Origin of the sequence: Streptomyces sp. NPDC046805 (assembly GCF_040645355.1) — a bacterium.
GTDB lineage: Bacteria > Actinomycetota > Actinomycetes > Streptomycetales > Streptomycetaceae > Streptomyces.
The window spans coordinates 55,244-112,914 of record NZ_JBEYYC010000028.1 but is presented as its reverse complement, the minus strand read 5'-3'; the positions used below and the strand labels follow the sequence as shown (position 1 = coordinate 112,914).

At 72.2% G+C, this 57,671-nt stretch carries 43 protein-coding genes and 3 tRNA genes (1 of these 46 cut by a window edge); 17 read left to right on the top strand and 29 right to left on the bottom strand.

What is annotated here, in order from left to right:
- The 3 genes in view from nirD to ABZ910_RS27250 are tightly spaced (at most 26 nt apart) and all read right to left on the bottom strand, a layout consistent with a single transcriptional unit that may run on beyond the window.
- Positions 1 to 252, bottom strand: the 5' portion of a protein-coding gene (gene nirD / locus ABZ910_RS27260) for a nitrite reductase small subunit NirD (RefSeq protein WP_361369738.1). The gene continues 99 nt to the left of window position 1, outside the view; the window shows 252 of its 351 coding nt (coding positions 1-252); its start codon is at positions 250 to 252; the stop codon falls past the left edge of the window.
- Positions 249 to 2,840 carry a nitrite reductase large subunit NirB gene (nirB, locus tag ABZ910_RS27255; protein ID WP_361369751.1) on the bottom strand — a complete coding sequence of 864 codons (2,592 nt, stop codon included), beginning with the start codon at positions 2,838 to 2,840 and terminating at the stop codon, positions 249 to 251. Before nirB ends, nirD begins: the two co-directional genes overlap by 4 nt.
- 26 nt (positions 2,841 to 2,866) lie before the next feature.
- The gene (locus ABZ910_RS27250; protein WP_361369736.1) at positions 2,867 to 4,117 is read right to left on the bottom strand and encodes an FAD-dependent oxidoreductase; all 1,251 of its coding nucleotides are present in this window, start codon (positions 4,115 to 4,117) and stop codon (positions 2,867 to 2,869) included.
- Positions 4,118 to 4,279: 162 nt separating this feature from the next.
- Here ABZ910_RS27250 and ABZ910_RS27245 point away from each other — a divergent pair, with 162 nt between their 5' ends.
- Entirely contained in the window at positions 4,280 to 5,062 is a 783-nt protein-coding gene (locus tag ABZ910_RS27245) for a TSUP family transporter (RefSeq protein WP_361369734.1), read from the top strand.
- 9 nt (positions 5,063 to 5,071) lie between these two features.
- Here ABZ910_RS27245 and ABZ910_RS27240 read toward each other — a convergent pair whose 3' ends face one another.
- The 3 genes from ABZ910_RS27240 to ABZ910_RS27230 all read right to left on the bottom strand — a co-directional run bounded on the left by ABZ910_RS27240 (position 5,072) and on the right by ABZ910_RS27230 (position 8,505).
- Complete coding sequence (locus tag ABZ910_RS27240) at positions 5,072 to 5,692, bottom strand: class F sortase (protein ID WP_361369732.1); 621 nt, start codon at positions 5,690 to 5,692, stop codon at positions 5,072 to 5,074.
- Positions 5,693 to 5,815: 123 nt separating this feature from the next.
- Complete coding sequence (locus tag ABZ910_RS27235) at positions 5,816 to 6,337, bottom strand: hypothetical protein (protein WP_361369731.1); 522 nt, start codon at positions 6,335 to 6,337, stop codon at positions 5,816 to 5,818.
- Between the two features lie 524 nt (positions 6,338 to 6,861).
- Complete coding sequence (locus tag ABZ910_RS27230; protein WP_361369729.1) at positions 6,862 to 8,505, bottom strand: M4 family metallopeptidase; 1,644 nt, start codon at positions 8,503 to 8,505, stop codon at positions 6,862 to 6,864.
- Between the two features lie 141 nt (positions 8,506 to 8,646).
- On the opposite strand from ABZ910_RS27230, the gene ABZ910_RS27225 reads away from it, so the two are divergent.
- The gene (locus ABZ910_RS27225) at positions 8,647 to 9,084 is read left to right on the top strand and encodes a gamma-glutamylcyclotransferase family protein (protein ID WP_361369728.1); all 438 of its coding nucleotides are present in this window, start codon (positions 8,647 to 8,649) and stop codon (positions 9,082 to 9,084) included.
- Here the strand turns inward: ABZ910_RS27225 and ABZ910_RS27220 are convergent, their stop codons facing one another.
- Positions 9,085 to 11,178, bottom strand: coding sequence for a molybdopterin oxidoreductase family protein (locus ABZ910_RS27220; RefSeq protein WP_361369727.1), 2,094 nt, complete (start codon positions 11,176 to 11,178; stop codon positions 9,085 to 9,087).
- Between the two features lie 105 nt (positions 11,179 to 11,283).
- Entirely contained in the window at positions 11,284 to 11,961 is a 678-nt protein-coding gene (locus ABZ910_RS27215) for an ElyC/SanA/YdcF family protein (protein ID WP_361369725.1), read from the bottom strand.
- A 160-nt stretch (positions 11,962 to 12,121) separates the two neighbouring features.
- Between ABZ910_RS27215 and ABZ910_RS27210 the strand changes: the two genes are divergently transcribed.
- The 5 genes from ABZ910_RS27210 (at position 12,122) to ABZ910_RS27190 (ending at position 19,132) form a co-directional block, all read left to right on the top strand.
- Positions 12,122 to 12,976, top strand: a complete 855-nt coding sequence (locus ABZ910_RS27210) for a sirohydrochlorin chelatase (protein ID WP_361369724.1) — start codon at positions 12,122 to 12,124, stop codon at positions 12,974 to 12,976.
- 121 nt (positions 12,977 to 13,097) lie between these two features.
- The gene (locus ABZ910_RS27205; RefSeq protein WP_361369722.1) at positions 13,098 to 14,372 is read left to right on the top strand and encodes a deoxyguanosinetriphosphate triphosphohydrolase; all 1,275 of its coding nucleotides are present in this window, start codon (positions 13,098 to 13,100) and stop codon (positions 14,370 to 14,372) included.
- A gap of 135 nt (positions 14,373 to 14,507) precedes the next feature.
- Entirely contained in the window at positions 14,508 to 15,773 is a 1,266-nt protein-coding gene (locus tag ABZ910_RS27200; protein WP_361369720.1) for an FAD-dependent oxidoreductase, read from the top strand.
- Positions 15,774 to 15,829: 56 nt separating this feature from the next.
- Complete coding sequence (gene dnaG / locus ABZ910_RS27195; RefSeq protein ID WP_361369719.1) at positions 15,830 to 17,731, top strand: DNA primase; 1,902 nt, start codon at positions 15,830 to 15,832, stop codon at positions 17,729 to 17,731.
- Between the two features lie 105 nt (positions 17,732 to 17,836).
- The gene (locus tag ABZ910_RS27190) at positions 17,837 to 19,132 is read left to right on the top strand and encodes an RNA polymerase sigma factor (RefSeq protein WP_361369717.1); all 1,296 of its coding nucleotides are present in this window, start codon (positions 17,837 to 17,839) and stop codon (positions 19,130 to 19,132) included.
- Positions 19,133 to 19,181: 49 nt separating this feature from the next.
- Here the strand turns inward: ABZ910_RS27190 and ABZ910_RS27185 are convergent, their stop codons facing one another.
- The 4 genes from ABZ910_RS27185 to ABZ910_RS27170 form a co-directional block, all read right to left on the bottom strand.
- Positions 19,182 to 21,110: an ABC transporter ATP-binding protein gene (locus ABZ910_RS27185; protein ID WP_361369716.1), complete on the bottom strand. Its 1,929-nt coding sequence runs from the start codon at positions 21,108 to 21,110 to the stop codon at positions 19,182 to 19,184.
- A complete protein-coding gene (locus tag ABZ910_RS27180; RefSeq protein WP_361369714.1) occupies positions 21,110 to 22,843 on the bottom strand; it encodes an ABC transporter ATP-binding protein in 1,734 nt (577 codons plus the stop codon). Before ABZ910_RS27180 ends, ABZ910_RS27185 begins: the two co-directional genes overlap by 1 nt.
- Positions 22,844 to 23,043: 200 nt before the next feature.
- Positions 23,044 to 24,495 carry an FGGY family carbohydrate kinase gene (locus ABZ910_RS27175; protein ID WP_361369712.1) on the bottom strand — a complete coding sequence of 484 codons (1,452 nt, stop codon included), beginning with the start codon at positions 24,493 to 24,495 and terminating at the stop codon, positions 23,044 to 23,046.
- A gap of 63 nt (positions 24,496 to 24,558) precedes the next feature.
- Positions 24,559 to 24,864, bottom strand: a complete 306-nt coding sequence (locus ABZ910_RS27170; protein ID WP_361369710.1) for a YtxH domain-containing protein — start codon at positions 24,862 to 24,864, stop codon at positions 24,559 to 24,561.
- 169 nt (positions 24,865 to 25,033) lie between these two features.
- Between ABZ910_RS27170 and ABZ910_RS27165 the strand changes: the two genes are divergently transcribed.
- The 3 genes from ABZ910_RS27165 (at position 25,034) to ABZ910_RS27155 (ending at position 25,438) form a co-directional block, all read left to right on the top strand.
- Positions 25,034 to 25,106: transfer RNA gene (locus tag ABZ910_RS27165), tRNA-Asn, on the top strand.
- A gap of 5 nt (positions 25,107 to 25,111) precedes the next feature.
- Positions 25,112 to 25,184 (top strand) — tRNA-Asn (locus ABZ910_RS27160).
- A gap of 177 nt (positions 25,185 to 25,361) precedes the next feature.
- Positions 25,362 to 25,438: transfer RNA gene (locus ABZ910_RS27155), tRNA-Ile, on the top strand.
- Between the two features lie 105 nt (positions 25,439 to 25,543).
- Here the strand turns inward: ABZ910_RS27155 and ABZ910_RS27150 are convergent.
- Positions 25,544 to 26,746 (bottom strand): YncE family protein, encoded by a 1,203-nt coding sequence (locus ABZ910_RS27150; RefSeq protein ID WP_361369708.1) that lies wholly within the window; start codon positions 26,744 to 26,746, stop codon positions 25,544 to 25,546.
- A 185-nt stretch (positions 26,747 to 26,931) separates the two neighbouring features.
- Positions 26,932 to 27,807: a formate/nitrite transporter family protein gene (locus ABZ910_RS27145; protein WP_361369706.1), complete on the bottom strand. Its 876-nt coding sequence runs from the start codon at positions 27,805 to 27,807 to the stop codon at positions 26,932 to 26,934.
- A 406-nt stretch (positions 27,808 to 28,213) separates the two neighbouring features.
- On the opposite strand from ABZ910_RS27145, the gene ABZ910_RS27140 reads away from it, so the two are divergent.
- Positions 28,214 to 29,233, top strand: a complete 1,020-nt coding sequence (locus ABZ910_RS27140) for a DUF5996 family protein (RefSeq protein WP_361369705.1) — start codon at positions 28,214 to 28,216, stop codon at positions 29,231 to 29,233.
- A gap of 52 nt (positions 29,234 to 29,285) precedes the next feature.
- Here ABZ910_RS27140 and ABZ910_RS27135 read toward each other — a convergent pair whose 3' ends face one another.
- The 3 genes from ABZ910_RS27135 to ABZ910_RS27125 form a co-directional block, all read right to left on the bottom strand.
- The gene (locus ABZ910_RS27135) at positions 29,286 to 29,888 is read right to left on the bottom strand and encodes a CE1759 family FMN reductase (RefSeq protein WP_361369703.1); all 603 of its coding nucleotides are present in this window, start codon (positions 29,886 to 29,888) and stop codon (positions 29,286 to 29,288) included.
- The gene (locus ABZ910_RS27130) at positions 29,885 to 31,042 is read right to left on the bottom strand and encodes an LLM class flavin-dependent oxidoreductase (protein WP_361369750.1); all 1,158 of its coding nucleotides are present in this window, start codon (positions 31,040 to 31,042) and stop codon (positions 29,885 to 29,887) included. The genes ABZ910_RS27135 and ABZ910_RS27130 overlap by 4 nt, the downstream gene beginning before the upstream one ends.
- 196 nt (positions 31,043 to 31,238) lie before the next feature.
- Positions 31,239 to 32,276 (bottom strand): rod shape-determining protein, encoded by a 1,038-nt coding sequence (locus tag ABZ910_RS27125; RefSeq protein WP_361369701.1) that lies wholly within the window; start codon positions 32,274 to 32,276, stop codon positions 31,239 to 31,241.
- Positions 32,277 to 32,538: 262 nt separating this feature from the next.
- Between ABZ910_RS27125 and ABZ910_RS27120 the strand changes: the two genes are divergently transcribed.
- The gene (locus ABZ910_RS27120) at positions 32,539 to 36,186 is read left to right on the top strand and encodes a S8 family serine peptidase (protein WP_361369699.1); all 3,648 of its coding nucleotides are present in this window, start codon (positions 32,539 to 32,541) and stop codon (positions 36,184 to 36,186) included.
- Here ABZ910_RS27120 and ABZ910_RS27115 read toward each other — a convergent pair.
- Genes ABZ910_RS27115 through ABZ910_RS27105 form a run of 3 tightly spaced genes read right to left on the bottom strand, consistent with a single transcriptional unit; the run spans position 36,149 to position 40,117 of the window.
- Complete coding sequence (locus ABZ910_RS27115) at positions 36,149 to 37,531, bottom strand: carboxyl transferase domain-containing protein (protein WP_361369698.1); 1,383 nt, start codon at positions 37,529 to 37,531, stop codon at positions 36,149 to 36,151. The two genes, ABZ910_RS27120 and ABZ910_RS27115, sit on opposite strands and share 38 nt — an antisense overlap.
- Positions 37,524 to 39,008, bottom strand: a complete 1,485-nt coding sequence (locus tag ABZ910_RS27110; RefSeq protein ID WP_361369697.1) for an acyl-CoA synthetase — start codon at positions 39,006 to 39,008, stop codon at positions 37,524 to 37,526. The genes ABZ910_RS27115 and ABZ910_RS27110 overlap by 8 nt, the downstream gene beginning before the upstream one ends.
- A gap of 47 nt (positions 39,009 to 39,055) precedes the next feature.
- Positions 39,056 to 40,117: a MerR family transcriptional regulator gene (locus ABZ910_RS27105; protein WP_361369695.1), complete on the bottom strand. Its 1,062-nt coding sequence runs from the start codon at positions 40,115 to 40,117 to the stop codon at positions 39,056 to 39,058.
- 180 nt (positions 40,118 to 40,297) lie between these two features.
- Here ABZ910_RS27105 and ABZ910_RS27100 point away from each other — a divergent pair, with 180 nt between their 5' ends.
- Positions 40,298 to 41,191, top strand: a complete 894-nt coding sequence (locus tag ABZ910_RS27100) for a hypothetical protein (protein WP_361369693.1) — start codon at positions 40,298 to 40,300, stop codon at positions 41,189 to 41,191.
- On the opposite strand, the gene ABZ910_RS27095 is transcribed toward ABZ910_RS27100, so the two are convergent.
- From ABZ910_RS27095 to ABZ910_RS27070, 6 genes are all read right to left on the bottom strand, one after another.
- Complete coding sequence (locus ABZ910_RS27095) at positions 41,181 to 41,795, bottom strand: hypothetical protein (RefSeq protein ID WP_361369691.1); 615 nt, start codon at positions 41,793 to 41,795, stop codon at positions 41,181 to 41,183. The genes ABZ910_RS27100 and ABZ910_RS27095 overlap by 11 nt on opposite strands.
- 43 nt (positions 41,796 to 41,838) lie before the next feature.
- The gene (locus ABZ910_RS27090; protein ID WP_361369689.1) at positions 41,839 to 43,245 is read right to left on the bottom strand and encodes a pyridine nucleotide-disulfide oxidoreductase; all 1,407 of its coding nucleotides are present in this window, start codon (positions 43,243 to 43,245) and stop codon (positions 41,839 to 41,841) included.
- Complete coding sequence (locus ABZ910_RS27085; RefSeq protein WP_361369687.1) at positions 43,242 to 44,498, bottom strand: MAB_1171c family putative transporter; 1,257 nt, start codon at positions 44,496 to 44,498, stop codon at positions 43,242 to 43,244. The genes ABZ910_RS27090 and ABZ910_RS27085 overlap by 4 nt, the downstream gene beginning before the upstream one ends.
- Complete coding sequence (locus tag ABZ910_RS27080) at positions 44,495 to 45,085, bottom strand: toxin-antitoxin system, toxin component family protein (protein ID WP_361369685.1); 591 nt, start codon at positions 45,083 to 45,085, stop codon at positions 44,495 to 44,497. The genes ABZ910_RS27085 and ABZ910_RS27080 overlap by 4 nt, the downstream gene beginning before the upstream one ends.
- Positions 45,086 to 45,250: 165 nt before the next feature.
- Positions 45,251 to 48,250, bottom strand: a complete 3,000-nt coding sequence (locus ABZ910_RS27075; RefSeq protein WP_361369683.1) for a beta-galactosidase — start codon at positions 48,248 to 48,250, stop codon at positions 45,251 to 45,253.
- Between the two features lie 168 nt (positions 48,251 to 48,418).
- Positions 48,419 to 50,128: a histidinol-phosphate transaminase gene (locus ABZ910_RS27070; RefSeq protein ID WP_361369682.1), complete on the bottom strand. Its 1,710-nt coding sequence runs from the start codon at positions 50,126 to 50,128 to the stop codon at positions 48,419 to 48,421.
- Between the two features lie 225 nt (positions 50,129 to 50,353).
- On the opposite strand from ABZ910_RS27070, the gene ABZ910_RS27065 reads away from it, so the two are divergent.
- Together ABZ910_RS27065 and ABZ910_RS27060 are read left to right on the top strand one after the other, a co-directional pair.
- Complete coding sequence (locus ABZ910_RS27065) at positions 50,354 to 51,175, top strand: hypothetical protein (RefSeq protein ID WP_361369680.1); 822 nt, start codon at positions 50,354 to 50,356, stop codon at positions 51,173 to 51,175.
- Between the two features lie 237 nt (positions 51,176 to 51,412).
- Positions 51,413 to 52,570 (top strand): serine hydrolase domain-containing protein, encoded by a 1,158-nt coding sequence (locus tag ABZ910_RS27060; protein ID WP_361369678.1) that lies wholly within the window; start codon positions 51,413 to 51,415, stop codon positions 52,568 to 52,570.
- A gap of 126 nt (positions 52,571 to 52,696) precedes the next feature.
- Here ABZ910_RS27060 and ABZ910_RS27055 read toward each other — a convergent pair whose 3' ends face one another.
- A complete protein-coding gene (locus ABZ910_RS27055) occupies positions 52,697 to 53,725 on the bottom strand; it encodes an NADP-dependent oxidoreductase (RefSeq protein ID WP_361369677.1) in 1,029 nt (342 codons plus the stop codon).
- Positions 53,726 to 53,837: 112 nt separating this feature from the next.
- On the opposite strand from ABZ910_RS27055, the gene ABZ910_RS27050 reads away from it, so the two are divergent.
- Positions 53,838 to 54,275 carry a MarR family transcriptional regulator gene (locus tag ABZ910_RS27050; protein WP_361369675.1) on the top strand — a complete coding sequence of 146 codons (438 nt, stop codon included), beginning with the start codon at positions 53,838 to 53,840 and terminating at the stop codon, positions 54,273 to 54,275.
- A 104-nt stretch (positions 54,276 to 54,379) separates the two neighbouring features.
- Positions 54,380 to 55,174, top strand: a complete 795-nt coding sequence (locus ABZ910_RS27045; protein WP_361369673.1) for an EI24 domain-containing protein — start codon at positions 54,380 to 54,382, stop codon at positions 55,172 to 55,174.
- Between the two features lie 10 nt (positions 55,175 to 55,184).
- Here the strand turns inward: ABZ910_RS27045 and ABZ910_RS27040 are convergent, their stop codons facing one another.
- Positions 55,185 to 56,453 carry a pyroglutamyl peptidase gene (locus ABZ910_RS27040; protein WP_361369671.1) on the bottom strand — a complete coding sequence of 423 codons (1,269 nt, stop codon included), beginning with the start codon at positions 56,451 to 56,453 and terminating at the stop codon, positions 55,185 to 55,187.
- Positions 56,454 to 56,739: 286 nt separating this feature from the next.
- Positions 56,740 to 57,642 carry an SGNH/GDSL hydrolase family protein gene (locus ABZ910_RS27035; protein WP_361369669.1) on the bottom strand — a complete coding sequence of 301 codons (903 nt, stop codon included), beginning with the start codon at positions 57,640 to 57,642 and terminating at the stop codon, positions 56,740 to 56,742.
- Positions 57,643 to 57,671 lie beyond the last annotated feature (29 nt).

The following is a 57,671-nucleotide window of genomic DNA, read 5'->3' as shown; positions in this document are numbered from 1 at the left end:
GACGAAGGGGCGGCCCCGGTGGGTGCCCGTCAGGCCGCGGGAGAGGACCGCGGCTCCGGTGAACGGGTCGCGGTTGTCGAGGGCGTGCAGGTTGCCGGCGCGGTCGTGGAAGACGGCCGCCTGGCGACCGTCCGGGAGCAGGGCCGCCACGCCCCGGCCGGGAAGCAGCGCGCTCAGGTCGCAGACCGTGAACCAGGCATCGTCCAGGCGCAGTTGGACCTTCAGGTCGGTCGTCTCGGGGGCGACGGTCATCGCAGGTGGCTTCCTTCCAGGGGGCGGTGATCGATGGACAGCAATGGCAGGTCCGGCTTCATCTGGTCGCGTTCGGGGACGAACGCGACCACCGGGTCCGGGGTGTCGGGGGCGTTCACGAAGGACACGAAGCGGGACAGCTTCTCCGGGTCGTTGACGGTCTCCGCCCACTCGTCGCGGTAGTGCGCAACGTGGGCCGCCATCAAGGACTCCAGCTCCTCGCCGATGCCGAGCGAGTCCTGCACGACCACGTCCCGTACGTGGTCCAGGCCGCCCGGGATCCGCTCCAGCCAGACGCTCGTGCGTTCCAGGCGGTCGGCCGTACGGATGTAGAACATCAGGAAGCGGTCGATCAGCCGGATCAGCTCGGCGTCGGTCAGGTCCTGGGCCAGCAGGTCCGCGTGGCGTGGCGTCGCGCCGCCGTTTCCGCCGACGTACAGGTTCCAGCCGGACGCGGTGGCGATGACGCCGAAGTCCTTCGACTGGGCCTCCGCGCACTCCCTCGCGCAGCCCGACACCGCCGACTTGAGCTTGTGCGGCGACCGCAGGCCCCGGTAGCGCAGCTCCAGGTCGATCGCCATGCGGACCGAGTCCTGCACGCCGTAGCGGCACCAGGTCCGGCCCACGCAGGACTTCACCGTGCGGAGGGACTTTCCGTACGCGTGGCCCGACTCGAAGCCCGCGTCCACCAACCTGGTCCAGATCAGCGGGAGTTGTTCCACCCGTGCGCCGAACATGTCGATGCGCTGGCCGCCGGTGATCTTCGTGTAGAGGCCGAAGTCGCGGGCGATCTCGCCGATCACGATCAGCTTCTCCGGGGCGATCTCGCCGCCGGGGATGCGGGGGACGACCGAATACGAGCCGTTCTTCTGGAGGTTGGCGAGGAAGTGGTCGTTGGTGTCCTGGAGGGCCGCCTGCTCGCCGTCCAGGACGTAGCCGCTCGCGCCGATCGCCGGGGCCAGCGAGGCGATGATCGAGGCGACCGCCGGCTTGCAGGTCTCACAGCCCTCGCCGCCTCGGGCGGACTCCCGGCCGTAGCGGTCAAGGAGGTCCTGGTACGAGGTGACACGCAGGGCCAGGACGATCTCGTACAGCTCCTCGCGGGTCCGCGCGAAGCAGCCGCACAGGCCCTGGTCGACCTCGACGCCGTTCGCCTCCAGCTCCGCCGTCACCAGCTGTCCCAGCACCTTGACGCAACTGCCGCAGCCCGTACCGGCCTTGGTGCACTGCTTCACCTCGGGGACCGTGGTGCAGGAGTGCTCCGTCACCGCCCCGCGGATCGTGCTCTTGGTGATGTTGTGGCAGGAGCAGATCACTGCCTCGTCGGGGAGGGCGGTCGGCCCGAGCGCGGCCGGGGCGCCCGCACCCGCCGGGAGCACCAGCTGCTCCGGCGGGACCGGCGGGACCGATCCGGTCAGGGCACGCAGCGTGCCGTACGCCTCCGCGTCGCCGACCAGGATGCCGCCGAGCAGCGTGCCGTCGCGGCCGATGACCAGCTTCTTGTACAGGCCCGAGCGGGAGTCGGCGTAGACGACGTCCAGGCAGTCCTCGGCGGTGCCGTGCGCGTCGCCGAAGGACGCCACGTCCACGCCGAGCAGCTTCAGCTTGGTGGAGAGGTCGGCGCCCGTGAAGGACGACTCGTCCGCGGCGATCGTCGCGGCCGCCGTCTCCGCCTGCTCGTAGCCCGGGGCCACCAGGCCGTACACACGGCCGTCCGCCGCCAGCGCGCACTCGCCGATCGCGAACACGTGCGGGTCCGTCACCGTGCGGCACTGCTCGTCCACCGTGATGCCGCCGCGCTCGCCGACCGCCAGGCCGCAGTCGCGGGCCAGTTGGTCGCGGGGGCGGACGCCGGCGCTGAACACCACCATGTCCGTGGGCAGTTCGGAGCCGTCGGACAGCTTCATGCCCGTGACGGCGCCGGAAGCGTCCGTCACGATCTCCTGGGTGCCCGTGCCGGTGTGCACGGTCAGGCCCATGTCCTCGATGGTGCGAAGGAGCGCGGCGCCGCCTCCTTCGTCGACCTGCACCGGCATCAGGCGCGGCGCGAACTCCACGATGTGGGTGGCGAGTCCGAGGCCCTTGAGGGCGCCCGCCGCCTCCAGACCGAGCAGTCCGCCGCCGACCACCGCACCCGTCACCGCCCGCGTCTTCGCGTACTCCTCGATCGCGAGCAGGTCCTCGATGGTGCGGTAGACGAAACAGCCCTCGGCGTCCTTGTTCGGGACCGGCGGTACGAAGGGATAGGAGCCGGTGGCCAGGACCAGGGCGTCGTAGGCGAGGGTCAGGCCGGAGGCCGCGGTCACCGTCCTCGCCGAGCGGTCGATGCGCTGCGCCGGGTCGCCGACGTGCAGCTCGATGCCGTGATCCTTGATGAACTCCCTGTCGGTCAAGGAGAGGTCGTCCGGTGTGCGGCCCGAGAAGTACGACGTGAGACGCACGCGGTCGTACGCCGGACGCGGCTCCTCGCACAGCACGACCACGCGGTGGGTGGCCGTCAGGCCGCGCTCGGCGAGCGCTTCGAGGAAGCGCTGGCCGACCATGCCGTGGCCGACGAGCACGATCGTGGGCGTGTCCGTCGCGGGCATCTCCGGCGCGGGCGTGTCCGTGGGCATCAGCAGCCTCCGTCGTGGGTGAGCAGGTGGAGCAGCGGGGCGCCGGGTGCGGGGAGCGGCTCCGCTCCCTCCCAGGCGCGGGCGAGCGCGCCGACGGTGCCGAGCGCGCCGACGAGGACCCCGCCGACCAGGCGGTCGTCGCGGACGACGACCTTGCGGTAGGTGCCCCGGGTGGCGTCGGCGAGCCGCACGACCTCGTCGCCGGGGCGCGGCTCGGTCTCGCCGAACGCCGCGAGGTCGAAGGCGTCGGCGTCATGGCCGGGGCCCTCGGGGGCGGAGAGCGTCAGCCGGGTCAGGGAACGGGTGCCGGTGTAGCGGGAGCCGGCGTTCCCGGCCAGCAACTCGGCCACGGCGTCTGCCTGTTCGAGGGCCGGGGCGGCCAGGCCGTACACCGTGCCGGCGTGCTGCGCGCAGTCGCCGACGGCGTGGATGTGCGGGTCGGAGGTGCGCAGTGCGTCGTCGACGAGGACGCCCCGGTGTACGGCGAGCCCCGCACCCTCGGCGAGCCCCACGCGCGGGCGGACACCGCACGCGACCACCACGAGGTCGGCGGCGAGGGCGTACCCGTCGGCCAGCTCCACCGACCGCACCGCGCCGCCGACGCAGCGCACGTCCCGCACCCGGCACTCGGTGTGCACCTCGACGCCCAGGTCCGTGAGGTGCCGGAGCACGAGCCGCGACGCGCCCGGGTCGAGCTGGCGCTCCATGAGCCGCTCGGCCTGCTGGGCGAGGACCACCTGCGCACCCCGCACGGCGAGCGCACGGGCGGCGGACACGCCGAGCAGCCCGCCGCCGATGACGACGGCCCGTACGCCCGGCCGGACCGCCTTGGCCAGGCCCAGGCAGTCGTCCATGGTGCGGAACGCGTGGACGCCTTCCGGGAGTTCCTGGATCGCGTGCCCTGAGCTGTCGAACAGGCCGCGCAGGGGCGGGAGTACGGGATTGGAGCCGGTGGCGAGGACCAGCGTGTCGTACGCGATCTCCGTGACGTCGCCCGCGCACTCCAGGACGCGCCGGCCCCGGTCGATTCCGGTGACCCGGGCCCGGACCAGCCGGGCGGGCGTCGGCAGCGCGATCACGTCGGGGTCGTAGCGCCCGGCCAGCACCTCGGCGAGCAGGACCCGGTTGTACGGGCGGTGCTCCTCCTCGCCGACGAGCAGCGCGGGCGTGCCGAGCTCACCGAGCCGGCGGGCGAGACGTACGCCCGCGAGGCCGGCGCCGATCACCACCACACGCGTTTTCGAGGTCATGCAACGCAGCGTGCGGTGCCGACGTTACCCGGCCGCATCACGGCTGTTTCCCGCGCGGAACGCTGCGCTCAGCGGGGGAGGGGCGGGGGTGTGAGGGTGCCGAACCTCAGAAGTTCCTCAGGTACGTGCACTGACCACTCATTCCGGCTCTAAGGTCCGATCATGCCCGACATACCGGTGACGATGGTCGCCCTGCTCTGCCTGGCCGCCCTCGCCGCCGGCTGGATCGACGCGGTGGTGGGCGGCGGGGGACTGCTGCTCCTCCCGGCGCTGCTTCTCGGGCTGCCGGTGAACATCCCGGCCGCGTACGCCCTCGGCACCAACAAGGCCGTCGCCATCGTCGGCACGACCGGTGCGGCGGTGACGTACGTCCGCAAAGCACCCGTCGACGTCCGCACGGCCGTCCGGATCGGCCTCGCGGCCCTGGCGGGCTCCTCGGCCGGGGCGTTCCTCGCGGCCGGGATGAGCGCCGACGTGCTCAAGCCGGTGATCATGGTGGTGCTGCTCGCCGTGGCGGCCTTCGTGATCCTGCGGCCCGCCTTCGGCACCGCCCCCGCGCCGGGTCCCGCCACCCGGCGCCAGATCCTCGCCGCCATTGGTTTCGCGGGCCTAGGGATCGGCTTCTACGACGGTCTCATCGGGCCCGGAACCGGCACCTTCCTGGTCCTCGCCCTCACCGCCGTCCTCCACCTCGACCTGGTCACCGCCTCCGCCACGGCCAAGATTGTCAACTGCTGCACCAACGCGGGCGCCCTCGCCACGTTCGCCTGGCAGGGCACGGTCCTGTGGCAACTGGCCGCGCTGATGGCCGTGTTCAACCTGGCGGGCGGGACGCTGGGGGCGCGTACGGCGCTGAAGAAGGGCAGCGGATTCGTCCGGGTCGTGCTGCTCACCGTGGTGTTCGCACTGGTGGCGAACCTGGCGTACCAGCAGTGGCCGGCGTGAGGCCCTCGCTCAGCGGCTGCCGGTGAGGTGGGCGAAGACGACCACGTTGCCCTGGTAGCCGGTGGCCTTCGAATAGCCCCCGCCGCACGTGATCACGCGCAGCTCCGGGCGCTTCGCGGCGCCGTACACCTTCTCGTCGGGGAAGTCCTTCGCCGCGTAGACCTCGACCGCGTCCACCGTGAACACGGCCACGCTGCCGTCGCGCCGGTCGATCTCGATGGCGGCGCCGCGCCGGAGGGCGCCGAGGTCGTAGAAGACGGCGGGTCCCTCGGTGTTGTCGACGTGTCCGGCGACGATCGCGGTGCCCCGCTCGCCGGGGGAGGTCCCGGACTCGTACCAGCCGGCGAGGTTCTTGTTCGCGGCCGGCGGCACGTCGAGGCTGCCGGACCGTGTGAGGCCGAGGCCCATCAGGGGGGCGTTCACCCGGATCGAGGGGATGCGGATGCGGTCCGGCGGGGACGGCGGCAACGCGGGTGAGGTGAGCCGTTCCTCGCTCGGATCCGGGCTGCCCTCGGCGACGGTCGGCTGCGGCGGGGCGTGCGTCCCGGCGCCGCTTCCCAGCAGCCATATGCCGGAGCCCAGGGCGACGACGGTGACCGCGGTTATGGCGGTGTCCCCGATCCTGCGCATACGCACTCCTCTCCCGCTCCTCTCCCGGAGCTGGAACCCCTACCCCCTCCGGGCCGCGAGGGGCGTCGGACCCGGAGGGGGCGGGGCTTGCGGTACCGGCCGACGGACAGCGGAGGGTGTCCGTCAGAACCCGTCGCCTCTCGCCCGGCGATGCAGGAGCCAGGTACCGCCCGCGGCGGCGACGGCCAGAGCCGCAACGCCCGCCGTGGTCTGTGCGGAGCCGGGGCCCAGTGCGCCGCCGACCCCCGTCTTCACGCTTCCTCGCGGCTGCACCTGTGCGGGCGCCGCGCTCAGTGTCACCACGAGGTCGCCCGTCACCTGCCGGCCGCCCTCGGCGCACTTCGCGACGATCTCGTACGTCCCCGGCTGCGCGCTCGGCGGCACCCGGAACTGGCCGATCGCGTCGCCCTCGTGCGCGCTGGGCGCCAGCGTGAACGTGCCGGCGCCCACCGCGCCGGCGTCCCCCGTCGCCGAGCCCTTGTCCCCGCACACCGCGGTGTTCACGGTGACCTGACTGCCCGGCACCACGCTGGAGGGGAACACCTCCAGGGTGCCGGTGCCGGCGGCGTACGCGGGCGCGGAGGCGAGACCGGCCGCGGCGGCGGCGAGCGCGGTACCGGTCAGCAGACGGGCGGTGCGTCGCATGGTGCTCCCTCGAGAACGACTCACTTCGGGGCACGGCCCGCGACACCCCCATGTGCCGCCGAGTCGGTCGCGCCCCTGCCCTACCGAGGTAAAGCGCACTTGGCCGCGCCCGCTTCCCGAGAGGGCGTCAGGGGTGAGGCGAACGGGTGCCTTCGGTGGCGCCCGTGCGGGGTGTCCAGGGCGCGTTCCGGCAGGTCATGGGCGCACGGCGGCCCGCCGTGGAAGTGAACGCGAACGGATGGCCCGAAGTGGGTGAAGGGGTGCTGTGCCCGCACGTCGCCCTGGCCGCGGGGCTGCAGAGGTGCGACGGCCTCGGCCTCGTCTCGCCGGAACCGGCCCTTTCGGCGTGCACGAGGACGCCGATTTCGAGACCATCGCCCGTGTGACCGGGCAGCCGGTTCGCCGGATCGTCGAGTGAGACGTGTGCCCGGCGACGCCGCGGGCGTTCCGGCCGTTCGCGGCGGTCGCGACGGCAGCCCCCGGCGTGAAAACACCGAGGGCTGCCGGATCCCGCAGTCAGCAGGTCAGGTCACATTGACCGCGCTCCAGGCCGCCGCCACCGCGTTGTACTCGGTGCTGCCCGCGCCGTAGAGGTCCTTGGCCGCGTTGAGCGTCGCCGTGCGTGCGCCCTTGTAGTTGGTCGAGGACGTCATGTAGACCGTCAGCGCCCGGTACCAGATCTGCCCCATCTTGTCCCGGCCGATCCCGGTCACCGTGGAGCCGTTGTAGGTGGGGGAGTCGTAGTTGACGCCGTTGACGGTCTTCGCGCCGCTGCCCTCCGCGAGGAGGTACGCGAAGTGGTTGGCGACACCCGACGAGTAGTGGACATCGAGGTTGCCGACCGAAGAGCTCCAGTAGTCCGCGGACTTGCCGTCCTTCGAGGGCTTGTCCATGAAGCGGAGCGCCGTCTTGCCGAAGCCAGGACGGACGATCTTCTCGCCGATCAGGTAGTCACCCGGGTCGGAGGAGTTGTTCGCGTGGAACTCCACCAGCGAGCCCAGGATGTCCGAGGTGGCCTCGTTGAGGCCGCCGGACTCGCCCGAATAGGTCAGGCCGGCCGTCTTGGACGTCACGCCGTGGGTCATCTCGTGGCCCGCCACGTCCAGCGACACCAGCGGACCGAAGGTCGAGCCGTCACCGTCGCCGTACGTCATGCAGAAGCAACTGTCGTCCCAGAAGGCGTTGTTGTAGTTGCTTCCGTAGTGGACGCGGTTGAACGAGCCCTTGCCGTCGCCGCCGATGCCGACGCGGCCGAAGACGTTCTTGTAGAAGTCCCACGTCTGGTTGGTGCCGTACTGCGCGTCCACGCCGGCCGAGGCGCGGTCGGACGAGGTGCCCGAGCCCCAGTGGTTGTCCGCGTCGGTGAAGACCGGAGCCGCGGCGCGGCTCGTGCAGATGACGAGGATGCACGAGTCGGTCTTGTTCCCCGTGTCGCCGGTGTACGTGCCTCCGCGCGTGGGGTCCTTCAGCTGGTACGACGACCCGGACTGCGTGGTCTCCAGCGGCACCGTCCCGCTGTAGAGGGACTGGCCGTCGCCGGTCGCCGTCTCGATGCTGTCCCAGGCGTCGATCTGCGTGCCCGTGCGCGCGTCCGTCAGCACCGTGCGGGCGACGGGGTTGCCGAGGGAGTCCTTGGCCATCGCGTTGGTGCGCCAGGCCAGCCGGGGCGCGCCGTGCTCGGCGTCGACGACCAGCTGCGGCTTGGCGGTCACGCTCTTCAGCGTCTCGCCGAGGTTGACCGCGCGCAGCGCGTTCACCGCGAGGTCGGCAGCCCTCGGGGCCGACAGCTGCGGGACGATCGAGGAGAGGGAGATCGGGCTCCTCGTCGCGCGGTCGGCGCTGTGGTACGCGCCGTTCGGGGCGAGGTGGACCACGAAGTCGCCGCCCAGAACGGGGAGATCGTGGTACGTGCGCTCGTAGCGCACGTGCTGGGTGCCGTCCGGGTCGACGATGACGTCGCGGACGTGGGTGCCCTGCGCGGACGTGAGTCCCAGAGTCGTGGCGTACTGTGACAGCACTGAGGCCGCGTTCTCGATCGCGGTGGCCCGGGTCGGTCTTACGTCCGCCTGTGCGGGTGCGAGTGCTGAGGCGAGCAGGGCGGCGCTGGTCGCGGCGATACCGGCCGTGGCGGCGAGACGGGATCCTCGGATGTGCGGTATCCGACTCATCGGTCTCCTTGTGAAGACGCCTTGGAGGCGTGTGGGGGCGACGCTTCTGTCGCTTGCGATTCAAGGTGCCATGGCATGGGCATGTCCATAGGGCCCCGGTGGAGAAGTGTGTGGAGGTGGCGGGGGGAGAGAATCGATCCTGTGATCTCTTCGATCTCCGCGGTCCCGCCGGTCCTGCCGTTCTTCGTCTACGGCACGCTTCGCCCCGGTGAACCCCACCACGACCTGCTCCTGCGCGGCCGCACGCGGGCCGAGGAACCGGCCCGTCTCCCGGGCGCGGTGCTCTACGAGGGCCCCGGCTATCCGTACGCCGTCGAGGAGCCGGGCGGCGTCGTCCATGGGGAGCTCGTCACCGCGTTGCCCGCGGCCTACGGTGAACTGCTCGCCGAACTCGACCGGTTGGAGGAGTACGTCCCGGGTGACCCGCGCCGCCTGTACGACCGCGTCGAGCGTGACGTCGTACGCGCCGACGGCAGCAGCGCACACGCCTGGGTCTATGTCGCCGCACCCGCGATCGCCGCCCGTCTGCGTGCCGGCGGCAGGATCATCGCGGGCGGCGACTGGCGCGCCTGCCGCTGATCACCCTCGCGGTCGCAGGGCCTCCACGCGTACCGCGCACGTCTTGAACTCCGGCATCCGGGACGTCGGATCGAGCGCCGGGTTGGTCAGGGTGTTGGCGCGGCCCTCGCCGGGCCAGTGGAACGGCATGAAGACGGTGTCCGGGCGGATGGCGGGGGTGACGCGCGCGGGCGCCACCGCGCGACCGCGCCGGGAGACCACGGCCACCGGGTCGCCGTCGGCCGCCCCGAGCCGCGCCGCCAGCCGCGGGTGCAGCTCGACGAACGGGCCCGGCGCGGCGGTGTTCAGCTCGTCCACCCGCCGGGTCTGGGCGCCCGACTGGTACTGGGACACCACCCGGCCGGTGGTCAGCAGCAGTGGGTACTCGGCGTCCGGCTCCTCGGCCGACGCCCGGTGCGCCACGGCGGTGAACCGGGCCCGCCCGTCCTCGGTGGCGAACCGGTCGAGGAACAGGCGGGGCGTGCCGGGGTGGGCGCTCGCGGGCGTGGCCGCCGCCGGACACGGCCAGAACACCCCCTCCTCCTCGGCGAGTCGGCGGTAGGTGATGCCCGAGTAGTCCGCCGGTCCGCCCGCGCTCGCCCGGCGCAGCTCGTCGAAGACCTCCTCGGGTTCGGTCGGGAAGCCCTTCTCCGCGCCCAGGCGGGCGGCGAGTCGGTGCAGGACGTGCAGGTCGCTGCGGACTCCGGCGGGCGGGGTGAGCGCCTGCCGCCGCAGCAGCACACGGCCCTCCAGGCTGGTCGTCGTGCCCGTCTCCTCCGCCCACTGCGTGACCGGCAGGACCACGTCCGCGAGGGCCGCCGTCTCCGAGAGCACCACGTCCGCCACGGCCAGGAAGTCCAGCGAGCGCAGCCGCTCCTCGACGTGTGCCGCGCGCGGCGCCGACACCACCGGGTTGGAGCCCATCAGCAGCAGCGTGCGGATGTCCGTGCCCAGCGCGTCGAGCAGTTCGTACGCACTGCGCCCCGGACCGGGAAGGCTGTCCGGATCCACGCCCCACACCTCGGCCACGTGCCGCCGCGCCGCCGGATCGGTCAGCTTGCGGTAACCGGGCAACTGGTCGGCCTTCTGGCCGTGTTCACGCCCGCCCTGCCCGTTGCCCTGCCCGGTCAGACAGCCGTACCCGGACAGCGGACGCCCTGCCCGCCCGGTCGCCAGGCACAGGTTGATCCACGCACCCACGGTGTCCGTGCCCTTCGAGTGCTGCTCGGGCCCGCGGGCCGTGAGCACCATCGCGGCCGACGGTTCGCAGAACATTCGTACCGCTTCCCGGAGTTGGGGGACCGGCACCCCGGTGACGCGCTCGACGTACTCCGGCCAGTGCGCCATCGCGGCCGCCCGCGCCTCCTCCCAGCCGACGGTGCGCTCCTGGATGTACGGCTCGTCCGTCCGGCCCTCGGCCACCACCAGGTGCAACAGTCCCAGCGCCAGGGCGAGATCGGTGCCCGGCCGGGGTGCCAGATGCAGGTCGGCCTCCTCGGCCGTCCTCGTGCGCCGGGGGTCCACCACGATCAACGTGCCGCCGTTCTCCCGCAGTTCGCTGAAGAAGCGGAGCGACGGCGGCATGGTCTCGGCGGGATTGGCGCCGACCAGGATCACGCAGCCCGTCCTCGGGATGTCCTCCAGCGGGAACGGCAGCCCCCGGTCCAGGCCGAAGGCCCGCGTGCCGGCCGCCGCCGCGGACGACATGCAGAACCGGCCGTTGTAGTCGATCTGCGAGGTGCCGAGCACCACCCGCGCGAACTTGCCGAGCGCGTACGCCTTCTCGTTCGTCAGCCCGCCCCCGCCGAACACTCCGCACGCGTCGGGGCCGTACGACCTGCGGGCCGAGGACAGCCCGACGGCGATGCGGTCCAGCGCCTCGTCCCAGGACGCGGGGACGAGCGTGCCGTCGCCGGAGCGCACCAGCGGGGAGGTCAGCCGCACCCGGGAGGAGAGCACCGCACCGGCCGTACGCCCCTTGCCGCACAGCGCACCCCGGTTCACCGGGAAGCCGGCCCGCCCGGCCACGTCGACGCCCCCGGGCGCGGGTGACACGTTCATCCCGCACTGGAGGGCGCAGTACGGGCAGTGGGTGGGCGTCGAGGTGTTCTCCATGCCGCCCAGCGTGCTTCGGACGTGTTACGGCTCGTCACGGCTCCCTGTTACGTGACGGGGACGACGCCCTCCCTCCCGCTCACCGCCCGCCGTGAGGCCCCGCCCTCACCGGCCGGCGGCCAGCGCCCGCCGCACCCCCGGCTCCCTCGGCCCGAGGAAGTGCGGGTCCGGACGAAACAGCGCGTCCAGGGCCGCCTTGCCCGCCGCGAAGACCTCGCGGGTGCCGCCGTAGTACCAGGTGACGTCGTGCTTGTCGGCGACACCGATGCCGTACGCGTCGACGCCCGCCGCCTCGCACAGGGCGACCGCCCGCCGGATGTGGAAGCCCTGGCTGATCAGGACGGCCCGGTCGACGCCGAAGACCCTCTTCGCGCGGGCGCAGGAGTCCCAGGTGGCGAAGCCGGCGTAGTCGCTGACGATGCGCGCCCCCGGGACGCCGTGCCGCGTCAGATAGGTGCGCATGGCGTCCGGCTCGTCGTAGTCCCTGCGGCTGTTGTCGCCGGTGACGAGGACGACCTCGATCCGGCCCGCGCGGTACAGCCGTGCCGCCGCGTCCAGGCGGTGCGCGAGGTACGGCGACGGCTCGCCGTCCCACAGGCCCGCGCCGAAGACGACGGCGACGTCGGTGCGCGGTGCGTCCGCGGCCGTCCCCAGCCGGCCGGCCGTCGACACGAACAGCCACGTCGCCGGAAGAAGCGCCAGCACGCATCCGGCCATCACGGCCTGCACCAGGCGCCGTCGGCCCGTACGCGATCTCGGCAGGCGCGGTCGGTGGATCTTCATACGGTCCCCCCAGCGGTCCCAGGTCGGCTCGACCATCGAAGACGCGGCGTACGGTGATCCGGTTCGGCTCACGCGGTGCGGACCCCCGCCGTGAACCCCCGGAAAATACCTGTCACCACCACGCAACGGCGGCGCAATCTCCGGCCGCCAGGATCGTTCCATGACGGCGGCGAACCCTCCTCGCGACGAGTCCCCCCTCGACCTCTCCAGCACCGCGCACCTCATGAACAGCATCGGCAGCCGACTGGCCGGACAGCTCCGCCTCGTCTCGCTCGACGGCAGGCGCCGCCCCAGGCCGCCCGCGCTCGTCCTCGTGGCGCACGGCAGCCGCGACCCGCGCGCGCTGCGCACCGTCCGCGCGCTCGCCGACCGGGTCAGCACGCTGCGCCCCGCCCTCCCCGTGCGCCTCGGACACATCGAGCTCGACGAGCCGCGACTCCCCGACACCCTCGCCCGCCTCGGCAACACCCCCGCCGTACTCGTCCCGCTGCTCCTCAGCCGCGGCCACCACGTCAAGCGGGACATCCCGGAGATGGTCGCCGCCTCCGGCGTACCCGCGCGCGTGGCCCCGCCGCTCGGGCCGCACCCGCTGCTCGTGGAGACCCTGTACGACCGCCTCGTCGAGGCCGGCTGGCCCGCCGGCGCGGACGAGGCCACGCTCCGTACGCACGCGGTGGTCCTGGCCGCCGCCGGCTCCCGCGACCCCGACTCGGCGGCCGACACCCGCCGCACGGCCCGCCTCCTCGCGACCCGCCTGGGCGTCCCGGTCATCCCCGCCTACGCCTCCGCCGCCGAGCCGACGGTCCGCGGAGCCCTGCGCCAACTGGCCGCCCGCGGCCGCCACCGGGTAGCGGTCGCGTCCTGCTTCACGGCCCCCGGCCGCTTCTCCACCGAGTGCGCGAAGGCGGCCCCGTGGATAGCCTCGGCCCCCCTGGGCACCCACGAGGCGATGACCCACCTGATCCTGCACCGCTACGACCAGGTATGCGCAACCCCGGTGACTGCGGTTGCCTGAGGGGCGCGGGGAACTGCGCGCCCAGCGACAGCAAACCCGCACCCGCCCGAAAACAGAACCCGGCAGACGAGCAGGCGCACGGCAGCACCCGATCGTCACAGCCGACGCTTACTGTCGAACCATGGCACCCGCACCGCATTCCGGCTACGACCCGGCGTCAGCCGCCCGCTGGGCACCCGAGCCGGACAAACGCCCAGGCCGCACCGCCTTCCAACGCGACCGCGCCCGCATCCTGCACAGCGCGGCGCTCCGTCGCCTCGCGGGCAAGACCCAGGTCGTCACGCCCGGCGAGCGCAGCGTCACCGCCTGGGACGCCAGCCCCCGCACCCGGCTCACCCACTCCCTGGAGTGCGCCCAGATCGGCCGCGAGCTGGGCGCGGCCCTCGGCTGCGATCCGGACCTGGTCGAGGCGGCCTGTCTCTCCCACGACCTGGGGCACCCGCCCTTCGGGCACAACGGCGAGCAGGCCCTCAACGAGTTCGCCGAGGACTGCGGCGGCTTCGAGGGCAACGCCCAGTCGCTCAGGCTCCTGACCCGCATCGAGCCCAAGCGCTTCACCGAAGAGGGCTCCGTCGGCCTCAACCTGACCCGCGCCGCCCTCGACGCCGCCACCAAGTACCCCTGGCCGCTCGGCGGCCACCCCACCGACCCGGCGTCGCCCAAGTTCGGTGTGTACGAGGACGACCGGCCGGTCTTCGACTGGGTCCGCAAGGAGGCCCCCGGCACGCGCACGTGCTTCGAGGCCCAGGTCATGGACTGGTCGGACGACGTGGCGTACTCGGTGCACGACGTCGAGGACGGCCTGCACGCCGGCCACATCGACCCCAACTGCCTGCACGCCGAGCCCGAGCGGCAGGAGGTCTTCGCGGTGGCCGTCGGGCGGTACGTCCCGGCCGGCACCGACCCGGCCGAGCTCGCCGCCGCCCTCGACCGGCTCCAGGACGAGGAGTGGTGGCCGCACGGGTACGACGGCACGGCGGTCGCGCAGGCCCGCCTCAAGGACGCCACCAGCCAGCTCATCGGCCGCTTCTGCCTGGCCGCGGAGGGCGCCACGCGCGAGGCGTACGGCAGCGGGCGGCTCACGCGCTACGGCGCCGAACTCGTCGTACCGCGGGAGACCCGTATGGAGTGCGCGGTCCTCAAGGCGGTCGCCGACCGGTACGTCATGCAGCGCGCCGAGCAGGAGCGGCTCCGCGCCGACCAGCGCATCGTCGTCGCCGAACTGGCCGAGGCGCTCACCGCGCGCGCTCCCGACGGCCTGGACCCGCAGTTCCGCGCGCTGTTCGACGCGGCGCGGGACGACCACGCCCGTAAGCGTGTGATCGTCGATCAGATAGCCTCCCTCACCGACGCCTCCGCCCGCTCCCTGCACGCGCGCCTGACAGGACGTGCATGACCGGGACGTGGGACTGACGAGGCGCGTGGGACGGGAACGTGACCCTCCGTGGCCTGATCGGGTCACTCCCCCTTCCCGCATCACGCTCTGTGCGGGACGCTCGCATGTGGCGGCACGCTGACGAGGAGGCATCAAGTGGTCGACGCGGATCAGACATTCGTCATCGTCGGAGGGGGCCTGGCGGGAGCCAAGGCAGCCGAGACGCTGCGTACGGAGGGCTTCACCGGGCGCGTGATACTGATCTGCGACGAACGCGACCACCCCTACGAACGCCCGCCGCTGTCCAAGGGCTACCTCCTCGGCAAGGAGGAGCGCGACAGCGTCTTCGTGCACGAGCCGGCCTGGTACGCGCAGAACGACATCGAGCTGCATCTCGGCCAGACCGTCGACGCGATCAACCGCGAGGCGAAGACGGTCCGCCTCGGCGACGACGGCACCCTCGTCCACTACGACAAGCTCCTCCTCGCCACCGGCGCCGAGCCCCGCCGCCTCGACGTCCCCGGCACGGGCCTCGCCGGCGTGCACCACCTGCGCCGCCTCGCCCACGCCGAGCGGCTCAAGGGCGTGCTGGCCTCGCTCGGCCGGGACAACGGCCACCTCGTGATCGCGGGCGCCGGCTGGATCGGCCTGGAGGTCGCGGCGGCGGCCCGCGAGTACGGCGCCGAGGTCACGGTGATCGAGCCCGAGCCGACCCCGCTGTACGGCGTGCTCGGGCCCGAGCTCGGCAACCTCTTCGCCGAGCTGCACCGCGAGCACGGCGTCCGCTTCCACTTCGGCGTCTGCCTCGCCGAGATCGTCGGCCAGGACGGCGTGGTGCTCGCCGCCCGCACCGACGACGGCGAGGAGCACCCGGCGCACGACGTGCTGGCGGCGATCGGCGCCGCTCCGCGCACGGGGCTGGCGGAGGCCGCGGGCCTCGCGCTCGCCGACCGGGCCGAGGGCGGCGGCATCGCGGTCGACGAGCGGCTGTGCACCTCCGACCCCGACATCCACGCGGCCGGCGACGTCGCCTCCCTCCCGTCGGCCCTCTTCGACACCCGGCTGCGGGTCGACCACTGGGCGAACGCGCTCAACGGCGGCCCCGCGGCGGCCCGCGCGATGCTCGGCAAGGACGTCGCCTACGACCGCGTGCCCTACTTCTTCTCCGACCAGTACGACCTGGGGATGGAGTACAGCGGGTGGGCGCCGCCGGGGTCGTACGACGAGGTGGTGATCCGCGGGGACGCGGGCAAGCGGGAGTTCATCGCCTTCTGGCTGAAGGAGGGGCGCGTGCTGGCCGGAATGAACGTGAACGTGTGGGACGTCACAGATCCGATCCAGCGGCTCATCCGCTCCGGGGCCCAGGTGGACACGGAGGCCCTGGCGGACCCGCACGTTCCGCTCGCCGGCCTCGTCTCCTGAGCGCCGAGACGCGTGACGCACCCGAGGGTGTCGGCTGCGCCCCGTAGAATCGCTGCGTGGCAGGACGGATCAACGACGAGGACGTGAAGGCGGTACGGGACGCGGTCCCGATCGACGCCGTGGTGTCCGAGTACCTCCAGCTGCGCAACGCGGGCGGCGGCAACCTCAAGGGGCTGTGCCCGTTCCACGACGAGAAGTCGCCCTCCTTCCAGGTCAGCCCGAGCAAGGGGCTCTTCCACTGCTTCGGCTGCCAGGAGGGCGGCGACACCATCACGTTCGTGATGAAGGTCGACCACCTCTCCTTCTCGGAGGCGGTCGAGCGCCTCGCCGCCCAGGCCGGCATCACGCTGCGCTACGAGGAGGGCGGCTACAACCCGGCCCACCAGCGCGGCGAGCGGATCCGCCTGGTCGAGGCCCACAAGATCGCGGCGCAGTGGTACGCCGAGCAGCTCGCCACCAGCCCCGAGGCCGAGACCGGCCGGATCTTCCTCGCCGAGCGCGGCTTCGACCAGGCCGCCGCCGTGCACTTCGGCGTCGGCTACAGCCCCCAGGGCTGGGACCACCTCACCCGCTACCTGCGCGGCAAGGGCTTCACCGACAAGGAGCTGACCCTCTCCGGCCTGTCCCAGGAGGGCCGCCGCGGCCCCATCGACCGCTTCCGCGGCCGCCTGATGTGGCCGATCCGCGACATCGGCGGCGAGGTCGTCGGCTTCGGCGCGCGCAAGCTGTACGAGGCCGACAACGGCCCGAAGTACCTGAACACCCCCGAGACGCCGATCTACCGCAAGAGCCAGGTGCTGTACGGCATCGACCTGGCCAAGAAGGAGATCGCGAAGGCCAGCCGCGCGGTGGTCGTCGAGGGCTACACCGACGTGATGGCCTGCCACCTCGCGGGCGTCACGACCGCGATCGCGACCTGCGGTACGGCCTTCGGCGGCGACCACATCAAGATCCTGCGCCGCCTGCTGATGGACAACGGATCGGCACGTGTCATCTTCACCTTCGACGGCGACGCGGCCGGCCAGAAGGCGGCCCTGCGCGCCTTCGAGGACGATCAGAAGTTCGCCGCCGAGACGTACATCGCCATCGCGCCGGACGGCATGGACCCCTGCGAGCTGCGCCTGGCGAAGGGCGACGAGGCGGTGGCCGACCTGACCGAACCCCGCACGCCGCTCTTCGAGTTCGCGCTCCGCCAGATCGTCGCCCGCTACGACCTGAACACCCCGGCCGGCCGCGCGGCCGCCCTGGACGAGGCGGCACCGATCGTCGCCCGCATCAAGAACAGCGGCGCCCAGCACGAGGTCGCGGTCGAGCTGGCCGGCATGCTCGGCATCCTGGACACCCAGTTCGTGGTCAAGCGGGTGGCCCAGCTGGCCCGTTGGGCCCGCGAGCGCGGCGGCAAGGGCCCGGCGCCGGCGCGTGGTCCGCAGCAGTACGAGGCGGCGCCCGCACGCCCCGCCGCGTCCGGGCCGGCCCTCAACCTGCGCAACCCGGTGTACGCCACGGAACGCGAGCTGCTCAAACTCGCCCTCCAGCGGCCGGAGTTGGTGTCCCCGGCGTTCGACGCGTACGGCATCGACGAGTTCACCGCCGCCCCGTACGCGGCCGTACGCCAGGCGATCATGGAGACGGGCGGCGCCGAGTACGGCGTACAGGACCCGCAGGAGTACCTGATCAGCGTCCGCGACGCGGCTCCCGACGACACCGTGCGCGCGATGGTGACGGAGCTGGCGGTCGAGGCGATCATGCGCCGCACGGTCGACGAGGCCTATGCGGGCGAACAGCTGGTCTGGGTCCGCCGCCGCGCCGTGGACCGCCGCATCCAGGAGGTGCAGAGCACCCTCACCCGCCTCGGAACGGGCGGCGATCCCGCCCATCTGGCGTCCGTCCAGAACGAGTTGTGGGTGCTGCAGCAGTACGGACAGGCGCTGCGGGAGCGCGGCGCGTCGGCTCTCTGAGCCCACCGCGGGACGACTGAGTAACCACGCGGTCACGGACCGGACGCAAAAAGTCACCGCACGCCCCTCGTGGCGGCTGTGTGTCTTACCCCACACTGGGTTGCGGTGCCTGAGTCCTCGGAGCGCGGCCGGTCCGTCCCCCACGGATCCCTGATCCCCGCGGTTCCGCTCAACACGTACGGGACGGACAGCGGCGAGGCCGTCGACTCCGCTCCCGAAGTACCGCTGCCGCACACCTTGGCAGCGATCATCCTGGAGGTCGCTCCCGTGCAGACCCAGACCCTCACCCAGACCGACATGGACACGCAGGACGCGCCTGCCCCCGGGACGGATGCCGCGACCGGCGTCTTCATGGACGTACCCCCGCAGCCGGCGGACCCGGTGGAGTCGGTCGACGTGGCGGCCGCGCAGCCGCCCGCCGAGGCGCTCGCCGCCCCCGAGGCCCCCGAGCCCGTCGCCGGACCGGCCGCCGCCCGCACCGAGACCGGCAGCCCCTCCTCGGACCTGTTCCGCCAGTACCTGCGCGAGATCGGCCGCATCCCGCTGCTCACCGCGGCCGAGGAGGTCGACCTCGCCCGCCGGGTCGAAGCCGGTCTGTTCGCCGAGGAGAAACTGGTCACCACCCCCGACCTGGACTGCGAACTCGCCCTCGACCTGGACCGGTTGGTCGTCATGGGACGGATGGCCAAGCGCCGGCTCATCGAGGCCAACCTGCGACTCGTGGTCTCCGTCGCCAAGCGGTACGTCGGGCGCGGGCTGACCATGCTGGATCTGGTGCAGGAGGGAAACCTCGGGCTGATCAGGGCGGTCGAGAAGTTCGACTACGCCCGCGGCTACAAGTTCTCGACGTACGCCACCTGGTGGATCCGGCAGGCCATGTCCCGCGCCCTGGCCGACCAGGCCCGCACCATTCGCGTCCCCGTGCACGTCGTCGAGCTGATCAACCGGGTCGTGCGCGTCCAGCGCCGCATGCTCCAGGAGCGCGGCTACGAGCCCACGCCGGCCGAGGTCGCCGCCCATCTCGACCTGCCGCCCGAGCGGGTCAGCGAGGTGCTGCGGCTCGCCCAGGAACCCGTCTCGCTGCACGCACCCGTCGGCGAGGAGGAGGACGTCGCCCTCGGTGACCTCATCGAGGACGGCGACGCCGCCAGCCCCGTCGAGTCCGCGGCCTTCCTGCTGCTGCGCGAGCACCTGGAGGCGGTGCTGTCGACGCTGGGGGAGCGCGAGCGGAAGGTCGTCCAGCTGCGGTACGGACTCGCCGACGGCCGCCCGCGCACCCTGGAGGAGATAGGGCGCATCTTCGGCGTCACCCGGGAGCGGATCCGCCAGATCGAGTCCAAGACCCTGAACAAGCTCCGCGACCACGCGTTCGCGGACCAGTTGCGCGGCTACCTGGACTGAGAAGGGGCCGCTCGCCGAAGCGAGCGGCCCCCTGGACGACGGCGTACGGTCAGTCGACCTCGGCCACCGCCTGCGCGAACTGCGCCTTGTACAGCCGTGCGTAGGCACCGTCCGCGGCCAACAGATCCGTGTGCGTGCCCTGTTCGACGATCGAGCCGTTCTCCATCACCAGGATCGTGTCGGCGTCCCGGATGGTCGACAGCCGGTGCGCGATGACGAACGACGTACGCCCGTGCGCCAGTTTGGCCATCGCCTTCTGGATCAGCACCTCGGTCCGGGTGTCGACGGAGCTCGTCGCCTCGTCCAGCACCAGGATGACCGGGTCGGACAGGAACGCCCGCGCGATCGTGATGAGCTGCTTCTCGCCGGCGCTGACGCCCATGCCCTCGTCGTCGATCACGGTGTCGTAGCCGTCGGGCAGCGTACGGACGAACCGGTCGGCGTGCGCGGCCCGCGCGGCCTCCTCGATCTCGCCCCGGGTGACCTGGCGCGCGGCGCCGTACGCGATGTTCTCCGCGATCGTGCCGCCGAACAGCCAGGTGTCCTGCAGCACCATGCCGATCCCGGACCGGAGTTCGTCCCTCGACATCTTCGCGATGTCGACGCCGTCGAGGGTGATGCGCCCGCCGGAGACGTCGTAGAACCGCATGAGCAGATTGACCAGTGTGGTCTTTCCCGCGCCGGTCGGGCCGACGATCGCGACCGTGTGACCCGGCTCGACCTTCAGCGACAGGTCCTCGATCAGCGGCTTCTCGGGGTCGTACCGGAAGGACACGCCCTCCAGCGCCACCCGCCCGCGCAGCTCCGCCGGCCGCTCGCCCGGCACCGGATCCGCCTCCTGCTCCTCCGCGTCCAGGAGTTCGAAGATCCGCTCGGCCGAGGCGACGCCCGACTGCACCAGGTTCGCCATCGAGGCGACCTGGGTCAGAGGCATCGAGAACTGCCGCGAGTACTGGATGAAGGCCTGCACGTCACCGATGGACAGCGCGCCGGACGCGACCCGCAGACCGCCGACCACCGCCACCAGCACGTAGTTGATGTTCGACACGAACATCATCAGCGGCTGCATCACCCCGCTGTTGAACTGCGCCCTGAACCCGGCCTCGTACAGCGCGTCGTTCTGCTCGGCGAACGCCTGCGCCGACTGCTCCTGGCGTCCGAACACCTTCACCAGGGTGTGCCCGGTGTACATCTCCTCGATGTGCGCGTTCAGCTTGCCGGTGGTGCGCCACTGCTCGACGAAGTGCGGCTGCGAGCGCTTGCCGACGCGGGTGGCGACGACGGCCGACAGCGGGACCGTGACGAGGGCGACCAGCGCCAGGATCCAGGAGACGTAGAACATCATCGCGAGCACACCGATGACGGTCAGCACCGCGTTGATGAGCTGCCCCATCGACTGCTGGAGCGTCTGGCCGATGTTGTCGATGTCGTTGGTGGCCCGGGAGAGCACCTCGCCGCGCTGGCGCCGGTCGAAGTACGACAGCGGCAGCCGCGACATCTTCGCCTGCACGTCCTGGCGCATCCGGTACATCGTGCGGTTCACGGTCCGGTTCACCAGCCGCGTCGCCACCGCCATCAGCAGACCGGCCAGCAGGAAGATGCCCGTCGCGAGCAGCAGCACGCTGCCGACCGCGCCGAAGTCGATGCCCTTGCCCGGGGTGAAGTCGGTGCTCTTCAGCATGTCCGCGATGGCGCCGTCGCCCCGCGCGCGCATCGCCTGGAGCACCTGCTCCTTGCTCGCACCGGCCGGCATCCGCCGCCCGACGATGCCGGAGAAGACCAGGTCGGTGGCCTTGCCGAGGATCTTCGGGCCGATCACGTTGAGGGCCACGCTGACGACCACGCACGTCAGCAGCGTGTAGAGAGTGAGGCGCTCGGGCCTGAACCGGGCGACGAGGCGTTTGCCCGACCCCTTGAAGTCCATCGAGCGCTGGTCGGGGCCGCCCCCGGCCATCATGCGTCCCATGGGCCCGGCCATCAGGCAGCCTCCGCTTCCGTGAGCTGGGAGAGCACGATCTCCCGGTAGGTCTCGTTGTCGGCCATGAGCTCCCGGTGGCGTCCGGTGCCCACGACCCGGCCCTCGTCCAGGACCACGATCCGGTCGGCGTCCCGGATGGTCGCCACGCGCTGGGCGACGATCACGACCGTCGCCTCGGCGGTCTCGCGGGCGAGCGCCGCGCGCAGGGCCGCGTCGGTGGCGTAGTCGAGGGCGGAGAAGGAGTCGTCGAAGAGGTAGATCTCCGGGCGCTGCACGAGCGTACGGGCGATGGCGAGCCGCTGGCGCTGACCGCCGGAGACGTTCGTGCCGCCCTGCGCGATCGGCGCGTTCAGGCCGCCCTCCAGCTTCCGCACGAAGTCCTTGCCCTGCGCCACCTCCAGCGCCTGCCAGAGCTCCTCGTCGGTGGCGTCCGGATTGCCGTAACGCAGGTTGGTCGCCACCGTGCCCGCGAACAGGTACGGCTTCTGCGGCACCAGCCCGACCGTCTTCGCGAGCAGCTCGGGGGCCACGCTCGCCACACCGATTCCGTCCACGAGCACCTCGCCGTCGGTCGCGTCGAACAGCCGCGGGACCAGCCCGAGCAGCGTCGACTTGCCGCTGCCCGTGGAGCCGATCACGGCCGTCGTCTCACCCGGGCGCGCGATCAGGTCGATGCCCTTCAGGACGGGCTCCTCGGCACCCGGGTAGCGGAACCCGGCGCCGCGGATCTCCAGGTGACCGTGGCGGCGCAGCTCCGTGACCGGGGCGACGGGCGGCACCACGCTGGACTCGGTCCCCAGGACCTCCTGGATGCGCTCGGCGCACACCTCCGCGCGCGGCACCATCATGAACATGAAGGTCGCCATCATCACGGACATGACGATCTGCATCAGGTAGGCGAGGAACGCGGTCAGATCGCCGATCGCCATCCCGCCGCTGGCGATGCGGTGCGCGCCGAACCACACGACCGCGATCGACGACAGGTTCACCACCGTCATCACGACCGGGAACATCAGCGCGAGCATCTGACCGGTGGCCAGCTGCATCTCGGTGAGTTCGGTGTTCGCCTTCCCGAAGCGGCCCTTCTCGTACTCGTCCCGGACGAAGGCGCGGATGACCCGGTTGCCGGTGATCTGCTCGCGCAGCACCCGGTTCACCGTGTCCAGGCGGACCTGCATGGCGCGGAACAGCGGGCGCAGCCGGCGCACGATCAGCGTCACGCAGATGCCCAGCACCGGCACCACCGCGGCCAGCACTCCGGTCAGGGGCACATCAAGGCCGAGTGCCAGGACGATACCGCCCACGCACATGATGGGCGCCGACACCATCAGCGTGAACGACAGCAGGACCAGCATCTGAACCTGCTGTACGTCATTGGTCGTACGGGTGATGAGCGACGGCGCGCCGAAGTGGCCCACTTCCCGCGCGGAGAAGGACTGCACGCGGTCGAAGACGGCCCGGCGCACGTCCCGGCCGAGCGCCGACGCGGTCCGGGCGCCGAAGTACACGGCACCGATGTTGCACACGACCTGCGCCAGCGAGACGCCGATCATCAGCGCACCGAAGGACAGGATGTAGCCCGTGTCGCCCTTCACGACACCGTTGTCGATGATGTCGGCGTTCAGCGTGGGCAGGTAGAGGGTGGCGCAGGTCTGCAGGAACTGCAGCAGGACCAGGAGCGCTATGGGTTTTTTGTACGGCCTGAGATAGGCCCGTAGAAGTCGTATGAGCACGCTGCGTCTCTCGGAGTCGGCGATGGGGCGATCGATGGGTCCTTGGCCCCTATCGTCCGACACTCCACCCGTGTTACCTCAACCGATTAACCCAACAGCGGAACAAGGACCGACCCCAAGTCGGCCTCGGGCCCTACGTCTTGCGGCCACGGGCCCTGCCGGGGGCGGGGCGGGTCCTGCGCCCGCCACGCCCCGGACGGCTACGCCCGCAAGGCCCCCGGATGGGTCTGCTCCCGCACGGACACGTACTGCTGCCGCACCGCCTGGCCCACCGCGAGCTCGTCCCCCGGATCCAGGACCTGGGCGGCGGGGTCCTGCCAGACGGGCGGGGTGCGCGGGTCGAGGGTGCCCTGGGAGACGCCGAGCGCCCAGGCGGCCTGCCGGGCGGCGCCGAGTGCGGCGTAGTCGGCGGGCTGCGGTACGACGACCTGCGCGCCGAAGAGCGGGGGCGCCGCCGCCTGCACGGCGGCCAGCTCGGCGGCCGGGCCGAGCAGGAAGACGCGCCGCACCTCCACGCCCCGGCCACGCAGCACGTCCAGCGCGTCCGCGAGCCCGCACAGCATGCCCTCGAAGGCCGCCCGCGCCAGGTGCTCCGGCTTCATCGACTCACGACGCAGCCCGGCGAGCGTCCCGGCGGTGTGCGGCAGATTCGGCGTCCGCTCGCCCTCCAGATAGGGCAGCAGCACCAGCCCGTGCGCCCCCGGGGTCGACTTCATGGCCAGGTCGGACAGGCTCTCCAGGTCGGGCACCCCGAGGAGTTCGGCGGTGCCGCGCAGGGCCCGTACGGCGTTCAGGGTGGTCACGACGGGCAGATGCATGCCGGTGGCGTCGGCCAGCGACGTGATCATCCCGCTCTGGTCGGCGAGCGCCTCGGGGTGTACGGCCATCACGGACCCGGAGGCCCCCAGTGACACGACGGCGTCGCCCAGCCCGATGCCGAGCCCGAAGGCGGCGGCCATGGTCTCGCCGGTGCCGGCGGAGATCAGCAGCCCCTCCGGCGTCGTACCGGCCGCGTCCGCCGGGCCGAGAACCTCGGGCAGCATGGCCTGGTGACCGAGCGCCAGCTCGACCAGGTCGGGCCGGTAGCCGCCGGTGGCGGCGGACCAGTACCCGGTCCCGGACGCGCCGCCGCGGTCCGTGGTCCGCCTGCCCGGCCGGCCGAGCAGCTGCCACACCAGCCAGTCGTGGGCCTGGAGCAGGCCCGCCGTACGGAGCGCGTTCTCGGGTTCGTTCTTGGCGAGCCAGCGCAGCTTGGTCACCGGCCGGGCGGCCTGGGGCACACAGCCCACCGCCTGCGCCCACGCCTCGCGTCCGCCGAGCCCGTCGATGAGGTCGGCCGCCGCGACCTGCGCCCGCTTGTCGCCGCCGACCATCGCGGGCCGCACGGTGTTGCCCTGGGCGTCGAGCGGGATCAGCGCGTTCGCCTGCGCGGAGACGCCGATGGCCTGCACGCCCTCCAGGAGACCGCCGCCGGCGGCCTCGCCCAGGGACAGCAGCCAGGCCTGCGGATCGACGTCGGCGGGGCGGCCGCCCTCGGAGTTCTCCACCGGGTGCGGCGCATAGCCCTGCCGGATCACGGCCCCGGTGTCCGTGTCGCAGACGATGATGCGAGTGAAATCGGGCGAGCTGTCCAACCCGGCGACTATCCCCATGGCGCAAATTCTGCCGTAGCGCGGGGCCTGCTTTGGCCAAAGGCGGCGGGTAGGGGCGGGGCGCTAGGTGTTGCTGGTGCCCCAGTCGTCCTCGTCGGTGCCGTACGGGTTGCGCTCGCGCAGGGAACGGACGCGCCGGGTCACCGAGTCGGGAAGGTGGTCCGTGACCTTGTCGCCCACCGTGTGGGCGGCCCCGCCCGCGATCCGCAGCCCCTGCTGGGCCGCCGCCTCCGCCGTGTTGCGGACGGCGGGGTTCTCCGCGATCCGCCGGGCGGACTTCTTCAGCAACTCGTAGCGCTCGCGCCCGGCCTTCGCGCCCAGCACGTATCCCACGGCGAGTCCGGCGACGAACGTGAGCCGGTAGCGCATGGCGGCCACCTTTCCTTGCGTAGGTCTGCGGTCGTTCTGTGGTCCGGGGTCGGGGGCAGGGGAGTACCGATTGGCGGAGCACCCCCCTGCTTGCGCTAATGTATGTGTCGCAGCGAGCGCGCGCCCCCCGGCGAACAGCCAGGTAGGTGCGTTCGATGCAACGAGGCATTCCTCCGTAGCTCAATTGGCAGAGCAGCCGGCTGTTAACCGGCAGGTTACTGGTTCGAGTCCAGTCGGGGGAGCTCGGTCCTCCGTAGCTCAATTGGCAGAGCAGCCGGCTGTTAACCGGCAGGTTACTGGTTCGAGTCCAGTCGGGGGAGCTTGTTGAACGAGGACCCCTCAGGGGTCCTTTTTCATGTCCGGTGGAACCGTCACGCCCGCGGCGCGGTCCTCAAGGCCATGAAGGGCCGCGGAAGCCGACCATCCGAAGCAGGAGATCGTATGAGCGGCTATGCTGCGGCAGACGGCGCGCACACATGTACGCGACACGCCGCTATGGGGCGGTAGCTCAGCCGGTTAGAGCAGCGGACTCATAATCCGTCGGCCGTGGGTTCGAGTCCCACCCGCCCCACCAGCAGTCACCCGTGCAGAAACGATGTGAGCTGCGGAGACGCGAGAGCGGTGGGTGCCGCGTCGGGGTCGCCACCACCGCCCACTCGCTCGGATCAAGACGCAGGGGTCAGCTCACCACTGCGATTCCGCTGGGCTGGTAGCCGACAGGGATGGTGGCGACCACGATGTGGCTGGCGCTGATCACCGAAACCGTGTCGGACAAGGCGTTGGTGACGTAGATGCGATGCCGGACCCGGTCCACCCCCACCCCGAACGGCTGCTGACCGACCGGGACAGTGCTCACCGTCTGGGAGTTGACGTTGATCACGGACACGCTGTTCGAGCCGCCGTTGGCCACGTACGCGCGATTCAGCGCGGGGTCCACGTCCACTCCGATCGGGCCGTTGCCGGAGTGAGCGGTGGCCGTCACGCTGTTGGAAGGGGTGTCCACCTCCGACACCGTGTCCGCCTGCAAGTTGGTCACGAAGGCGCGACCGTGAACCGGGTCCTCCGCCACGGTGAGCGGCCCGTCACCGACGGGAACGGTCCCGGTGACCGTGTTGGTGTTGCTGTTGATCACCGACAGTTCGTCCGCATCGGAGCTCGTGACGTCGACGCGTGCACGAGAGGGGTCGACAGCCACCACGTTCGGGCCGCCCGCGACGGGGATGGTGTCGACGATCGCGCCGGTCTTCGTGTTGATCACGGCGACACCGACGCCGAGGACGGCCACATAGGCGCGTGCCCGATTGGGGTCCACCGCCACCGCACCTTGGGCAGCACCGACATCGATGCTGCCCACGACCGTGTTGCTGCCGGTGTCGATCACCGTGACGTTGTTCGAGTCGTCCTTGGTCACATAGGCGCGGGCTCGTACGGGGTCCACTGCCACGTACTGGGGCCGGTCGGGAACGGAGATCGTCGCGACGACCGTGTCCGTCGCCGTGTTGATCACCGACACGGTCGACGCGAGTCGGTTGACGACGTAGGCCCGTTGGGAGGGTTGCGGCAGCTGGACCGCCGAGGCGACGGGTGTGACGCCGGACATCGGTGTGATGCACAGCGCGGACAAGGCGGCACCGACGAGCCATGCCCGTCGCAGGCGTCGCGTCCGCCTCAACAGGCCGCGTGAGCGCACGGGCAACGGGTGAGGCTTCCGGGATTCTGCGGTGACGCACATGGGATTCCCCTGACCGGTCTGCCGCATCCGGGCGGTCTCGCAACAGTCTTGACGGCCATGCGGCGCGTAGCTGATCTGATCGCCAGCAGCCCGTATCCTTCGACCCGCCTTTCGAAGCACCAAGCAGGCCGGGCCGCGCGGGCGGGACACTTGCCTGAATGGACCATCCGTGGCGAGGGGTGCTCCGCAGGCGGTGCGGTGGCGCACCCGGTTGACGGTCGACTCGACGTAAGAGCCCAGTGGCGCACAGACCTTGAGGTCGCGTAAGTCCGCGCCACAAGCGCCTGAGCCCCGTACGGCAGTCGTACGGGGCTCAGGCGCTTGTGCGCGGGATGTCAGGCGCTCGCGCCCGCCGGGACCGGGGCCGACGGCGTCGGGTCGAGCTCCTTGGTCTTGCGGGCCGGCGGCACGGGGGCCGGCTTGCGGCGGGAGGTGAAGGCGTAGGCCGCGCCGACCAGCAGGCCGCCGCCCACCAGGTTGCCCAGGCCGACGAAGAGCAGGTTGTGGGCGAAGGCGCCCACCGTCACGCCGGGGACGTGCGCGAAGAGGCCCAGCGAGAACGTCGTCATGTTGGCGACCACGTGCTCGAAGCCGGAGCCGATGAAGGCCAGGATGCCCGCGAAGATCAGCACGAGCTTGGCCGCGTCGGAGCGGGTCCGCACGCCCATCCACACCGTCAGGCAGACCAGGAAGTTGCAGAGCATCCCGCGGAAGAACAGCACGTCGCCGCTCTCCGCCAGCTTCGCCTGCAGCATGCCGCCGAGCATCGTCGCGCCGGGCGCCGGCTTGCCGGGGGCCGCCACGATGTCCATCACGCCGGCGCGGTGCACCAGCCACGCGAAGACGACCGAGCCGACCAGGTTGCCGAGGAGGGAGGCGACGATGACGGCCAGCGCGCCGAGGGCCGACACGCGGCGGCGGACGGCGCCCTGGACCATCGTCATCATGTTGCTGGTGGCCAGTTCGCCGCCGGCGAAGATGACCAGGGTCAGTGCCACGCCGAAGACGAGGCCCTGGATCAGCTTGACCCAGGGGGAGTGCACCAGGCCGAGCGGGCCGGTCACCATGACCATCAGGACGACGCCCACACCGATGAAGGCCCCGGCGAGCGCCGCGAGCACCAGATAGCGTCCGGGAGAGCGGAGCAGGGAGACCTTGCTCCGCGCTGTCGCGACCTGCTCGTCCAGAGCCTCTTCAAGTGGTATCGGCACGGTGGGCCTCTCAGTGGTGCTCGTTCTGTTCGATCCGGGCAGCCGTCCGCGCCGTACGGCGATGCCGCGAGACGAGGGGGAGCGAGCCCGGTGCGAGGCGGGAGGGGGCGTGACCGGCACCTGCTCGCATATGCGTCCTTGCATATGCTCCTGGCATGTGCGCCGACACTCTCCGGCGTTGTCCGCGAATGTCCGACTCCCGCTGCGGGAGCAGTCTGCGCGCATGCGCGGGAAAAAGTCAAAAGCGCATTCGATGGCTTGATAGGCGGTGTTTATCCAAAGGTTCGATAGGTGGGGCTTATTGCTTTATAGGTTTCGCTTATCTTTTTCGGGAAGGCAGGGCTCTGACCTGCATGCGAGAATGGAGATCTCCCGCCGATTCCCTCCACACGCTGGGAGGTTCTCCGTGAGCGAACGTCGTAACGCATGGCCGGAGCTGGTCTACGAGGACCTGGCGCCCACCGTCGACTACGTGAACCGGGTGGTGCAGGTCGCAGGCAAATACACCCTCGACGAGCCGTTTGAAGTCGGCTGGGGAAACATCGTCCTGGACGTCACTCCGCGGGGACTTTCCACGCGGACGTTCCGGCTGGGAGGCGTGGCCTTCCGGGTGCACTACCGGCTGCTCGACGGTGACGTGGTGATCGAGACCGACGGCGGTTCGCGCACGCTGCCGCTGGCCCACGGGTCGGTCGCCTCCTTCTACGAGGCGTTCTGCGACGCGGCGGCCGAGCTCGGCATCCACCGCCCGCACAGCTCGCTGATCTGCGAGATCCCGGGTGCCCCGCCGACCTTCGAGGACGACCGCGCCGTACGGAGCTGGGATGCCGACGCCGCCCACATGATGTGGACCGCGTTGAACCTCGCCGCCGACGGGCTCGAGGCGTGGCAGGCCCCCTTCCTGGGACACCGGCCGCGGGTCGGGGTGATGTGGGGCGGGTTCGACCTGTCCGCGACGCGGTGGCGGGCGCAGCACACCGTCCCGCCGCCCCACCGCCCGCCGTTCCAGCAGAACGCCCAGCTCGACGCGTATGTGTCGGTGGGTTTCTCCTTCGGGGACGCCGATGCGCCGAACGTCGGCATGTACGCCTACATCTGGCCCCAGCCGGACGGGCTCGAGGGCCGGTCCTGGGGTGTCGAGGGCGCCGCGTGGCATCCCGACGCCGGTCTCATCCTGCTGCCGTGGTCCAGGCTCAGGGAGACGGCGGACCCGCACAAGGCCATCGTGGCGTTCGGCGACGCCGTCTACGACGCCGCGGTCGAGACGGCGGGCTGGCCCTCCGACCTCGTCGGGCTCCGCGTCGACGGCTGGTACATGAGCAAGACACCGTCCGAGCAAGTCCAGCTCCGGGAACAGGAACAGCACCAGCAGCAGTACCAGCATCTGTACGACTACCACCAGTACCACCAGGACCAGTACGGCTGATCCTGGTGGCGGCCCGACAGGCCACACCTGGGGCCGGGCGCCGCGCCCGGCCCTAGGTGTCGCTCAGCAGGCGCTGCATCGAGGCGAGGTCCTCATCGATCAACTCGTGCCGTGCGCGCGGTCCGCACGCGCTCAGCAGGCGGGCGAAGTCGGCGGCGGCGGAGTCGATGCGGTTGCCCAGCGCCCCCGACTGCGAGCCGAAGTCGCTGGTGGCGGCGTAGACGGGCCGGGGGGAGACGATCGCGTGCAGGTAGGAGAACATCGGCCGCAGCGCGTGTTCGAGGACCAGGGAGTGCCGCTCGGTGCCGCCGGTCGCGCCGATGAGGACCGGCATGTCCGCGAGGGTCTGTTCCGGCATCACGTCGAAGAAGGACTTGAACAGTCCGCTGAAGGAGGCGTTGAAGGCGGGCGTGACGGCGATGACGCCGTCCGCCTCCGCGACCTTCTGGAACGCCGACTCCAGTGCCTCCCTGGTGAATCCGGTCAGCATCGTGTCCATGATGGGGTGGGCCAGCGGACGCAGTTCAACGAACGACGTCTCGACCGTCTCGCCGAGTTTCTCCAGTTCCTTGGTCACGGCCGATGTCAGCCGGTCGGCGAGGAGACGCGTCGAGGACGGCTCACGCAGGCCGCCGGTGATGATCGTGAGTTTCATCGCGCTTCCGGATTCTCTTCGTTGTGACCGGTGGCCGCCCGGGGCTCGTCGCTGTCGTTCGCGCTGCCGCTCTCGCCGTCGCGGGCAGCGGCGCGCAGCAGCAACTGGTGGGTCGGTGCCCGCGGGACGTCGGCCGGCCTGCCCACCGCGAACTCCTTGCGAAGGACCGGCACCACCTCTTCGCCGAGCAGGTCGAGTTGTTCCAGCACCGTCTTCAGCGGGAGACCGGCGTGGTCGATGAGATAGAGCTGACGCTGGTAGTCGCCGACGTACTCGCGAAAACTCAGCGTCTTCTCGATGACCTGCTGCGGTGATCCGACCGTCAGCGGCGTCAGTTCCGTGAATTCCTCCAGCGACGGGCCGTGGCCGTACACCGGGGCGTTGTCGAAATAGGGGCGGAATGCGGCGATCGCGTCCTGGCTGTTGGGCCGCATGAACACCTGCCCGCCCAGGCCCACGACGGCCTGTTGCGGTGTGCCGTGGCCGTAGTGCGCGAACCGCCGGCGGTACAGGCTCACCATCGACTTCGTGTGGGACGCGGGCCAGAAGATGTGATTGGCGAAGAACCCGTCCCCGAAATAGGCGGCCAGTTCCGCCACCTCGGGGGTGCGGATGGAGGCGTGCCACACGAAGGGCGGGATGTCGTCCAGCGGGCGCGGTGTGAGGGTGAAACCCTGCAGCGCGCTGCGCAGCTCGCCCTCCCAGTCCACCACCTCCTCACGCCACAGGCGGCGCAGCAGACCGTAGTGCTCGACGGTCAGCGGGATGGCGTCGCGGATGTCCTGCCCGAACCAGGGATAGACGGGGCCGGTGTTCCCGCGGCCCAGCATGATGTCCGTACGGCCCCCGGACAGGTGCTGCAGCACGCTGAAGTCCTCGGCGATCTTGACCGGGTCGTTGGTCGTGATCAGCGTGGTCGAGGTCGACAGGATGATCCGCTCGGTCTGTGCGGCGATGTAGGCGAGCAGCGTCGTGGGCGAGGACGGCACGAAGGGCGGGTTGTGGTGCTCCCCGGTGGCGAAGACGTCGAGCCCGACCTCCTCGGCCTTCCGCGCGATGGCGACGGTGGCCTGGATGCGCTCCGCCTCGGTGGGCGTGATGCCGGTGGTGGGGTCGGTGGTGACGTCACCGACGGTGAAGATGCCGAACTGTATCCCGGTCGTGTCGGACGGCTCAGCCCGGGTCGTTTCGGAAGACTCCATGCCGAGTTCCTCCTCGCAGTGCTCGTCGTCGCACCGGGCCCCGGCGCCGATCGAGCCCCACCTCGGCATCGTTTCACGCTCTCGGGAATCCCGCAGAACGTGTTTTCACACGGGCCGGTGGCGGTCTCGGCTGCGGTTTCGGCCCGGCTCAGGTGCTCAGCGGGTCCAGTACGAGGGGCTCGATCCGGCCCTCCAGCATGGCGCCGATGCCCTGGGCGGCGCAGATGTCGGGTCGCTCGGCGATGGTGACCGGCATGCCCGTGGCCTGCCGCAGCATCTCGTCCAGCCCCGGGAGCAGGGCGGAGCCGCCGACCATCACGATCCCGCGGTCGGCGAGGTCGGCGACCAGGTCGGGCGGGCAGTCCCGCAGCACCTTGCCGATCCCGTCGAGGATGGCCGTCAGCGGGGTCTGGATGGCGTCGCGTATGGCGGCGGTGTCGACCTGCACGCTGCGAGCGAGGCCGGTGGCCACGTCCCGCCCGTGGATCTCCGTGGACGTCGGCCCGTGCGCGGTGAGGCCGTTGCCGGAGAGGGCGAGCTGGAGCGGCCGTACGGACTGGCTGGGCAGTATCAGCTCGTGCTCGTGCCGCAGGTGCTGCACGATCGCGCGGTCCACGGCCTCGCCGCCCACCGGGATTCGCTCGGCGGTGACGATCGACCCCAGGGAGAGCACGGCGACCTGCGTGGCGGCGGCACCGCACACGGTGATCATGAAGCCCTCGGGCCGCTCGACCGGGAGGCCGCAGCCCACGGCGGCGGCGATGAGGGTGTCGACGAGTTCGACGCGCCGGGCACCGAGGCCGACGAGCGTCTCGATCGTCGCCCGCTGGGCCAGCGGATCGGCGTCGTGCGGGGTGCAGGCGGCGGCGCGCAGCCGGGCCTTGCGGCGCAGGGTGCGGCGCATCTTGTCGCCGAGCAGATGGCGCAGCATGCGCTGGGCCATCTCGATGTCGACGACGGTCCCGCCCGAGACCGGCCGTACGACGCGGATGTAACCGGGCGTCCGTCCCGTCATCCGCTCCGCGAACTCGCCCACCGCGATGAGTGCTCCGGTGCGGGTGTTGACGGCGGCGACGGAGGGCTGGTCGACCACGAGTCCCGAGCCCTTCACATACACACGGGTGCGCGCCGCCCCCAGGTCGACGGCGAAGTGGCAGCGGCGCAACTGGTCCAGACTGACGGTCACGGCAGATCCTCCCGAGTGCGCAGACTGTGACGGCCGACCGGTTGGCCGCCTCTTTTGCATCCTCTGGGTGCACGGGAGCGGGCGCCTGCTGGAGGGGGCCGGGCGGGGGGTGCGGCGGGGTGCGCACCCGAGCCGCCCGTTGGCGGGAACATGCCAGGGCGCCAACCCGCCAACGCCTCTCGACATCCGGGTGATTCGGCCCCGGCGACACTCTTCGCAGCACTCGGCACTCGACGCGCTCCATGAACAGAGAGAGGCGTGGATGACCAGAGGACCAGTCGGCCGTGGGGCGATTCTTGTGGCGGCCGGGCTCGTGATCGCGCTGCTGCCGACGGCTGCGGTGGCGCAGGCAGCCGTGAAGGAGGCCGCACCCGCGGGCCCGCCGACCGCCTCCACCACCGTCACCCTCGTCACCGGCGACAAGGTCACCGTCACCGACCTCGGGCACGGGAAGAAGACGGTCGCCGTGCGGCGGCCGCCCGGGGCCGGCGGGGCGGTGCGGACGCAGACGAGTGACGGGGAGATCACCGTCGTACCGGACGAGGCGCTGCCGTATCTGCGGGCGGGCACCCTGGACCGGCGGCTGTTCGACGTGAGCGGGCTGATACGGCAGGGGTTCACCGACCGGAAGACCGACGGGCTGCCGCTGATCGTGACGTACGACCAGGGGATACGGCCCGTCGCCCCGCCCGGAGCCGAGCGGACCCGGAGCCTCGCGAGCCTGCGCGGGGCCGCCGTCGAGGCGCGCAGGGGGCGCACCTTCTGGCGGGCGTTCACGCGGCAGGGCGGGATCGACAAGGTCTGGCTGGACGGGCGCGTGCGCGCCGACATGGCCGACAGCAACGCGCAGATCGGGACCCGGGCGGCCTGGGACGCGGGACTGACCGGCACGGGCGTCACCGTCGCCGTGCTGGACACCGGCGCCGACCTGAGCCACCCCGACCTCGCGGACCGGGTCGCCACCACCAGGAACTTCACCGACGGCGGCCAGGACCCCGCGGACGTCGCCGACCGCAACGGCCACGGCACCCACGTCACCTCCACCGTCGGCGGCAGCGGCGCCGCCTCCGACGGCAGGGAGCGGGGCGTCGCGCCCGGGGCCGCGCTCGCGGTCGGCAAGGTGCTCGGCGACCAGGCGTCGGGCAGCGAGTCCCAGATCATCGCGGGCATGGAGTGGGCGGCGCGCGACGTGCACGCCCGGATCGTCTCGATGAGCCTCGGCACGACCGAGCCCAGCGACGGCACCGACCCCATGGCCGAGGCCCTGAACACCCTCTCCCGGGAGACCGGCGCCCTGTTCGTCGTCGCCGCCGGAAACACCGGTGCCCCGTCCTCCATCGGCTCGCCCGGCGCGGCCGACGCCGCCCTGACCGTCGGTGCGGTCGACTCCGGCGACCAGGCGGCCTCCTTCACCAGCGCCGGGCCGCGGTACGGCGACAACGCCCTCAAGCCCGACATCGCGGCCCCGGGCGTGGACATTCTCGCCGCCCGTTCCCAGCTCACCGACGGCAGCGGCTACTACACCTCCCTGAGCGGTACGTCGATGGCGGTGCCGCACGTCACCGGCGCGGCCGCGCTGCTCGCCGAGGAGCATCCCGACTGGAGCGGAGCGCGGCTCAAGGACGCGCTGATGTCGACCTCGAAGCAACTCGACGCCTCCACCTACCAGTTGGGGGCGGGGCGGGTGAGCGTGCCGGACGCGGTCGGGGCGGACGTCACCGCCACCGGAAGCGCCGACCTCGGCTTCTGCGGCTGGCCGTGCACCAGTGACAAGCGGGTCACCAGAACGGTCACCTACACCAACTCCTCCGACGCGGCAGTCCCGTTGCGCCTCTCCGTGCAGGGCGCCGCGGACGGCGTCGCCACCCTCGCCGACACCGCCCTCACCGTCCCGGCGCACGCCGCCGCGTCCACGACCGTGACCGGCGACGGCTCCCGGGCCCCGGTCGGTGAGACCAGCGGACGTATCGTGGCCACCGACGCGAGCGGCACCCCGGTCGCGCACACCGCGTTCGGGCTGGTCAAGGAAGAGGAGCGGTACACGCTCACCGTCCATGTCAGGGACCGGGACGGCGCGCCCACCGCGGCCGACCTCACCGTGCGGCGGCTCGCCGAGGGCACCGAGGCCCTCCCGGAGCACGTCGACGCCTCGGGCACCTTGGCGCTGCGCCTGCCGCCCGGCACCTACAGCCTCGCCTCCTTCCTCGACGTGCGCGGCAGCCACGGCGCCGACTCGCTCGGCCTCGGCTTCCTCGCGGCGCCCGACATCACCCTCGACCGGGACCGCGACGTCACCCTCGACGGGCGCACGCTGCGGGAGTTGACGACGAGGACGGACCACCGCACCGAGACGCGCCAACTGGTCATGGAGTACGACCGGCAGGCGAACGGCGCCGACCTGTCCGGCGCGGTCCAGGTGCCCCTGACGTACGACAGCGTCTTCGCCGCTCCCACCGGCACCGTGACGCACGGCGGCTTCGAGTACCGGACCGTGTGGCGGCTCGCCAAGCCGCAGTTGGAGGTCCAGGGGATCGGCGAGGCGATCGTCCAGGCGGGCGGCACGCTGATCGAGGGGCACGCCGAACTGCCGCTCGTCGACGTCGGGGACAGCCTCGTCACCGGGGACGCGCGGGGCAAGGCCGTCCTGGCCCGGCTCGCCGACGGCGCCGACCCGGCCGCGCTCGCCCAGGCCGCGCAGGACGCGGGCGCCAAGGCGCTGTTCGTGACCGACGACGCGCCCGGACGGCTCACGGCCTGGTGGGGCACGGACGACAACGCCGACCGGCCGCTGCAGATCGCCACGGTGAATGCCGCCGACGCGGTGCGGCTGCGGGCGGCCGGGCACGTGGTGATGACCGGCACGCACAACTCGCCGTACGTGTACGACCTTTCGCAGGGCCACCGGGGTGCGGTCCCGGACCGCGACCTGACCTACGCGCCGTCCCGTGACCAACTCGCCGCCCTGGACGTGAGGTTCCACGCGGTCAGGCCGGCCGCCGGGGACGAGTTCCGCTACTCGATCACCGACGCCTTCCCGATCGGGCTCGGCTTCCCCGAACGCGTCGACCTCCCGGCCGAGCGGACGGACTACGTCTCCACCGGCCCGGGGCAGCTCTGGCACGAGTCGGTGACCATGGGCGGCGGCAGCCTCGAAGAGCGCGGCGGACCGGTGTCCTACCGGGGCGGCTCCCGTGCGACGCTGAACTGGTTCGGGCCGGTGTGGCACCCGTGGCTGGGCACCGGGCTCGACTGGGGACAGCAGCGCTCCGGGGATCGGATGCGGTTCAACACGCCCGGCTGGGGCGACTCCGGACCCGACCACACCGGCTTCGGCGACGTGTGGAGCGAGGACAGCGGCATGACCCAGGACACGTCGGTGTACCTGGACGGCACGCTGGTCGACCGGCAGACGGGCTCCGGGGCGTACGTGTCGAACGCACCCGCCGACGAGCACACCTACAAGGTCGTCACCGACACCGCGCTGGCCGCCGACCGCTGGGGACTGGCCACCCGGGGCCGTGCCGAGTGGACCTTCAGGTCGGCGGCCACCCCCGAGGGGGAGTGGAGCTTCCTCCCTCTCATCAACCTCTCCTTCGATCTCGGCACCGACCTCGCGGGCGACGTGCCGGGCGGCGGCCGGGTGCCGGTGTCCGTCGGCGCCGCGTACGTGGCGGGCGCGTCCGGCACCGGAACCCTCGGCCGCGCCGGGCTCGACGTGTCGTACGACGACGGCGCGTCGTGGCACACCGTCGAGCTCAGCGCCGGCCGCGGCGCAACCTGGCACGGCACGCTGACCGTGCCGCCCGACGCCGCCCACGTCTCCCTGCGGGCCGCCGCGAGCGACGACCGGGGCGGCGCGGTGACGCAGGAGATCATCCGAGCAGCGGGGGTGCGGGCGGCGACGCGGTAGGGGATGGCCCGGGGTGGTCCACGATGCCGCGGATCACCCCCAGCTCCACCAGGTCCTGCGGCCGGACGCGGAGGTGACCGGCCGTCGCCTCCACCTCCTGCGGCGGGCGCTTCAGGATCGCCGCGGCCGCCTCCGGAGCTATCACCGAGAAGTAACTGTCCGGTGTGGCCCAGGTGTTGCCGGGCGCGGCCAGCGCCAGCGCGCCGCCCGAGCCGCCCTCGCCGATCACCAGCGTGGTGACCGGTGTGCGCGCGGTCGCGATCGCCGTGAAGAGCTCGGCGATCGCGGGGCCCGCGCCCTGCCGCTCCGCCTCGGCATCGTTGGCCGCGCCCGGTGTGTCCACCAGGGTCAGCACCGGGATGCCGAGCCGGTCCGCGAGCCGGACCAGACGGGCCGCCGTACGGTAGCCGGCCGGGCGGGTCGCCGTCCCGGTCTGCGCCGCGTACGCCACCGTACGTCCCTCGTGCTCCCCGAAGCCGCACAGCATGTCCTCGCAGTCGCGCCCGCCGCACCGGTCGCCGCCGATCGCGACGCGGCGCGTGAAGTAGGCATCCAAGTAGGTCCGGGCGCGCGGGCGTTGCGGTGCGCGGGCGCGCTGGACGGCGTCCCAGCCGGTGGCGGGAAGGCCGGCCGTCCCGAGGGCGGGCGGCAAAGGCGCTTCCCGCGCGGGGGTGGTCAGCAGCCGCAGCCACGTCGCCAGCGTCTCCCGCAGCTCCTGCGGCCGCACCACCGCGTCCGCCGAACCCGCCGCCACCTGGGCCTCGGCCGTGTACGCGGCCGGGTCGGCGTCCGGCGGCCGGACCCGCGAGCCGGCGAAGCCGACCTGGGCGCCGGGCAGTGCCAGGACCACGTCGGCACCGGCGCCGAGGGTGGCCCAGGCGCCGCCCGTCGTCGGGTCCCGGAGCACCGCGATCTGCGGCAGGCCCGCCTCGCGGGTGAGCGCCGACTGGCGGGCCAGACGCTGGAGTTGGGTCAGGGCGGCCATGCCCTCCTGCATCCGGCTGCCCCCCGTAGCCGCCAGCGTGACCACCGGGAGGCGGCGGTCCCGCGCGTGGGCGTACGCCGCCTCCAGCCGGTCGCCGGTGCGCTCGCCGAGCGAGCCGCCGAGGAAGCCGAACTCGAAGACGATCAGCACGGCACGGGTGCCCCCGATGCTCGCGGTGCCGCAGACGACCGACTCCTCCTCGCCGGTACGCGCGGCGGCGCGGGCGCGCGAGGCGTCGTAGCCCGGCCAGGAGATCGGGCCGTCGGGCTCGGACGGCCTGTCCCCGTACGGGATTTCGGTGAAGGTCGAGGCGTCGCAGAGCAGGGTGACTATCTCGCGCGCCGACAGCCGCTCAGGCACCGCCCAGCGCCCGCTTCATGATCTTCCCCATGTCGTTGCGGGGGAGGGCCTCCAGGTGACGCACGACGCGCGGACGCTTGTGCGGAGCCAGGCGACGGGCGACATGATCCGCCAACTCGGCGTCGGACGGCGGCTCGTGGGGATCGGCCGGCACGATCCAGGCCACGATCCGCTCGCCCAGGTCCGCGTCCGGCTCTCCGGTGACGGCCGCCTCGCGCACGCCCGGATGCTCCAGGAGCGCGTTCTCGATCTCACCGGCGCCGATCTTGTAACCCCCGCTCTTGATCAGGTCGGTGGCCTTGCGGCCGACGATGCGGACATAGCCGTCGGCCTCGCGCACCGCCATGTCGCCGGTGCGGAACCTGCCGTCGGCGGTGAAGGCGGCGGCGGTGGCGTCGGGCCGGCCCAGGTACTCGGTGAACAGGTTCGGACCGCGCACCTGGATCTCGCCGACGCTCTCCCCGTCGTACGCCGTCAGGACCGTCCCGTCCTCCTCCACCAGCCGCAGCTCCACGCCCGGCAGCGGCACGCCGACCGTCCCCGGGCGCGGCTCCCCGTCGGCCCGCACGCTGGTGTTCATCAGCGTCTCCGTCATGCCGTACCGCTCGATCACCCGCTGCCCGGTCGCGGCCGTGATCCGCTCGTGGTCGTGCACGGGCAGCGCCGCCGAGCCGGAGACGAGCAGCCGCGCCCGGCCGAGCGCCTTGGCCAGGCCCGGGTCGCCGGGCAGCGCCTCGGCGATGCGGTGGTACATCGTCGGCACCCCGAACAGCATGGTCGCCCCGCCGTTCAGCTCCCGGGCGACGCCCTCGGTGTCGAAGCGCCCCAGATGCCGCACCGACCCCCCGCGCCGCAGCGGCCCGAGCACGCCCAGCACCAGCCCGTGCACATGGAACAGCGGCAGCCCGTGCACCAGCACGTCGTCCCCGGTCCACTGCCAGGCGTCGGCCAGCGCGTCCAGGGTCGCGGCGACCGCCCGGCGGGGGAGCACGGCGCCCTTGGGCGGACCGGTGGTGCCGGAGGTGTAGACGATCAGGGCGGGGTCGGTCTCGGCCGCACGGTCCTCGGGGAGGGTGCCGGTGCCGTGCACGTCGACGTCGGCCCTCCCCCAAGCTCTCGACTCCGCTCGAGCAAGGGGGACCCCCGTCACATCACCGAGCGCGGCGGGAAGCCGGGTGCCGGGCGCGGTCAGGACCAGCGACGGAGTGCTGTCGGAGAGGATGTGCGCGAGCTCCTTCTCTCCCGACTTCGGGTTCAGCGGCACCACGGCCACCCCGGCGAGCAACGCACCCACGACCGCGACGGCGGTCTCCAGCTCCGGGGTGGCCCAGACGGCGACCCTCCCGGCATCCCGGACCCGGTCGGCCACGGCACCCGAGGCGGCGCCCAGCTCCGCGTACGTCAACGACCGGTCGCCGAACCGCAGGGCGACTCGCTCGCCCGAGCCGCCCCGCAGGGCCGGAAAGAGAGAGGACACGCGCTGTACTCCTTAGCTTGTCGGAGACGACAGCACCCTTCCTACCCTCACGCCTGCGCCTCCACCACATCGGCGACCACACAGCTCACGTTGTCCGGACCGCCGGCCCCGTTCGCCTCGTCGACCAGCGTGCGCACCGCGTCGTCCGGCGCCGGGGCGGCGGACAGCAGCCGTTCGATCCGCTCGTCCGGTACGACCCCGGACAGGCCGTCGGAGCACAGCAGATAGCGGTCGCCGGGCCGGGCCTCCTGCAGCTTCAGGTCCGGGGCGGCGGGCGCCTCGCCGCCGAGGGACTTGAGCAGCAGGGCGCGCTGCGGATGGGCGGCGGCCTCCTCCGGGGTCAGACGGCCCTCGTCGATCATCGACTGGACCACGGTGTGGTCGTGGGTGATCCGGAACAGGCCGCCGTCGCGGAGCAGGTACGCGCGCGAGTCCCCGATGTGGACCAGGGCCAGCCGGGACCCCGTCCACAGCAGGGCCGTCAGCGTCGTGCCGACCTCCCCGCTGCCGCCGGCGACGTCCTCGACGGCCCGGCTCGCGCCCTGCACCGCGTCCTCCAGCAGATTGAGGACACTGCCCGCGGGCAGCTCCGCGCTCTCCAGGGACTTCAGCGCCTCCACGGCGGCGCTGCTCGCGGGCGCCCCGGCGGGCCCGTATCCGTCGGCGACGGCGAGCAGCCGCGCGCCCGCGTACGCCGTGTCCTGGTTGGCGGGCCGTACGCGGCCGGTGTCCGAGTGGGCGGAGTAGCGCAGTTCCAGCATGGTGGTGTCCTTCCTCGACTCTGCGGTCAGGTGGTCGACGAGGAACGCGGTGAGGTCCCGCCGTACGGCCGTCTCCGCCTCGACCCGCGCCCAGTACGCCCGGATCTCGCGGGCGGCCTCGGCCGGTTCCAGCGCGCACACCGTCCGGATCTCGGCCAGCGGCATCCCCAGCCGCCGCAGCCACGCCACGAGCCGGGCCTGTTCGAGCTGCCCGACGGCGTAGTACCGGTACCCGGTGACCGGATCGACCCGCGCGGGCCGCAGCAGGTCCAGCTCGTCGTACAGCCGCAGCGCCTTGGGCGAGAGCCGGCAGGCCTTCGCGAAGACCCCGATCGTCAGCATCTCCATATGCCGGCCACCCCCGTACGACCGCTCCCGCACGCGTCCTCGTCGTCTCCCCACCGATGCTGGGGCTTCACCGAAGGGGAAGGTCAAACCCGTTGCAACGGTTGCGGGGAAGGTGGTTAGCCTGCGAGCGGATCATCCCCGGCGATCCGCGCCGGCATCCGTACGACGAGGGAGTCCGCCGTGCCTCGCATAGCCCTTGCCACCTACGACCCCGGAGCCGAGCCCGGCCGGGACGGCGATCTGCCGGTGCTGCTGCGGGCGTTGAGCGACGCCGGGGCCGAGGCCGTCGCCGCGCACTGGGACGACCCGGAGGTGGACTGGGCCGGGTTCGACCTCGTCGTCATACGGTCGACCTGGGACTACGCCTGGCGGGCCGAGGAGTTCGTGGCGTGGGTGGAGCGGGTCGAGAGGGTGACGCGCCTCGCCAATCCGGCCGCCGTCGTGCGCTGGAACACCGACAAGCGCTATCTCGGGGACCTCGCGGCGGCCGGGGTGCCCGTCGTGCCGACCCGCTACCTCGCACCCGGAGACGCCGGTGAGGTGAGTGTCCGCGACCTGCCGGACGACCACGAGTTCGTGGTCAAGCCGACCTTCGGCGCGGGCGCCCGGTTCGCCGCCCGCTACACGCCCGACGAGCGCGAGACGGCCGTAGGGCAGCTGGCGCGGATGCATGACGAGGGGCTGACCGCGATGGTGCAGCCGTACGTCGCCGGCATCGACGTCAGCGGCGAGCGGGCCCTGCAGTTCTTCGGCGGCCGTCTGCTGCACGCCAGCCGCAAGCGGGCCGTCCTCGCGCCCGGTACCGCCTACGACGCCGACAAGGTGCCCCACCCCGACCTGGAGTCGTGGACCCCGACCCCGGCCGAAGTCGCCGTCGCCGAGCGCGCTCTGGCCGCCGTACCGGAGGCGCTCGAGCTGCTGTACGCGCGCGTGGACCTCGTCGACGGGGACGACGGGGAGCCCCGGGTGATGGAGCTGGAGCTGATCGAACCGACTCTCTTCCTGTTCCTGCATCCCGGGTCGGTGGACTCGGTGGCCGCGGCGATCCTGAAGGCCGCCGCCGCTACTGCCTGACCGGCTCGCCGACCGCCGTCCGCTGCAGCAGCCCCCACGTGAACTCGGCGACGACCTCGCGCCGTACGCCCTGCGCGTCGGGGGCCCTGAAGGTCAGGCCGAAGCGCGTGGGGGCCGTGCCCTCCAGGGGGCGGGCCGGGGCGAAGGCGCGGGCCGCCTCGTCGACCGTGCAGGACCAGGGGGTGAGGTCCTCGACGGTCCTCAGGGCCGGCGCGGCGGCTTCCGGCGCGCGGACCAGCCACTCGTTCCAGACCACGCCGTCGGGGGCGACGAGCACCTCGAAGCGCAGGTCGGGCCAGAGGGGGACGGGCCACTGCCAGACCGCGCACTCCAGGTCGCCGATCGTGCGCTTGCCCTCGGACTCCGGCGGGCCCAGGACCGAGCGGTACAGGGAGGCCGCCGGGCGCGACCGCGGGGAACGGAGCATGGCCTGCCAGCGCCTGTTGGCCTCGCGCATGTCCGCGGCGGACGCGCCCAGTTCGCGGCGGGCGTCCTCGACCAGCTCCGGGTGGTGGTCGGCCATGCGGCGGAGCAGGACGAGCTGGAAGTCGCGCGGTGTGAAGGGAGTGGTGGGGCGTTTTCCGGAGGGGGGCATGCGGACCATCGTCGCCGACGCACCGCCCCGTCCTCTCCGGAAACCGCCGCGTTCACGGGATGCCGACCGCCTTCCGCTCCTTGGCCGTCAGCGGCGGCCCGGTCAGCGGCGGCCTCAGCGGGCCGATCGCCGCCGCCAGGAGTACGGCGGGGGTGAGCAGCACCTCCGCGCCCCGCTCCAGGGACGTCACGTCCGTGACCCGGCGGGCGACGCGGCCGTTGCCGGTGGCCGTCCGCATCAGCCGGTCGACGTACGCGGCCACGAGCCGGTCCCTGAGCGTGGGGCCGTTCTCCGTGGCCCCCGGGTAGAACACGTCCTGGCCGATGGCCAGGTCCCACGCGGCGCCGACCGGGCGGGCCACCGCCTTCTGGACCCGGGGTGACAGTCCCGGCGCGCCCCAGCCCTGGCGCCGTATCACGTCCCGCAGGATGCGTACGCTCTGGGCGGCGGCCGCCAGGCCCTGGCCGTAGATCGGGTTGAACGCGGCGAGCGCGTCGCCGACGACGGCGAAGTTGCCGGGCCATACCGGCAACCGCTCGTAGAAGTAACGGCGGTTGACGGTGGCGCGGGTGACCGACACGTCGGAGAGCGGTTCGGCGTGGGCGAGCAGGTCGCCGATCAGCGGGTGCCGCAGCCCCTCGCGCGCGAACCGGAGGAAGTCGTCGTTCGCCGCGGAGGGTTCGCCGCCGCGGGTGCCGGACAGGGTGGCGATCCAGCGGCCGTTCTCGATGGGGACCAGCCAGCCCGTACGGCCCGGGACTCCGGCGCGCGGGTCGGGCTGCACGCTCACGACCGGGAAGCCGTCGCGGGCCTGGTCCGGGGCGCGGTAGAGCCGGCTGGCATACACCAGCCCGGAGTCCACCTCCCGCCGCTCCACGGCCGGCAGTCCGAGCGCGGCCAGCCACCGGGGTGCCCCGGAGCCGCGTCCGGTGGCGTCGACGACGAGGGCGGCGGCGACGGTGCGCTCCCTCTTGTCCCGCGCCCTGATGCGGACGCCGGTGACGTCCGTCGCCGTCCCCGTGAGCCCCAACACCTCGGCCCCGCCGATCAGTTCGATCCTCGGGTCCGCGAGGACCTCCCTGCGGATCGTGGCGTCCAGCAGATCGCGCCCGGCCAGGATCACATGGTGGGACTCGGGCCAGCGGCGGAACCAGCCCTGTGCGGACAGGGCGACCACGTCCGTCGTGACCGGGAGCCGGTGGGCGCCGGCGCTCCGGAGGGCGTCGGTGATCCCCGGCAGCAGTTCCTCCACAGCACGGACGCCGCCCGACCACAGCATGTGGGCGTGCCGGGCCTGCGGCAGCCCCCGGCGGGGCTCGGGACCGTCGGGCAGCACGTCGCGGTCGACGACCACCACACGGTCGGCGAACTCGGCGAGGGCCCGCGCCGTGAGCATGCCGGTGTGGGACGCCCCCAGCACGACGGCGGCTTTGGCGACGGGGGTGGCGCGTGCACTCATGCGCGGACACTCTCTGCCGGGGCGGTCGCCCGGGCGCGTACCGCCGCGATGTCGTCGGGGTGGCTCAGAGCCCGGGACACGGCCTGGATCTGCTGGAGCAGGGCGGTGATGTCCGGGCCGGACAAGGCGGCGGTGCCGTCGCTCTCCGGCGCCCGCTCGCGGTTCTCGACGGCGTCCAGGATCGCCACGGCGGCGGCGAGGGCCTCCGCCCGGCCGTGCTCGGCGCCGAGGGCGAGGGCGGCCTCGTATGACCGGATGCGCAGGTCCTCGTCGAGGTGCCGGGAGAGCTGCAGGAGCGCGTCACGGATGAACGTCTCGCGGCGGATCAGGCGCAGTTCGCCGGTGGCGCGCGGGGCGAAGGGCTCGCGGTCGCCCGTGACGGTGCGCATCAGCAGGTACAGGGGGCGCAGTCGCCAGTGGCTGACGCGCATGCGCCGGTGCTCGGCGAGGTACTGGCCCGCGTGCGGAATGATGAAGCCGACGGCGACCAGGGTGGCGGACACGCAGGCGGCCGAGGGCGCCAGGTACGTGCTCAGCCAGTCCAGGTCGTGGCCGGTCCAGCGGGCGGCCACGGCGGTGAGCTTGGAGGCGTCGAAGAGCAGGTTCGTCGCGTAGCCGACACCCAGGCTCCTCAGCCCCCAGCGCAGCCAGGCGTCGAGGCCGGCAGTGCGGATCCAGTTCCAGATCAGCCGTGCGGTGATCGAACAGGCCACGGTGTGCGCGGTCAGGTAGAGCAGGATCTCCTCGCGCATGAACGGCGTGTTTGCGTAGTAGGTGTCCAGGTCCCGCAGGCGTTCCACGGGGACGTCGGCGAGCGTGAACAGCACCCACAGGGCGGCCACCACACCGGCGTAGACGGAGACGACCCACCGGGTCGCGCGGCGGGTCGCGGCCGAGCGGTCGGCGAGCCCGTTGCGCCAGGCGATGATCAGCAGCAGCCAGGACGCGCAGAGCGCCGTGAGCAGGGAGTACACCCAGGGCGCGGAGATGTTCGGCACCCCGGTGACCCGGTTGGTCCAGGCGATGGTCTTCGGGGCCGCGAAGACGAACACCGCGCAGGCGAACAGCAGCAGGCCGCCGACGGCGCGCAGCATGGGGTCGCGCCACATCCTGAGGATGCCGGGCAGTTTGATCGCCAGCGCGACGGTCAGGACCGCCGCCGGGAGCCAGAAGGAGACGTACAGGCTGCTGAACAGCCGGGACAGGTCGGCTCCGGCCGTTTCGGCGGCCAGGCCGAGGGCGTCGAGCGTCATCGTGTCGCGCCTCCGCGGTAGCCCAGGGAGCGCTGGACCGGCCCGGGCCTGGTGCAGGGCCCGCCCCCGGACAGCAGGGGCCGGAAGGCCGCGGCGAGCCGGTGTCCGAAGCGGTCGGCCTCGGCCTCGTCGGCCTCGCGGGAGCCGTTGCGGGCGGCGACGGTCAGGGCGATGTCGTCCCGCCCGGCGAGTGCGTGGACGGTTGCCGCGCCGACGCCGTGGTGGTGCCGGTGCCCGGCGTGCAGATGCCACAACTCATGGCCGAGGATGACCAGTTGCTGCATCGCCTCGGCCCGCTCCTCGACGATGACCAGGTCGAAGTCCGCGAACTCCACCCACAGGCCGGTGACGTCGATCTCGTCGGGGAAGCGCTCGAAACGCAGCTCGACGGGTCGCCCGCCGCGCCGCGCGCTCATCTCCGCACACAGCACACGGCATAACTCCCCTGTGCCGGACGGGGGTCGGGGCCGTGCACCCACCGCATGCGCGAGGCCGGAGACGAGGCCGCGCTGGGCGGAACCCGGACGGGAGCGCCGGAGCCTCGCGGCGATCCGGACCACCCGCCGACGCACGCCCGCGAAGTCCATCGCCTCCCCCTTCGCGCCGCCGGACGGCGACGCGTCCGAGGTTACGCGCCCGGACGTGTCCGCGTCAGGTGATCCGACGGCCATGGTTCAACCGAAAACGACCGGTGGTCTCCCGGCAGTTCGGGGACCACCGGCACTCCACTGTCCCCCCGGAGCACGCGCCGATCAGCGCCCCGGCGACGCCACCGGTGTCACCGGCACACCCCCCGCCGCGCTGCCGAGCAGCGTCAGCTGTACCTTCCCCGGCCCCGACTCCGTGGTGCCGTCGGAGAGGACGGCCAGGGCCAGGGTGTTGGTGCCGCGGGTGCGCAGGATGCCGTTCGGGAGGACGAAGGTGTGCTGCGGGCCCACGTCGTTGATGTACTGGCCCATGTTCCAGCCGTTCAGGAACACCTGCACGCGGTAGGCGCGGTCCGGGTCGTCCTCCAGGGTCAGCCCGACCGAGGCGTCGATGTCACCGGGGACGGACAGCTTGAAGGTGGTCCGGTACCAGGTCACTCCCTGCCCCCGGTCGGCGCGCGGCAGACGGGCGGACTTCCAGCCGCCGTCCGCGAACCCCGGCAGGTGCCAGCCCTCCCGCTCCCCGTACAGCCCGCCGTTGTTCTGCGGCCCGCGCACGGGGTCGGGCGCGGTCTCGCCCTGGATGCGCCAGCTCACCTTCGGTGAAGCCCCGTCGAAGGTGACCCCGGTGAGCCCGCGTGCCACCTTGTGCGTGTCGAGGGCCTTGCCGTCCTCGTCGTGCTGCATCCGCCGGACGAGCACCGACAGTACGTGCTTGCCGTCCTGCGCCAGTGCCTCGCGCAGCTCCTTCCGCTTCTTCTTCGGCAGGTTCGACAGGGAGAAGGCCGCCGTGTCGCTCCAACTTCCCTTCCTGACCGTGTCCTTGCCCGGCACGGGCATCCGGTGCGTGCCCAGGGGCTCGCCGTCCAGCCAGGCCATCAGCATGCCCTGCGTGCCCGTGCTGTAGGTGAGGGACACCGACTCCAGACCGGCGGTGTCGCCGAGGTGCCCGCGGTACCAGACGTCGCCGTAGTGGAAGCCGTAGTCGTCGGCGAACAGCACCGGCTGTCCGTCCGGCACGGGAGTGGTGCTGTACGACGACGTGCGGTCGGCGACCGTCCACGCCGAGTCGTCGAACCCGGGCGCGGACTCGGGGTTCTCGGCCTTCCGCCGCCAGCCGCCCAGCGCGGGCAGCGCCGTGTGCGGCGCCCCGGGCAGCAGCGCGGCGGCCGACAGGCTGCCGGCCCTGGTCGGGCGGGTGGCCACCGGACGCCCGTTCCACACCACGCTCCCGATGCCGCGCGGCCCCCACACCTCCAGGCCGGTCTGCTGGATCGTGTCGCCGGTGAGATGGACCGCGGAACCGTCCAGCGCGGCATGGCGCACCAGCTCCGGCCCGTAGACCAGCACGGTCCCGGACGGGGTGTCGTACGGGAACATGCGCGCCGAGGTGGCCTCGTCGGCGAAGAGCAGCAGCAGCGGCGTCTCGCTCTCGCCGTGCTCGACCAGCACCCGGGTGAGCCCGCCCTGGCCGAGCGGCACGGTCACGTGCAGGGCGCCCCGGTCGTAGACCCAGGCCGCATCGAAGTCGAGCCGGGTGACGACGGGTTCGCTCGGGCACTCCAGCACGAGGTGCGCCATCTCGCCGTGCCGCCCGGTGAACACGGCGATGTCCTGCCGTCCGGCGGTCAGGCACATCATCGGCTGGGCGGTGGAGTGCCGCAACGTCCGCTTGCCGAGGGAGAGTCCGGCGGCCAGCAGCCGCGCGTCCCGGGGCGGGACGGTGATGTCCAGCTTGCCCCGGGCCGTCGGCAGCGTCGAAGTGACCTCGTCCGCACCGTCGTTGCGCACCACGTACACATGGGCGTGGGTGTCCGGGTTGGTGAGGTGGTAGACCGTGAGTCCCGCGGCGGTGACGGCCGGCGCCTTGTCGAGCTTGGCGAAGTCCGGTACGCGCTGCAGGAGATGACCGAGCTGGTGCATCGGGACGATCTTGTCGGTGACGCCGCGCCCCTCGTCGATGGCGGCCCCGTAGTCGTACGACGTGTAGACGACCGGCGCGGGCAGCCAGCCCCAGGACGTGCCGCCGAAGGTCATGTAGACGTTGTGCAGGGTGATGCCGTTGGCGAGGTTGGTCAGGTAGAAGCGCCGCTCGTACGCCGCGTCCCGTGTCCGCCGCGACTCGGCGTACCCCTTGCCGTCGAACCACGCGCCGCCCCAGGGGTCGAACCACCCGCCCCCGAACTCCGGGACGAACCCCGGCGTGTGCGGACTGGCGGTGGCGCCCCCGGTGAGCCCGCCGGAGCCGAAGAGGCCCCAGTCGGGCGGCGTCTGGGAGGGCGACGGATACCCGTCGAAGCCGTACAGCCAACGCCCCGTCTCGCCACCGGTGTCGAAGGAGCCCGGCACCCAATGCCCGTTGCGGCCCTTGTCGTTGTGGAAGAGGGGGACGTCGACCCCGTCCGCGCGCACCTTCTTGTACAGGTGCGCCATGTAGTCGCGCCCGGTCGCCTCGGTGACGTGGGAGTCGTACTCGTTCTCGATCTGGTACAGCAGGACCGTTCCGCCGCCGTCCGTGAGCTGATGGCGGCGGGCGATCCGGTTCACGGCCGTCAGCCACTCGTCGACGTGCGACAGATAGGTCGGGTCGGCGGTGCGGGCGGTGCCCCGCGTGGCCGTGAGCCAGCCAGGGAAGCCGCCGCCGTCGATCTCGGCGTTGATGTACGGCCCCGGGCGCAGGATGACGTACAGCCCGGTCTCGGCGGCCGTGCGCAGGAACAGGTCCAGGTCGCGGATGCCCGTGAAGTCGTACTTCCCCGGGGCTGGGGAGTGGTAGTTCCACGAGACGTAGATGCTGACGGCGTTGTAGCCGTGGGCCCGCATCTTCTGCAGCACGTCGCGCCACAGGGAGGGGCTGGGCAGCCGGAAGGGGTGCATCTCGCCGGACCACACGACGAGCCGCTTGCCGTCGACGAGGAGCGAGTAGTGGTCGTGGCCGATGGTGCGCCGCCGTCCGTCGGCGCGGGGCGGCGCGGGCGCGGGACCGGTCGGCACGCTGCGCGCCGCGTACGCCGAGGGTGCCCCCGGACCGGCGCTGCCGCCCAGCGCGAGGCCGAGCGCGGCGGAGCCGGCCAGGGCACTGAAGGTTCGTCTGCTGAGTGCCAAGGGTTCCTCCCGGGCGATCTTACGGGGCACGGGTTCGGCCATTCTCCATGGAGGCGTGCCCCGTGACGGACCCGGGAGGACCCTTGCGCGGGCTGATTAGGCGGTACGGGCGGTGCGGGAGTGTGCCGTACGGCGCCTGCCCGGCCCGCGGCCGATGCCGGGCAGCCGCTACCCCGCCTGCCCCATCCCGGCCGCGTCCGGCCAGCTCTGGGCGTTCGGCCAGCCCGTCGCCGGCGCCGGGGCCAGGACCGGGGCGGCGGGTGCCGGTGCTGTCATGCCGCGGACCTGGGCCGCGGTGAGACCGCCGCGGGCGGGCACACCGGGCGGGGTAGGCGCCGGCATCGGGGCCGCGGCAGGCGCCGGTACCGGAGCGGGAGCAGGCGTGGGAACCGGAACCGGGGCCGGCGCCGGAACAGGCACAGGCGCGGGCGCGGGAGCCGGCACCGGAGTCGGCACGGGCGCCGGTGCGACCGGAACGGCCAGGGGCTGCTGCGGCCCAGTCTGCGCTGCTGCCGCCATCGCTGCCGCTGCCGGCAACGGCATCCCGCCGGTGCCCGGCAGGGCGGCGGCGGGGAAGTGCATGCCGGTGCCGGGCCCGGTGGGGACGGGGGCGGCGGCCCCCGCGACGGCGCCGGCACCGGCGGTCGGGGCGGCGAGCCCCGGCATTCCGGACCCGTTGGTCGAGCTCACCAACCGGTCCACCGCCGCCGTACCCGAGCTGTAGTTGGTCCCGGTACCCAGCTCGGGTACGGCGGCTCCCCTCCCGGGCTCGTAGAGCACCGACTCCAGGCCGGACACCAGGCGACGCACGTCCACCTGGGGGCGCACCACGAGCCTCAGGAAGCGGCTGGAAGAACCGATCTTGTTGCCGCACTCGCGGACCAGGATCCGGTGCTCGGTGAGCATCCGGTCCCGGACCACGGTGCCTTCGGCGCCCACGGGAAGACGCACGAAGAGGAAGTTGCCCTGTGAGGGGTAGACCGTCAGGCCGGGCAGGGCGGAGAGCCGGCTGGCCATCTCCAGCCGGTCACGGCGCACCTGCAGCAGACTCTGCGCGTACTCGATGCCGTGCTCCCGCAGCATGAACACCACATGCTCGGCAAAGGAGTTGAGGTTCCACTTCGGCAGCATCGAGCGGATACGGCCCGCCAGCGCCGGGTTGGCGACGAGATAGCCGAACCGTATGCCGTGCAGCCCGAAGTTCTTGCCGAGGCTGCGCAGCACTACGACGTTGGGCCGCAGCATCGCCTCCTGGACGACGCTGGGTTCGGCCTCGGCGTCAGCGAACTCCAGGAACGACTCGTCGACCACCACCAGGTCCAGGTCCGCCATCGCGTCCATGAACTGCACGATCGCGTGCCGGTGGAGGAAGCCGCCGTCGGGGTTGTTCGGATTGCAGATCACCGCGACCCGGGTGCCCCGGGCCCGGATGAACTGCGCGTACTGCGCCAGGTCCAGGGCGAAGCCGCTCGACTCCTGGAGCGGGAACATGTCGACCCGCTTGCCGGTCTCCATCGGCTGGTCGGTCCAGCGGCCGAAGGTCGGCACGGGCACCGCGAGGGACTCGCGGACCAGCAGATGGTCGATCCAGGTGATCAGCTCGGTCGAGCCGTTGCCCATCGCCACGCACTGCGGCGGCAGCTGGAGCAGGCCGCACAGCTCGGCCGTGATGGTGTCGGCGCCGCTCGGGTAGTACGTGATGATGTCCCGGAGCCGGGCCGCCATCTCGTCGAACATCGCCGGGGTGGGGAAGTACGGATTGCAGGGGATGCAGAAGTCCACCGGGCCCGCCCCGTCGCCGCCCTCCCGCGTCAGCGCCGCCATCGACGGGCTGTGCGCCGCGGTGCTGCGGAACAGCGAGGTGACGTTGTCGGCCATGGAACCTCCGGTGCGGCGAGCTGGATCGTCCATGGATACGAACACGGCGGGGTCGATGTTCAACTCGTGTGACACAAGGGCGTCTTGGTGCGGCGCGACTACCGCTCCGCAACCCCAACCCGGACATAGACACCCCAGGTTTTCGATAACTCTCCCGCTCCCCTACGGAACCTTCACAAGGATGCCTAGGAACGTTACCTGTCGGGAACTTACCCTTCCGGCGTCATGGACTATTGCCACCCGTGCCGACGGCACCTCAACGGCGCCCTGGCCTGTCCGGGCTGCGGCACACCGGTCGAAGCGCTGCGCGGTCGCCCTCAGGAAACCGGGGCGCACCAGCGGCAGCAGTCGTACGAGCGCCAGAGCCAGGACGCGTACCAGGACGAGTACGCGTACGACGGCCAGGACGGCGTCGAGGCCGACGCCGACGGTGGCGAGGACGCAGGTGACGACGGCGAGCCGCGCGGCCGGGCGGCCCGCCGCCGGGAACAGGGCCGAGGCCGGAGCCGGGCGCGCGGAAGGGGTGCGGGCGGCCCGGCCGGTGCGGACGCGAGCCGGCGCGACCGGAAGGCGGCGGTCCACCGCCGTCGCCGTCGCCGTACGCTCGTGCTGGTCGCGGGCTTCGTCCTGGTGGCCGGCGGCCTGAGCATCGCGGAACTGGGCATGGACGCTCCCTTCTCCAGCCACAAGCCCGCGGCGGCCGGCGACGCGTCGGTCGAGAGCGACGCGTCGCCCTCGGCGCCCCGGACGACCGGCCCCGGGGGCTCCGGCTCGGCCGGCACCACGCCCGCGAGCCGCGCAACGTCCCCTTCGACCTCGCAGTCGACCTCCGAGTCCCCGACGGATGAGGGGTCCACGCCCCCGAGCGACAAGAGCACGCACACATCGCAGCAGGCGACGTCGGGCACGGGCGCGACGAAGGCCCCCGCGCCCCCGGCGAGCGCCCCACCGCCCGCCCAGCCGACCACGGCCCCGCCGACGTCGAACCCGACTCCGACCCCTTCGCCGTCGAAGACGTGCCACAGGGTCCTGTGGTGGTGCAGCTGACCCCCTCCGCTGCCCCCTCTCCCTCTCTCTCCGCGGGCGACCGCTTCCGCCATGCCCCGTGCGGCCCCTTCGCCATCGGCCATCCGGGGCATCGGTGACACCAACCCGGCTTCGGCGCTGTTGAGTCGAACGGGCATCTCTCGCCGTACCGGTCTCAGGAACCACAGAGGAGGTACGCGTACGGAAGAGGGCGGTTCGCCGTGGAGCGGCGGACGGCGGTTGAGTTGAGGAGAGCGGATGACGCAGGAGATCACCGTCCACGGCACGGTCGCCGACGGCTACGAGGCGGTACGCGAGGAGTTCGCCGCGTTCGCCGCCACCGAACATATGGACTACGAAGGGCAGTTGTGCGCATACGTGCGCGGGCGCCGCGTCGTCGACCTGTGGGCCGGTGACGGCGTGGACGGGGACTGCCTCTACGGCGTCCACTCGGCCACGAAGGGGGCCGCGCATCTCGTCGTGGCGATGCTCGTGCAGGACGGCACGCTGGAACTGGACCGCAAAGTCACGTATTACTGGCCGGAGTTCAGCGCCGAGGGCAAGGGCGCGCTGACCCTGCGCGACCTGCTGGCGCACCGGGCCGGCCTGGTCGGCACCGACACCGGCTTCACCTCCGCGGAACTGGCCGACGACCGCGCGATGGCCGAACGCCTGGCGGACCAGCGCCCGTTCTGGCGCCCCGGCACGGCCTTCGGCTATCACGCCCTGGTCATCGGTGCGTTGACCGGCGAGGTCGTACGGAGAGCGACAGGCCATACGACCCAGGAACTGTACGAGGAGCGGGTCCGCGCGCCCTACGCCCTGGACTTCTACCTGGGCCTGCCCGCCTCGAGGGAGCCCCGCTTCCGCACAGTGCAGCCCATGCGCCCGACCGCTGAGCAGCAAGCGGCGCTGGACGCACTCCGGAGCGCCCCGCACACCCTCCAGGCCATCGCCTTCAACCGGCACGGGCCCGAGCCCACCGACCTGGCGGCCCTCCCCAACGACCGCCTGGTGCGGGCCAGGGGCCCGGCGTCGATCGGTGGCGTGGCCTCGGCGCGGGGTCTCGCGGGCCTGTACGCGGCGGTGATCAGCGAGGTCGACGAGAAGGCGCCGCTGCTGAAGCCGGACACGGTGGCCGAGTTCGGGATGGTGCACTCGACCGGGTACGACCTGGTGGCGCGGGCGCACAAGTCGTTCGGGCTGGGCTTCCAGGCGACCGCCGACACCTGGCACCCGTTCCTGGGCGCCGGCACCATCGGCCACAGTGGGGCGGCAGGCTGCCAGGCCTTCGCCGACCCACGCAGCGGGCTGGCCTACGGCTACACCCGCCGCCGTTTCACCTACCCGGGCGGAGCGGCCCCGGAAAACAACCGCCTGGCCAAGGCCGTACACCAGGCAGCACAGGCGAGCTGACTTCAAAACCAAACGGCGAGGGCCCACCAAGTCCCACTGTCCCAACGCGTCGGCCGTGAGAGAGCCGGAGGGGCGCCCTCGACACCGGCTCAGGCGCCCCGCAGGCGAACGAACCAAATGGAGGACTTAAAGCTTGACGACCATCTTCCCCACGTTCTCCCCCCGCAGCACCCCGAGGAACGCGTCCACGGTCTTCTCGATCCCCTCCATCACGGTCTCCCGGTACTTGAGCTCCCCCGAGCCGATCCAGGGGCCGACCTGCTGCACGAACTGGGGCTGCAGGTCGTAGTGGTCGCCGACCAGGAAGCCCTGCATGCGGCCGCGCGTCGCGATGAGCCGGGCGAGGTTGCGCGGGCCGGGGGCGGCCTCGGTGTCGTTGTAGACGGAGATCATGCCGCAGATCGCGATGCGGCCGTGCAGGTTGAGGAGGCCGATGGCCGCCTCCAGGTGGTCGCCGCCCACGTTGTCGAAGTAGACGTCGATGCCGTCGGGGGCGGCGGCGCGCAGCTGCTCGGCGACCGGCCCCTTCTTGTAGTTGAAGGCGGCGTCGAAGCCGTACTCGTCGACGAGCAGCTTCACCTTCTCGTCGGACCCGGCGGAGCCGATCACGCGCGAGGCGCCGAGGAGCTTGGCGAGCTGGCCGACCTGGCTCCCGACGGCACCGGCCGCGCCGGAGACGAAGACGATGTCGCCCTCCTTGAAGCCGGCGGTGCGCAGCAGGCCCGCGTACGCGGTGAGGCCGGTCATGCCGAGCACACCGAGGTAGGCGGAGAGCGGCGCGGCGTCCGGGTCGACCACCACGGCCTGCTTGGCGTCGATGGTGGCGTACTCGCGCCAGCCGCCGAAGTGCAGCACGTGGTCGCCCGGGGCGATGCCGTCGGCGTGGGAGACGACGACCTTGCCGACGGCGCCGCCCTCCATGGCCCTGCCGAGCTCGAAGGGGGCGATGTACGACTTCGCGGCCGACATCCTGCCGCGCATGTACGGGTCGACGGAAAGGTACTCGTTCCGGACCAGGATCTGGCCCGGTCCGGGCGGCCGGATCTCGCCCTCGGCCAGCTCGAAGTCCTCGGGCTTCGGCCAGCCGACCGGACGGCTCTTGAGGTGCCACTCGCGGCCGGTGGCGGGGATCGTGGGGGTGGGGTGGTCGGACATGAGATCGCGCCTCTCCTGCAGGGGTCCGTTGGCGAGCGAAATACTTCAGTACCTGAAATAACGATGCCCCTGAATATTTCAGGATGTCAAGTGACCGAGTACCCTGGAGCGCATGTCCACCCCACACGGAACCCGCCGCCCGGACGCGCTGACCTCCGAGGTCGTCGAGCTCATAGGCGATGTCGTGGCTCGGTTCTACGCGGACTACGAGGAGGCGGCGAGCGAGCACGCGCTGACCGGGGCGCAGGCGCGGCTGCTCAGCCTGCTCTCGCTGGAGCCGCTGCCGATGCGGAAGCTGGCCCGGAAGCTGAAGTGCGAGCCGTCGAACGTGACGGGGATCGTGGACCGCCTCGAGTCCCGCGGCCTGGTGGAGCGCCGCCCCGACCCCACGGACCGCCGGGTGAAGCTCGCCGCCGTCACGGACGAGGGCCGCCGCGTCGCCCAGGGCCTGCGGGACGGCCTGCGCTTCGCCCGCGAACCGCTGGCCGGCCTGTCCGACGAGGAGCGGCGGTCACTGCGGGATCTCCTGCGCAGGATGCTGGACGCCTGAGACGCCCGGCGAAGGCCCGACGGACGCCCAACGGGTGCTGGACGGTCCAGGACGGATTCCGGACGGTCTGGAAGGGGCGAGAACCCCCCGGATAGGGTTCCCCCATGCGTGATCTCGGGGTGGGTTTCGGATATCTCCTCAAGGGCCAGCGGTGGATGGCCCGCCACAGGAAGCAGTACGGCGCCGGGCTGCTGCCCGGCCTGATCACCCTCATGCTGTACCTGGCGTCCCTCGCCGCACTCGCCCTGTGGGGCGGCGACCTCGTCTCCTGGGCCACCCCGTTCGCCGACGACTGGTCGAGCCCCTGGTCGGGCCTGTTCCGCGGCCTCCTCACCGTCGTCCTGTTCGCCCTGGGGCTCCTGCTCGCCGTCCTCACCTTCACCGCGGTCGCCCTGCTGGTCGGTCAGCCCTTCTACGAGAGCCTCTCCGAGAAGGTGGACCGGGACGTCTCGCCCGACGGTACGGCTCCGGAGTCCGGCCTCTCCTTCTGGCGCGAGCTGCGGACCTCGGCCGGGGACAGCCTGCGCATCCTGGTCCGCGCCGCCGTCTGGGGCGTCCTGCTCTTCGCGCTCGGCTTCCTGCCGGTGGTGGGCCAGACGGTCGTCCCGGTGATCGGCTTCTTCGTCACCGGCTTCTTCCTGACCGAGGAGCTCACCGCGGTCGCCCTGCAGCGCCGCGGCTTCGGCCTGCGCGTCCGCCTCGCCCTCCTGCGCTCCCGCAAGAGCCTGGCCTGGGGCTTCGGCACGCCCCTCGGCCTGGCCTTCCTGATCCCGGTCGTCGCGGTGTTCCTGATGCCGGGCGCGGTCGCAGGCGCGACACTCCTCGCCCGTGAGCTGACGGGCGAGGAGATCGTCGAGGAGGACACGGAGCCCGTCGAGGACGAGCGGATCACCTCTTAAGTCGAGCCGCCTACTTCCCGAACGCCTGCCTTCCGAACGCCGCGTCCGCCGCCACCGTCACGATCGACCGCACCTGCGCGATGATGTCCAGCCGGTTCCGCACGAACTCCGGGTCCGTGACCGTGCCGGTCGCCGGGTCGGTGTTGCCCGCACCGAACTGGAGCACCGGTGTGTGCACATGGCCGCCCGGGAGGGTGTCGTGCAGGCCCAGCCGGTCCCGCAGCAGGGTCGCCCGGTAGGCGATCTCGTTGGACAGGTAGTTGCCGCCGGCCCCGGCCCGGGCCGTCGAACCGGGGGTCGGTCCGTCCGCCCGTACGACGGGATCGGCGGAGCCCGCCGGGATCTCCGTGACCTCCGTGTGGTCGTACACGGGGAAGCGCCCGGTGTGCGCGGCCACGATCTCCTGGTACGGCAGGGTGGTCGTCGTCCACTGGGGCTGGGAGGCCGGGTCGGAGACCGGCACGGTCTCGGTCCGGGAGACGTTGTCGTTGTCCGGGAAGCCGCCCCGCCAGGCCCCGTTGGTGCGCTCGACGTCGAACCGCCCGACCCGGCCCTGGCTCACGGTCGTGAACAGGTCCACCTGCGGCAGATACGGCCGTAGCGTCCGCTCCACCGTTCCCTCCGCGAAGTCCTCCCAGCGCACCGGGAACACGGCCGTCTCCACCCGCGCCGGACCGTCCGCCGTCTCGATCACCGTGCCGTCGAGCGCGAGGGCGGTGGCACCGGACGGGTTGGAGATGCGGATGTCCCGGTCGAGGGTGAACGGGTCGAAGCCGGTGACGAGGACGCGTCTGATCGCCGCTCCCCGCGGATAGCGGATGTCGGTCTGACCGCGCGACGTCCGCTCCAACCGGTCCATCAAAGCCGCTCGTTGCACTTCGCTCAGCCCGAACTCAGGCTCGTACGACCGCACTTCCCGCGTCATGCCCAATCGCGCCCAGTACAGCGGCCGGTCGTCGTCCCGGCTGAGGTCCCCGCCCGCCGGGCCCCGCCCCTGCGCCCGGCCGACGGCCCGCCGCCACAGCGCCGCCCCGCTGTGTACGACGAGGGCGCGGGCCTGCGTGTACGACTGGGCGGACGCGAGCGTGCGGGCGAACTCCGGTGCCACGGAGGCGAATCCGGAGCGCTGGAGGATCTCCTGGGGAACGGCGCCGTCGAGGCGCCGCTCCTCGACGGTGGGAGGGGGAGTCGTCTGGGCGGAGGCCGTCGTAGTGGGGGCGGCCAGGCCCGCCAGCAGTGTCAGTCCGAGCAGTCCGATCCGAACGCGTAGGGAATTCACGGAGATTCAGACCCTTCCTTCGCCGTGGAGGGAGAACGGGGGGTTGGAGGAGCGGTGCGGGACGGCGGAAGTATGGCGTGCCGGAAGGAGCCCCGGCCATGGTGCGGGCCGCTTGTGTACGGGCCGATGTGCCGGGGCGTATGTGAAGGGTTCGTACGAGATCGCCGCGCGGCGCTCCAACGCCGACCGCTGCCCACCGGCCACGATTAACGTCTGCTCCGGGACGGGGCTCCCCACGAGCAGCCCCGGTCCGGGACCTGACCCCTGGACCGGGGCGGACCGTCGGCTACGCCCCGGGGTCCTTCGCGAGCTCCTTCGTGGGCTCCTTGGCGGTGACGGTCCGATAGGCGATCGCCGCGAGGTGTGCCTGGCCGTCACGGCTCGGGTGGAACCAGTCCCACTGGCTCAACTGACCGGCGCCGAACTCGTAATCGAAGACGGCGCCCCCGTCGAAGCGGCACCGCCGGTCCTTCGCGCACACCTTCTCGAGCACCCGGTTGTAGGCCCGCACCCGCTTCTCCACCTCGTCCCGGCGCAGCGTGGCCGCCGCGTCCAGGGCGTCGGAGTCCCCCAGCATCGAGGGGCAGATGCCGAGCTTCCACACCTGTCTGCCCAGCGGGCTGGTACGGCCCTGCGACCACAGCCGCTTCAGGTTCGGCACGCTCGCCACGTACACCTGTGTCTTCGGCAGGGCGTCGCGCAGCGTCCGCAGCGCCTCCTTGAACTGGGCGCGGAAGGCGTGCACCGAGGTCATCGCCGAGGGCGTGGCCCGGCAGGCGTCGTTCGCGCCCGCCATCACCGTCACCAACTGGGGCCTGCGCGTGACCGCCTGGGCCATCTGGTCGGTCAGGTCGGCCATCCGGGCCCCGGTCACCGCGTAGTTCCAGCTGAACTCGGCCGCCTTCGCCCGCCCCAGCAGCCGTACCGCCAGACTGTTGACCCGGCTGCTGGTGCCGGTCGCCCAGGAGACCTCGGGGCAGTCCGACAGCACCGTGCACGCGTCGAAGCCGCGGGTGATGGAGTCGCCGACGGCCGCGACGGAGGAGGGGCTGCGGTCCCACGTCTGGGGGGCGTGCGAGGCCTGCGGCCTGCTGCCCTTCGGCGTGGAGGAGTCGCATCCGGTGAGGCCCAGGGCGGCCGCCAGCAGGACGGTGAGCACGGTCCGTGAACGCCGGCGTCGGTTTCGCATGCCCTGGTTCATCCCCTTGTCGTACCGTC

Coding starts and splice junctions, on each gene's coding strand:
- nirB (WP_361369751.1), bottom strand. CDS start 2,840: ATGCCCGCGACGGACACGCCCACGATCGTGCTCGTCGGCCACGGCATG.
- ABZ910_RS27250 (WP_361369736.1), bottom strand. CDS start 4,117: ATGACCTCGAAAACGCGTGTGGTGGTGATCGGCGCCGGCCTCGCGGGC.
- ABZ910_RS27245 (WP_361369734.1), top strand. CDS start 4,280: ATGCCCGACATACCGGTGACGATGGTCGCCCTGCTCTGCCTGGCCGCC.
- ABZ910_RS27240 (WP_361369732.1), bottom strand. CDS start 5,692: ATGCGCAGGATCGGGGACACCGCCATAACCGCGGTCACCGTCGTCGCC.
- ABZ910_RS27235 (WP_361369731.1), bottom strand. CDS start 6,337: ATGCGACGCACCGCCCGTCTGCTGACCGGTACCGCGCTCGCCGCCGCC.
- ABZ910_RS27230 (WP_361369729.1), bottom strand. CDS start 8,505: ATGAGTCGGATACCGCACATCCGAGGATCCCGTCTCGCCGCCACGGCC.
- ABZ910_RS27220 (WP_361369727.1), bottom strand. CDS start 11,178: ATGGAGAACACCTCGACGCCCACCCACTGCCCGTACTGCGCCCTCCAG.
- ABZ910_RS27215 (WP_361369725.1), bottom strand. CDS start 11,961: ATGAAGATCCACCGACCGCGCCTGCCGAGATCGCGTACGGGCCGACGG.
- ABZ910_RS27210 (WP_361369724.1), top strand. CDS start 12,122: ATGACGGCGGCGAACCCTCCTCGCGACGAGTCCCCCCTCGACCTCTCC.
- ABZ910_RS27205 (WP_361369722.1), top strand. CDS start 13,098: ATGGCACCCGCACCGCATTCCGGCTACGACCCGGCGTCAGCCGCCCGC.
- ABZ910_RS27185 (WP_361369716.1), bottom strand. CDS start 21,110: ATGGCCGGGCCCATGGGACGCATGATGGCCGGGGGCGGCCCCGACCAG.
- ABZ910_RS27175 (WP_361369712.1), bottom strand. CDS start 24,495: ATGGGGATAGTCGCCGGGTTGGACAGCTCGCCCGATTTCACTCGCATC.
- ABZ910_RS27170 (WP_361369710.1), bottom strand. CDS start 24,864: ATGCGCTACCGGCTCACGTTCGTCGCCGGACTCGCCGTGGGATACGTG.
- ABZ910_RS27135 (WP_361369703.1), bottom strand. CDS start 29,888: ATGAAACTCACGATCATCACCGGCGGCCTGCGTGAGCCGTCCTCGACG.
- ABZ910_RS27120 (WP_361369699.1), top strand. CDS start 32,539: ATGACCAGAGGACCAGTCGGCCGTGGGGCGATTCTTGTGGCGGCCGGG.
- ABZ910_RS27105 (WP_361369695.1), bottom strand. CDS start 40,117: ATGGAGATGCTGACGATCGGGGTCTTCGCGAAGGCCTGCCGGCTCTCG.
- ABZ910_RS27095 (WP_361369691.1), bottom strand. CDS start 41,795: ATGGTCCGCATGCCCCCCTCCGGAAAACGCCCCACCACTCCCTTCACA.
- ABZ910_RS27090 (WP_361369689.1), bottom strand. CDS start 43,245: ATGAGTGCACGCGCCACCCCCGTCGCCAAAGCCGCCGTCGTGCTGGGG.
- ABZ910_RS27085 (WP_361369687.1), bottom strand. CDS start 44,498: ATGACGCTCGACGCCCTCGGCCTGGCCGCCGAAACGGCCGGAGCCGAC.
- ABZ910_RS27080 (WP_361369685.1), bottom strand. CDS start 45,085: ATGGACTTCGCGGGCGTGCGTCGGCGGGTGGTCCGGATCGCCGCGAGG.
- ABZ910_RS27070 (WP_361369682.1), bottom strand. CDS start 50,128: ATGGCCGACAACGTCACCTCGCTGTTCCGCAGCACCGCGGCGCACAGC.
- ABZ910_RS27065 (WP_361369680.1), top strand. CDS start 50,354: ATGGACTATTGCCACCCGTGCCGACGGCACCTCAACGGCGCCCTGGCC.
- ABZ910_RS27060 (WP_361369678.1), top strand. CDS start 51,413: ATGACGCAGGAGATCACCGTCCACGGCACGGTCGCCGACGGCTACGAG.
- ABZ910_RS27055 (WP_361369677.1), bottom strand. CDS start 53,725: ATGTCCGACCACCCCACCCCCACGATCCCCGCCACCGGCCGCGAGTGG.
- ABZ910_RS27050 (WP_361369675.1), top strand. CDS start 53,838: ATGTCCACCCCACACGGAACCCGCCGCCCGGACGCGCTGACCTCCGAG.
- ABZ910_RS27045 (WP_361369673.1), top strand. CDS start 54,380: ATGCGTGATCTCGGGGTGGGTTTCGGATATCTCCTCAAGGGCCAGCGG.
- ABZ910_RS27035 (WP_361369669.1), bottom strand. CDS start 57,642: ATGCGAAACCGACGCCGGCGTTCACGGACCGTGCTCACCGTCCTGCTG.